The 57,671-nt window shown below is 74.5% G+C and carries 46 protein-coding genes and 1 pseudogene; 16 read left to right on the top strand and 31 right to left on the bottom strand.

Annotated features, from left to right (window positions below; genetic code table 11):
- Positions 1 to 191: 191 nt before the first annotated feature.
- The 13 genes from GA0070215_RS12160 to mraZ all read right to left on the bottom strand — a co-directional run bounded on the left by GA0070215_RS12160 (position 192) and on the right by mraZ (position 16,058).
- On the bottom strand, positions 192 to 938 hold the full coding sequence (locus GA0070215_RS12160) for a YggS family pyridoxal phosphate-dependent enzyme (protein ID WP_091045318.1): 747 nt from the start codon (positions 936 to 938) through the stop codon (positions 192 to 194).
- Positions 939 to 947: 9 nt separating this feature from the next.
- Positions 948 to 2,063: a cell division protein FtsZ gene (gene ftsZ / locus GA0070215_RS12155; RefSeq protein ID WP_018785256.1), complete on the bottom strand. Its 1,116-nt coding sequence runs from the start codon at positions 2,061 to 2,063 to the stop codon at positions 948 to 950.
- A gap of 228 nt (positions 2,064 to 2,291) precedes the next feature.
- Positions 2,292 to 3,110: a cell division protein FtsQ/DivIB gene (locus GA0070215_RS12150; RefSeq protein ID WP_091045313.1), complete on the bottom strand. Its 819-nt coding sequence runs from the start codon at positions 3,108 to 3,110 to the stop codon at positions 2,292 to 2,294.
- Entirely contained in the window at positions 3,107 to 4,588 is a 1,482-nt protein-coding gene (gene murC, locus GA0070215_RS12145) for a UDP-N-acetylmuramate--L-alanine ligase (RefSeq protein ID WP_091045310.1), read from the bottom strand. Before murC ends, GA0070215_RS12150 begins: the two co-directional genes overlap by 4 nt.
- Positions 4,589 to 4,619: 31 nt before the next feature.
- Positions 4,620 to 5,726, bottom strand: a complete 1,107-nt coding sequence (gene murG, locus GA0070215_RS12140) for an undecaprenyldiphospho-muramoylpentapeptide beta-N-acetylglucosaminyltransferase (RefSeq protein WP_018785259.1) — start codon at positions 5,724 to 5,726, stop codon at positions 4,620 to 4,622.
- Complete coding sequence (locus tag GA0070215_RS12135; RefSeq protein ID WP_026267844.1) at positions 5,726 to 7,141, bottom strand: FtsW/RodA/SpoVE family cell cycle protein; 1,416 nt, start codon at positions 7,139 to 7,141, stop codon at positions 5,726 to 5,728. Before GA0070215_RS12135 ends, murG begins: the two co-directional genes overlap by 1 nt.
- Positions 7,142 to 7,372: 231 nt before the next feature.
- Entirely contained in the window at positions 7,373 to 8,500 is a 1,128-nt protein-coding gene (gene mraY, locus GA0070215_RS12130) for a phospho-N-acetylmuramoyl-pentapeptide-transferase (RefSeq protein WP_018785261.1), read from the bottom strand.
- A complete protein-coding gene (locus tag GA0070215_RS12125; protein WP_091045300.1) occupies positions 8,497 to 9,906 on the bottom strand; it encodes a UDP-N-acetylmuramoyl-tripeptide--D-alanyl-D-alanine ligase in 1,410 nt (469 codons plus the stop codon). Before GA0070215_RS12125 ends, mraY begins: the two co-directional genes overlap by 4 nt.
- Positions 9,903 to 11,465 (bottom strand): UDP-N-acetylmuramoyl-L-alanyl-D-glutamate--2,6-diaminopimelate ligase, encoded by a 1,563-nt coding sequence (locus GA0070215_RS12120; protein WP_208600333.1) that lies wholly within the window; start codon positions 11,463 to 11,465, stop codon positions 9,903 to 9,905. The genes GA0070215_RS12125 and GA0070215_RS12120 overlap by 4 nt, the downstream gene beginning before the upstream one ends.
- A gap of 52 nt (positions 11,466 to 11,517) precedes the next feature.
- Entirely contained in the window at positions 11,518 to 13,731 is a 2,214-nt protein-coding gene (locus tag GA0070215_RS12115) for a peptidoglycan D,D-transpeptidase FtsI family protein (RefSeq protein WP_091045296.1), read from the bottom strand.
- Between the two features lie 3 nt (positions 13,732 to 13,734).
- Positions 13,735 to 14,316, bottom strand: coding sequence for a cell division protein FtsL (gene ftsL, locus GA0070215_RS12110; protein ID WP_018785265.1), 582 nt, complete (start codon positions 14,314 to 14,316; stop codon positions 13,735 to 13,737).
- Positions 14,313 to 15,422, bottom strand: a complete 1,110-nt coding sequence (gene rsmH / locus GA0070215_RS12105) for a 16S rRNA (cytosine(1402)-N(4))-methyltransferase RsmH (protein ID WP_091045547.1) — start codon at positions 15,420 to 15,422, stop codon at positions 14,313 to 14,315. The genes ftsL and rsmH overlap by 4 nt, the downstream gene beginning before the upstream one ends.
- Positions 15,423 to 15,626: 204 nt before the next feature.
- Positions 15,627 to 16,058: a division/cell wall cluster transcriptional repressor MraZ gene (gene mraZ, locus GA0070215_RS12100; RefSeq protein ID WP_026267847.1), complete on the bottom strand. Its 432-nt coding sequence runs from the start codon at positions 16,056 to 16,058 to the stop codon at positions 15,627 to 15,629.
- 355 nt (positions 16,059 to 16,413) lie between these two features.
- On the opposite strand from mraZ, the gene GA0070215_RS12095 reads away from it, so the two are divergent.
- Genes GA0070215_RS12095 through GA0070215_RS12085 form a run of 3 tightly spaced genes read left to right on the top strand, consistent with a single transcriptional unit; the run spans position 16,414 to position 19,080 of the window.
- Positions 16,414 to 17,661 (top strand): MurT ligase domain-containing protein, encoded by a 1,248-nt coding sequence (locus GA0070215_RS12095; protein WP_026267848.1) that lies wholly within the window; start codon positions 16,414 to 16,416, stop codon positions 17,659 to 17,661.
- A complete protein-coding gene (locus tag GA0070215_RS12090) occupies positions 17,651 to 18,373 on the top strand; it encodes a type 1 glutamine amidotransferase (protein ID WP_018785269.1) in 723 nt (240 codons plus the stop codon). The genes GA0070215_RS12095 and GA0070215_RS12090 overlap by 11 nt, the downstream gene beginning before the upstream one ends.
- 29 nt (positions 18,374 to 18,402) lie before the next feature.
- Positions 18,403 to 19,080 carry a TVP38/TMEM64 family protein gene (locus tag GA0070215_RS12085; protein WP_377468960.1) on the top strand — a complete coding sequence of 226 codons (678 nt, stop codon included), beginning with the start codon at positions 18,403 to 18,405 and terminating at the stop codon, positions 19,078 to 19,080.
- 47 nt (positions 19,081 to 19,127) lie between these two features.
- On the opposite strand, the gene leuS is transcribed toward GA0070215_RS12085, so the two are convergent.
- Positions 19,128 to 21,968, bottom strand: coding sequence for a leucine--tRNA ligase (leuS, locus tag GA0070215_RS12080; protein WP_091045294.1), 2,841 nt, complete (start codon positions 21,966 to 21,968; stop codon positions 19,128 to 19,130).
- Between the two features lie 397 nt (positions 21,969 to 22,365).
- Between leuS and GA0070215_RS12075 the strand changes: the two genes are divergently transcribed.
- The 3 genes from GA0070215_RS12075 to GA0070215_RS12065 are packed head-to-tail and all read left to right on the top strand — an operon-like array spanning position 22,366 to position 27,191.
- Positions 22,366 to 23,421 (top strand): AAA family ATPase, encoded by a 1,056-nt coding sequence (locus GA0070215_RS12075; RefSeq protein ID WP_013287615.1) that lies wholly within the window; start codon positions 22,366 to 22,368, stop codon positions 23,419 to 23,421.
- Position 23,422: 1 nt separating this feature from the next.
- Entirely contained in the window at positions 23,423 to 24,721 is a 1,299-nt protein-coding gene (locus tag GA0070215_RS12070; RefSeq protein ID WP_091045290.1) for a DUF58 domain-containing protein, read from the top strand.
- Positions 24,722 to 24,737: 16 nt separating this feature from the next.
- On the top strand, positions 24,738 to 27,191 hold the full coding sequence (locus tag GA0070215_RS12065; protein WP_091045287.1) for a transglutaminase TgpA family protein: 2,454 nt from the start codon (positions 24,738 to 24,740) through the stop codon (positions 27,189 to 27,191).
- 507 nt (positions 27,192 to 27,698) lie between these two features.
- On the opposite strand, the gene GA0070215_RS12060 is transcribed toward GA0070215_RS12065, so the two are convergent.
- The 9 genes from GA0070215_RS12060 to GA0070215_RS12020 form a co-directional block, all read right to left on the bottom strand.
- Positions 27,699 to 28,100, bottom strand: coding sequence for a DUF3040 domain-containing protein (locus GA0070215_RS12060; RefSeq protein ID WP_018785274.1), 402 nt, complete (start codon positions 28,098 to 28,100; stop codon positions 27,699 to 27,701).
- A gap of 115 nt (positions 28,101 to 28,215) precedes the next feature.
- On the bottom strand, positions 28,216 to 29,475 hold the full coding sequence (locus GA0070215_RS12055) for a DNA polymerase IV (RefSeq protein WP_091045284.1): 1,260 nt from the start codon (positions 29,473 to 29,475) through the stop codon (positions 28,216 to 28,218).
- Positions 29,476 to 29,585: 110 nt separating this feature from the next.
- Positions 29,586 to 30,773: an alkaline phosphatase family protein gene (locus GA0070215_RS12050; protein ID WP_091045281.1), complete on the bottom strand. Its 1,188-nt coding sequence runs from the start codon at positions 30,771 to 30,773 to the stop codon at positions 29,586 to 29,588.
- Positions 30,770 to 31,501: a methyltransferase gene (locus GA0070215_RS12045; RefSeq protein ID WP_018785277.1), complete on the bottom strand. Its 732-nt coding sequence runs from the start codon at positions 31,499 to 31,501 to the stop codon at positions 30,770 to 30,772. Before GA0070215_RS12045 ends, GA0070215_RS12050 begins: the two co-directional genes overlap by 4 nt.
- Positions 31,502 to 31,532: 31 nt before the next feature.
- On the bottom strand, positions 31,533 to 31,718 hold the full coding sequence (locus GA0070215_RS12040) for a hypothetical protein (protein ID WP_018785278.1): 186 nt from the start codon (positions 31,716 to 31,718) through the stop codon (positions 31,533 to 31,535).
- Between the two features lie 95 nt (positions 31,719 to 31,813).
- The gene (locus GA0070215_RS12035; RefSeq protein WP_091045278.1) at positions 31,814 to 35,185 is read right to left on the bottom strand and encodes an error-prone DNA polymerase; all 3,372 of its coding nucleotides are present in this window, start codon (positions 35,183 to 35,185) and stop codon (positions 31,814 to 31,816) included.
- Positions 35,186 to 35,203: 18 nt separating this feature from the next.
- A complete protein-coding gene (locus GA0070215_RS12030) occupies positions 35,204 to 36,877 on the bottom strand; it encodes a DNA polymerase Y family protein (RefSeq protein ID WP_091045274.1) in 1,674 nt (557 codons plus the stop codon).
- Entirely contained in the window at positions 36,874 to 37,635 is a 762-nt protein-coding gene (locus GA0070215_RS12025; protein ID WP_091045271.1) for a hypothetical protein, read from the bottom strand. The genes GA0070215_RS12030 and GA0070215_RS12025 overlap by 4 nt, the downstream gene beginning before the upstream one ends.
- A 142-nt stretch (positions 37,636 to 37,777) precedes the next feature.
- Positions 37,778 to 38,281 carry an SAV_6107 family HEPN domain-containing protein gene (locus GA0070215_RS12020; protein ID WP_018785282.1) on the bottom strand — a complete coding sequence of 168 codons (504 nt, stop codon included), beginning with the start codon at positions 38,279 to 38,281 and terminating at the stop codon, positions 37,778 to 37,780.
- A gap of 507 nt (positions 38,282 to 38,788) precedes the next feature.
- On the opposite strand from GA0070215_RS12020, the gene GA0070215_RS12015 reads away from it, so the two are divergent.
- The 6 genes from GA0070215_RS12015 to GA0070215_RS11990 are packed head-to-tail and all read left to right on the top strand — an operon-like array spanning position 38,789 to position 44,040.
- Positions 38,789 to 39,277, top strand: a complete 489-nt coding sequence (locus tag GA0070215_RS12015) for a YbaK/EbsC family protein (protein WP_026267849.1) — start codon at positions 38,789 to 38,791, stop codon at positions 39,275 to 39,277.
- Entirely contained in the window at positions 39,274 to 40,002 is a 729-nt protein-coding gene (locus tag GA0070215_RS12010) for a monooxygenase (protein WP_018785284.1), read from the top strand. The genes GA0070215_RS12015 and GA0070215_RS12010 overlap by 4 nt, the downstream gene beginning before the upstream one ends.
- Complete coding sequence (locus GA0070215_RS12005; RefSeq protein ID WP_091045269.1) at positions 39,999 to 40,556, top strand: GNAT family N-acetyltransferase; 558 nt, start codon at positions 39,999 to 40,001, stop codon at positions 40,554 to 40,556. The genes GA0070215_RS12010 and GA0070215_RS12005 overlap by 4 nt, the downstream gene beginning before the upstream one ends.
- A 56-nt stretch (positions 40,557 to 40,612) precedes the next feature.
- On the top strand, positions 40,613 to 41,416 hold the full coding sequence (locus tag GA0070215_RS12000; RefSeq protein ID WP_018785286.1) for a carotenoid biosynthesis protein: 804 nt from the start codon (positions 40,613 to 40,615) through the stop codon (positions 41,414 to 41,416).
- Positions 41,413 to 42,540 (top strand): glycosyltransferase family 2 protein, encoded by a 1,128-nt coding sequence (locus GA0070215_RS11995; protein ID WP_091045544.1) that lies wholly within the window; start codon positions 41,413 to 41,415, stop codon positions 42,538 to 42,540. The genes GA0070215_RS12000 and GA0070215_RS11995 overlap by 4 nt, the downstream gene beginning before the upstream one ends.
- Positions 42,541 to 42,552: 12 nt before the next feature.
- The gene (locus GA0070215_RS11990; protein ID WP_091045266.1) at positions 42,553 to 44,040 is read left to right on the top strand and encodes a phytoene desaturase family protein; all 1,488 of its coding nucleotides are present in this window, start codon (positions 42,553 to 42,555) and stop codon (positions 44,038 to 44,040) included.
- 111 nt (positions 44,041 to 44,151) lie between these two features.
- Here GA0070215_RS11990 and GA0070215_RS11985 read toward each other — a convergent pair whose 3' ends face one another.
- A complete protein-coding gene (locus GA0070215_RS11985) occupies positions 44,152 to 44,841 on the bottom strand; it encodes a CDP-alcohol phosphatidyltransferase family protein (RefSeq protein WP_018785289.1) in 690 nt (229 codons plus the stop codon).
- 44 nt (positions 44,842 to 44,885) lie between these two features.
- The gene (gene metF, locus GA0070215_RS11980) at positions 44,886 to 45,803 is read right to left on the bottom strand and encodes a methylenetetrahydrofolate reductase [NAD(P)H] (RefSeq protein ID WP_018785290.1); all 918 of its coding nucleotides are present in this window, start codon (positions 45,801 to 45,803) and stop codon (positions 44,886 to 44,888) included.
- A gap of 227 nt (positions 45,804 to 46,030) precedes the next feature.
- On the opposite strand from metF, the gene GA0070215_RS11975 reads away from it, so the two are divergent.
- Together GA0070215_RS11975 and GA0070215_RS11970 are read left to right on the top strand one after the other, a co-directional pair.
- Positions 46,031 to 47,491: a helix-turn-helix domain-containing protein gene (locus GA0070215_RS11975; protein WP_231394740.1), complete on the top strand. Its 1,461-nt coding sequence runs from the start codon at positions 46,031 to 46,033 to the stop codon at positions 47,489 to 47,491.
- A gap of 17 nt (positions 47,492 to 47,508) precedes the next feature.
- Positions 47,509 to 48,591 carry a polyprenyl synthetase family protein gene (locus tag GA0070215_RS11970; RefSeq protein WP_091045263.1) on the top strand — a complete coding sequence of 361 codons (1,083 nt, stop codon included), beginning with the start codon at positions 47,509 to 47,511 and terminating at the stop codon, positions 48,589 to 48,591.
- A gap of 97 nt (positions 48,592 to 48,688) precedes the next feature.
- Here GA0070215_RS11970 and GA0070215_RS11965 read toward each other — a convergent pair whose 3' ends face one another.
- Positions 48,689 to 49,069 carry an Rv2175c family DNA-binding protein gene (locus GA0070215_RS11965; protein ID WP_018785292.1) on the bottom strand — a complete coding sequence of 127 codons (381 nt, stop codon included), beginning with the start codon at positions 49,067 to 49,069 and terminating at the stop codon, positions 48,689 to 48,691.
- Positions 49,070 to 49,200: 131 nt separating this feature from the next.
- On the opposite strand from GA0070215_RS11965, the gene pknB reads away from it, so the two are divergent.
- Both pknB and GA0070215_RS11955 read left to right on the top strand, forming a co-directional pair.
- Entirely contained in the window at positions 49,201 to 51,186 is a 1,986-nt protein-coding gene (gene pknB / locus GA0070215_RS11960) for a Stk1 family PASTA domain-containing Ser/Thr kinase (RefSeq protein WP_091045260.1), read from the top strand.
- The gene (locus GA0070215_RS11955; protein WP_091045257.1) at positions 51,177 to 52,052 is read left to right on the top strand and encodes a deoxyribonuclease IV; all 876 of its coding nucleotides are present in this window, start codon (positions 51,177 to 51,179) and stop codon (positions 52,050 to 52,052) included. Before pknB ends, GA0070215_RS11955 begins: the two co-directional genes overlap by 10 nt.
- 103 nt (positions 52,053 to 52,155) lie before the next feature.
- On the opposite strand, the gene GA0070215_RS11950 is transcribed toward GA0070215_RS11955, so the two are convergent.
- From GA0070215_RS11950 to GA0070215_RS11930, 5 genes and pseudogenes are all read right to left on the bottom strand, one after another.
- Positions 52,156 to 53,184 carry a threonine aldolase family protein gene (locus GA0070215_RS11950; RefSeq protein ID WP_018785295.1) on the bottom strand — a complete coding sequence of 343 codons (1,029 nt, stop codon included), beginning with the start codon at positions 53,182 to 53,184 and terminating at the stop codon, positions 52,156 to 52,158.
- Complete coding sequence (locus tag GA0070215_RS11945; protein ID WP_018785296.1) at positions 53,177 to 54,583, bottom strand: class II 3-deoxy-7-phosphoheptulonate synthase; 1,407 nt, start codon at positions 54,581 to 54,583, stop codon at positions 53,177 to 53,179. The genes GA0070215_RS11950 and GA0070215_RS11945 overlap by 8 nt, the downstream gene beginning before the upstream one ends.
- Positions 54,584 to 54,640: 57 nt before the next feature.
- Positions 54,641 to 55,165 (bottom strand): hypothetical protein, encoded by a 525-nt coding sequence (locus GA0070215_RS11940; RefSeq protein WP_091045253.1) that lies wholly within the window; start codon positions 55,163 to 55,165, stop codon positions 54,641 to 54,643.
- 173 nt (positions 55,166 to 55,338) lie between these two features.
- Complete coding sequence (locus tag GA0070215_RS11935) at positions 55,339 to 56,973, bottom strand: glycosyl hydrolase family 18 protein (RefSeq protein WP_018785298.1); 1,635 nt, start codon at positions 56,971 to 56,973, stop codon at positions 55,339 to 55,341.
- Positions 56,974 to 57,435: 462 nt separating this feature from the next.
- Positions 57,436 to 57,671, bottom strand: a pseudogene (locus GA0070215_RS11930) (IS1634 family transposase); the annotation flags it as partial.

The raw sequence follows: 57,671 nt of genomic DNA, 5'->3' as shown, positions 1-57,671 counted from the left end.
CCGCGCCCTTCCGTCCGCCGTGCGGCACGCGCCCCCGTGCCGTGTCGCTTGATCACGAGTGGACGATCATGCCCACCGGACCGGATCGGCAATCCCCTGACGCGCGGTTCGCGGTCCGCCCGTCACGGCCCCCGGCTACGAGGACACCGTCCTGAACAACACTGATGTCATTTGCTTCCGTCGTGGTGAGGCTACCGCAGCGCAGGACGCATTCCGAGCAACGCGCTGCCGACACGGACATGTGTCGCGCCGTGACCGACCGCGCTCTCCAGGTCTCCGCTCATGCCCGCCGACAGCACCGTCGCGCCCGGATGGTCGGCCCGCAGTGCCGCCGCCACCTCGGCCAGCCGGGCGAACGCCCGGTCCGCCTCCCAGCCCAGCGGCGCCACCGCCATCAGGCCCGCCAGCCGCAGCCCGTCGGCGCCGGCCACCGCCGCGGCCACCGGGCCGAGCCCCCGCTGCGGATCGGCAGCGCCGGGCAGCGCCCCGCCCCGCGCCGGGTCGCCGTCGATGCTCACCTGCACGAGTACGTCCAGCGGACGGTCCCGGACCGCGCCGGCGGCGGCGTCCAGCGCGGCGGCGAGCCGGACGCTGTCCACCGACTGGACCACGTCGGCGTACCGGACCACCGAGCGGGCCTTGTTGCGCTGCAACTGGCCGATGAAGTGCCAGCGCGGCGCGGCGCCGGCGTCTGCCACCGCCTCCGCCTTCGGCGCCGCCTCCTGGTCACGGTTCTCCCCGACGTCGGTCACGCCGAGCCCGGCCAGCGCGACCACGTCCGCCGCCGGGTACGTCTTGGTCACCGCGACCAGGGTGACCTCGTCGCGCGGCCGCCCGGCGGCCGCGCAGGCGTCGGCGATGCGGGCCCGCACCCGGGCCAGCCCGGCCGCGAGTTCGGCACGCCGCTCGGGCCCCACCGCCGTCTCTGACTCCGTCATCGGCGCCGCTCAGGACCCGTTCTTGAGGAAGTCGGGCACGTCGACGTCGTCGAAGAGCACCCGGCGCGACGGCTGCTGCGGCGCCGGCATGGTGGCCGGCGGGTTCGCCGGCGCGTTCGGCTGCGCCGGCGGGTTCTGGTTGCTCTTGCGCGGCGGCTCGACCGCCTTGTACGCCGGCGCACCCCCGTCGAAGCCCGCCGCGATCACGGTGACCCGCACCTCGTCGCCGAGCGCGTCGTCGATGACCGCGCCGAAGATGATGTTCGCGTCCGGGTGGGCCGCGTCGGTGACCAGCTGCGCCGCGTCGTTGATCTCGAACAGGCCGAGGTCCGACCCGCCCGCGATGGACAGCAGCACGCCACGCGCGCCGTCCATGCTCTGCTCCAGCAGCGGGCTGGAGATGGCCGCCTCGGCCGCCTCGACGGCGCGGTTCTCGCCCCGGGCGCTGCCGATGCCCATGAGCGCGCTTCCGGCGCCGCTCATCACGCTCTTCACGTCGGCGAAGTCCAGGTTGATCAGACCTGGCGTGGTGATCAGGTCGGTGATGCCCTGGACACCGGAGAGGAGGACCTGGTCCGCGGTGCGGAACGCGTCCATCATGGAGATGTTGCGGTCGCCGAGCGCGAGCAGCCGGTCGTTCGGGATCACGATGAGCGTGTCGCACTGGTTGCGCAGCTCCTCGATGCCCGCCTCGGCCTGGACCTGCCGGCGCTTGCCCTCGAACGAGAACGGCCGGGTGACCACACCGATGGTGAGCGCACCGAGCTTACGGGCGATGTTCGCCACCACCGGCGCGCCGCCGGTGCCGGTGCCACCGCCCTCGCCGCAGGTCACGAACACCATGTCGGCGCCCTTGAGGACCTCCTCGATCTCGTCGCGGTGGTCCTCGGCGGCGTTCTTGCCGACGTCCGGGTTGGCGCCCGCGCCCAGTCCCCGGGTCAGCTCCCGGCCCACGTCGAGCTTGACGTCGGCGTCGCTCATCAGCAACGCCTGCGCGTCGGTGTTGATCGCGATGAACTCGACGCCCTTGAGCCCAACCTCGATCATCCGGTTGACGGCGTTGACGCCGCCGCCCCCGATGCCGACGACCTTGATGACCGCCAGGTAGTTGTGCGGAGGTGTCATCTCCGGTCCTTTCCCTTCGAGATTGGCATGGGCCGACCCCACACGGCTTGGCCGGATCAGCGGCCTCCGACGGGTGAACCCTCACCCTCTACTAGAGGCTTAGAGTTATGTCAACCACTGATCTCTTCGGGGCAACGTATGCGCCGCCGCGCCAGGAGCCAAGGACCTGTTCCGGCGTGTCGCCGACGGAGCGACGGGGGACACAGCACGGGCTCGCTGAGCCGCGGGTCACTCGAACGTGACCACGTCCGGCGCGCTGACGTCGATCCGGTCCGCCTCGCGGCTCAGCAGCGCGGTGGCCACCGTCGACTTGTCGGTGCCGCGGGAGGCGTCGCCCCAGAAGACCTGACGCTCGCCGCGCAGCAGCAGCGTGATCCGGGCCAGGCCGGCCACGTCCACCGCGACCAGCTCCGCGCGCAGCTTCTCCCCCAGCGCGGCGAGCACCGCCAGCCCGGCCCGCGTACCCGGGTCGTCGGGGCCGGGCCGGGCGACCCGGACCTGCGGCAACCCGTCCGGCGCCCGGTCCAGGCGCTGGAAGACGACGCCCGAGCCGTCGACGACCACGAAGCCCACACCCTGCGGCACCGCCGCCACCGGCGTGCGTTCCCGCACCCGGATCACCAGCGTGCCCGGCCACTCCCGCTCCACCGTGGCGTTCGCCACCGGCGGCAGCGCCCCGACCCGGCGCGCGGTCGCCTCCAGGTCGACCCGGGCCAGCGGCGCGTTGTCCGGCACCGCCGCCGCGTCACGGATCTGCACCGGCGTGACCAGCCGCGCGCCGACCACCCGTACCTCGCGGACACCGAACAGGCCGGTGCCCAGCACCGTCCACGCCACCAGGCCCGCGACGGCGAGCACCGCGGCGGTGACCGCCCAGGGCAACGCGGCGCGCATCCGCCGCTGCCGGGCCCGGGCCATGAACCGGCGGGTCGACGGCGGTACGGCGTCCGCGTTCGCCCGCACGAGCTGCCAGCGCCGGGCCGGGCTGCGCCGCCCGGCGCCGCCGTCCGGTCGGGGGGTACGGCCGCGGGCCGGACCGGGACTCATCCGGCCGGGGTCGCCGCGCCGTCCGGGTCGACGCCGGCGCCCAGCCCCGTGCCCCCGGCGGAGCGGGCGAGCAGGGCGTCGAGCAGCTGGTCACCCATCAGCGAGATCGGCGGCGCGCCCATTGTCACCACCACGTCGCCGGTCCGCGCCCGCCGGGCCACCTCACCCGGCACGTCGTCCCACGCCTCGACGAACACCTTCCGCTCCGCCGGCAGCGGCACCTCCCGGATCAGCGCGGCCGAGCCCTCGCCGGGGCGCCGCGTCTCACCGGGGCCGAAGACCTCCAGCAACACCACCTCGTCCGCGATACCGAGCGCGGCGGCGATCTCCGCCTGGTTGTCCCGGGTGCGGTAGAGCCGGTACGGCTGGAACACCACGATCAGCCGGCCGTCGCCGGCCACCTCGCGCAGCGTCTGCAACGCCAGCGTCATCGAGGTCGGGTGGTAGGCGTACTCGTCGTAGACCAGCACGCCGTCCGCCACGCCCTTGCGCTCGAAGCGGCGCCGCACGCCCGGGAACGCGCCGAGCGCGGCCTCCGCCGCGGCCACCGGCAGTTCCAGCAGGTACGCGGCGAGCACCGCGGCGGCGCTGTTGAGCGCCATGTGCCGGCCCGGTACGGGCAGCCGGATCTCGCCCAGCGGCCGGCCCTCGACCTCGGCCTGGAAGCGCACCCCGTGCGCGGACGACACGACCTCGCTCATCCGCAGATCCGCGTCGGCGGACTCGCCGTACGTCCAGACCCGGCGGCCCTCGGCACGCAGCGACTCGGCCAGCCGGCGCCCGCCCGCGTCGTCGGCGCAGGTGATCACGAAACCGGCCGGATCGGTGAGCCGGGCGAACTCGGCGAACGCCGCCTCCAGGGTGGCCAGGTCGCCGTAGGTGTTCAGGTGGTCCGCCTCGATGTTCGTGACGATCGACACGAACGGGCGGTAGATGAGGAAGGAGCGGTCGCTCTCGTCCGCCTCGACCACGAAGTGCTCCCCGGTGCCGTGGTGCGCGCCGGAACCCACCTCGGAGATCTCGCCGCCGATCACGAACGACGGGTCGGTGCCGGCCTGCTGGAGCACCATGGTCACCATCGAGGTGGTCGAGGTCTTGCCGTGGGTGCCGGCGACCGCCACCGTCCGGCGGCCGGTCATCGCGGCGGCGAGCGCCTCGGAGCGGTGCAGCACCCGCAGGCCCCGGCGGCGCGCCTCGACCATCTCCAGGTGGTCCTGCGGGATGGCGGAGGAATAGACCACCGTGTCCACCCCGTCGAGGTTGGACACCTCGTGGCTGGAATGGATGGTGCCGCCGAGTGCCCGCAGGCCGGCCAGCGACGGCCACTCCCGCAGCTCGCTGCCGGAGACCGGCAGACCCCGGGTGAGGAACAGCCGGGCCAGCCCGGCCATCCCGACCCCGCCCACCCCGATCAGGTGGATCCGGCCCAGGTCCTCCGCCGTCATGGTGCCGGCGGGCGTGAACTGCGCGGTGTTCATGAGACGTACCTTCCCGTCGCGGTGTCCCTCATCAGCGGGAGACCGCCTCGTAGACGAAGTTCAGCAACGCCACGTCGCCGTCCCGGCGGCCGTACCCGGCAGCGGCGTGGCTCATCGCGTACAGCCGCTGCGGGTCCCGGATCAGCGGAATCACCGTCCGCTCCACCCAGGCCGGGGTCACCTCGGCGTCGTCGACCAGCAGACCGCCGCCCGCCTCCACCACCGGCAACGCGTTGCGCTTCTGCTCCTGGTTGCTGTGCGGGTACGGCACGTAGACGGTCGGCAGGCCGATCGCGGCCACCTCGGCGCAGGTCATCGCGCCGCCCCGGGCCAGCATCAGGTCGGCCGCGGCGTAACCCAGCTCCATCTCGGACAGGTACGGCAGCGTGATGTACGGCACCGGCAGGTCGGTGGGCACGGAGACCGGCTCGTTTCGGGCCCCGATGACGTGCAGCACCTGCACACCGTTGCGGGCCAGCTCCTTCGCGGCGCCGGAGACGGCCAGGTTGATCGAGCGGGCGCCCTGCGAGCCACCGGCGACGAACAGCACCGGCAGGTCGGGACGGAGTCCGAAGTGGGCGCGGGCGGCGTCGCGCAGCGCGGCCCGGTCCAGCCCGGCGATGCCCCGGCGCAGCGGCACACCGACCACGCGGGCGTCGCGCAGCGCCTCGGCCTGGGCCGGCTGGTGCGGGAAGCCCACCGCGACGTTCTTGGTGAACTTCATCCCGAGCCGGTTCGCCACGCCCGGCGGCACGTTCACCTCGTGGATGACGATGGGCAGCTCCCGCCGCCACGCGGCCAGGTAACCGGGCACCGAGACGTACCCGCCGAAGCCGACCACGGCGTCGGCCTGGACCTCGTCGATCACCTTGCCCGCGGCGCGGGCCGCCTTCCACATCCGGTCCGGGGTACGCACCAGGCTCATGTTCACCGACCGGGGAAGCTGGTACGCCGGGATCTGCCGCAGGTCGTAGCCGGCCGGCGGGATCAGCTCGTTCTCCAGCCCCTTGGGTGTGCCCAGACAGGTGATCCGGACGCTCGGGTCGTGTCGGCGCAGGCAGTCGGCGAAGGCGAGCAGCGGGTAGATGTGCCCGCCCGTACCCCCTCCGCAGAGCACCACCGAACGCAGCGGACCCATCAGCGTCTCCTCTCGCTCGCCGCGCCGGCGCGCGCCCGGTCGGGCCGGGCGCCGCGGGGCGCGGCCTGGTCGTCCTGCCGCCGCTGCCGGGACCGGGGCACGGACCCTCGGTCGGCCGCCGGCGGCGTCGCACTGCGGCGCCGGCCGGGAAGCGGCGGCAACGGGGCCCACACTAGTCGGACCCATCGGGCGGGCGGACGGGCATGCAGCGCTCGCGCCGCGTCCGGCTCGGCGCGGGCGAACGAGGCGAGCATGCCGATCGCGGCGAGCGTCACCACCAGGGCGCTGCCGCCGTCGGAGATGAACGGCAGCGGTACGCCGGTCAGCGGCAGCAGCCCGGTCACGCCACCGATGTTGATGACGGCCTGGCCGACCAGCCAGGCGGTCACACCGGCGGCGGCGAGCCGGCGGAACGGGTCCTCGACCCGGCGGGCGATCCGCATCCCGGTGTACGCGAGCACGGCGAACAGCACCAGGATCACTGTGCAGCCGACCACGCCCAGTTCCTCGGCGAGGATGGCGAAGATGAAGTCGTTGTGCGCCTCGGGCAGATAGTTCCACTTCAGCGAGCTCTGGCCCAGGCCGACGCCGAACCAGCCGCCGTTGCCGATCGCGTAGCGGGCCTGCACGAGCTGGTAGCAGTAGTCCAGTTGCTGCTCGAAGCAGGTCTTCGGGTCCGGCGGGTCGAGCCACATGGTGAGGCGGCCGAGCCGGTAGTTGTCGGCGCCCCGGGAGCCGGAGCCGGCGCCGAGCGAGGCCGCCGCCACCAGCAGGCCGACGCCGGCCAGGCCGATGGCGGTGAGCGCGGCGAAGACCCGGCCCCGCACGCCGGCCGCCCAGAGCAGCCCGACCACGAGCGCCAGCAGGCAGAGCATGCTGCCCAGGTCGTTGAAGCCGACCAACACGAACAGCAGGCCCACCACCGGGAACAGCGGGGTGGCGAGTTCCTTCCACCAGCCCAGCGCGGCGCCCTTGCGGGCCAGCACGTGCGCGCCCCACAGCACCAGCGCGAACTTCGCCACCTCGACCGGTTGCAGCGAGATCGGGCCGAGGGACAGCGAGAGGAGTTCGGCCCGCAGCGGCCCGATCGACGTCACCCCGAACAGCGAGTTCAGCGCGACGAACAGGTTGAGCGTGAGCAGCAGCGCCACCGCCACGCCGAGCGCGGGGCGGCTCATCGCCCGGAACGTGCGCGCGGGCAGCCGCTGGCAGGCCCAGAACGCGCCGATGCCGATCACCGCGAACACGCCCTGCTTGGTGAGCGACGCGGAAGCGTCACCGCCCTCGGCGAAGTCCTTCACGCTCGTCGCGGAGAAGACCATGGTGAGGCCGATCAGCAGCAGCAGGCCGACGCTGGACAGCAGCAGGTAGTAGGAGGCCAGCGGCCGGGCCAGCAGGCCGCGCAGCGCGGCCAGGCCGCCGGCCGGATCCCAGCGCGCGGCCGGCGGGTCGCCCGGAGGCGTGGCCGCCGGGGCACGGCGGGCCGGCGGATCGCTGGTCACCTGGATGTCTCGTCCCTCCCCCACAGGCCCATCATGGCCGCTCGACCCGCCCGCCCGTGGCGCAACCGCCCGGTCGGCGTGTCGGATCTGAAGGAAGGGCCCCTTATTAACAGACGTCTGTTAATAAGGGGCCCTTCCTTGCACCTAGCTCACCGCGGCGAGGAACTCGCTGTAGAACAGGCCCAGCGCGATGGCCACGCCGATACCGGCGATGATCCAGAACCGGACCACGATGTTGACCTCGCTCCAGCCGGCCAGCTCGAAGTGGTGCTGCAACGGCGACATCCGGAACACGCGCTTGCCGGTGGTGCGGAACGAGATGATCTGGATGACCACGGACATCGTGATGATCACGAACAGGCCACCCAGGATCGGCAGCAGCAGGATGGTCCGGGTGGACATCGCCATGCCGGCAATCAGGCCGCCCAGCCCGAGCGCACCGGTGTCACCCATGAAGATCCGCGCCGGGGACGTGTTCCACCACAGGAAGCCCACGCAGGCACCGGCCGCCGCGCCCGCGATCAGCGCGATCTCCAGCGGGTCGCGCACGGTGTAGCAGTACGACTCGGTGTAGTTCGGGTCGGCGCACCAGTGGCGGTACTGCCAGAACGCGATCAGCGCGTACGCCGCCAGCACCATCACCGAGGCGCCGGTGGCCAGGCCGTCCAGGCCGTCGGTGAGGTTGACGCCGTTTGTGGCCGCCATGACCACCATGATGATGACGATCACCGCGCCGATCTTGCCGATCTCCAGCGCCGGGACGTCCCGGATGAAGCTCAGCGTGGTGCTGCCCACCGTCTCGGTGTTCGTCGCGTTGCCGCCGGCGTCGGTCATGCTCGACGGGAAGTAGACGGCCACCGCGCCGAACACGGCACCGACCAGGATCTGCCCGGCCAGCTTGCCCCGTTTGTTGAGGCCGCCGCTGTGCCGCTTGCGGACCTTGAGGAAGTCGTCGATGAAGCCGACCGCGCCGGAGAACACCATCAGCCCCAGCAGCACCAGCGCCGTGATCGTCGGCTCGACCTGGGCGATCTGCGCGTCCGGCAGCGTGGTCAGGGCCAGGTGCCCGGCGACGTACGCGATGACCGTGGCCAGGATGAAGACCACACCGCCCATCGTCGGCGTGCCCTTCTTGCCCTCGTTGCTGGCGAGCCCGAGGTTCGATCGGATCGGCTGGCCGGCCTTCAGCCGGGCGAACACCTTGATCGCGATCGGGGTGCAGAACAGTGAGATCAGGAACGCGACCCCGATGGCGACGATGACCGCCCTCATGCGGCACCGCCCTCCGTCGCACCCTCCCGGGCGTCCGCGCGCAGCGCGTCGGCCACGTCCCAGGTCCGGTACCGGGAGCCCTTCACCAGCACCACGTCTCCCGGACGCAGCTCGCTCCGCAGCACCTCGACGGCCGCCGCCTGATCGGTGAGCAGCACCGACTCTCCTCCCCAGTTACCTACCGCTGTCGCGCCCTCGTGGATCGGCGCCGCCGGCTCGCCCACCACGAGCAGCCGGTCCACTCCCAGTTCGGCCGCGAGCCGGCCGACCTGCTGATGCCCCTCCCGCTCGAAGTCACCCAGCTCGGCCATGTAGCCGAGCACCGCGACGGTACGCCCGTCGCCGCGCATGCTGGCCAACGCCCGCAGCGCCACGCCGGTGGAGGCCGGGTTGGCGTTGTACGAGTCGTCGATCACGGTCACCCCGTCGGGACGCTCGAAGACGTCCATCCGCCGGGTCGAGACCAGGCCCAGCTCGTTCAGCGCCGCCGCCAGGCCCGGCAGCGGCAGGCCCAGTTCCCGGCCGACCGCCGCGGCGGCGAGCGAGTTGGAGACCTGGTGCCGGCCGGTCAGCCCGAGCCGTACCGGCGCGCTGCCCTCCGGGGTGACCAGGGTGTACGAGGGCCTTCCCCGGCCGTCGACAGTCACGTCCACGGCGCGCACGTCGGCACGCTCCGACTCGCCGTACCGCACCACCCGGGCCCGGGTACGCGACGCCATCGCGTCCACCCGCGGGTCGTCGGCGTTGAGCACCGCCAGCCCGTCTTCGGGCAGCGCCTCGACCAGCTCACCCTTGGCGAGCGCGATGGCCTCCACCGAGCCGAACTCGCCCAGGTGCGCCACGCCGACGTTGAGCACCACCGAGATCCGCGGCGGCACCACGTCGCACAGGTAGCGGACGTGCCCGACCCCGCGGGCGCCCTTCTCCATCACCAGGTAGCGGGTCTCCGGCGTCGACTGCAACGCGGTGTACGGGTGTCCCAGCTCGTTGTTGAACGAGCCGGGCGGCGCCACCGTCGGGCCGAGCCGGACCGCGAGCTGGGCGATCAGGTCCTTCGTGGTGGTCTTGCCGGACGAGCCGGTCAGACCGATCACGGTCAGCCCGGGCAGCCGGTCCACCACCGTGCGGGCCAGCCGGCCCAGCGCGTCGAGCGCGTCGCCGACGAGCACCATCGGCACGCCCGGCACCTCCCGGGTGCCGAGCACCGCCACCGCACCGGCCGAGACCGCGCCGGCCGCGTAGTCGTGGCCGTCGACCCGCTCGCCGGGGAAGGCCACGAACAGCCCGCCGGCGCTCACCTTGCGGGAGTCGAACTCCACCGTGCCGGTGATCCGGGCGTCCGGGTCGGCGCCGGTCAGCCGGCCGTCGACGGCGGCGGCCACCTCGGCCAGCGTCAGCGGGATCACCGCTGACCCGCCAGGTCACCGAAGCGGGCGCGCAGCGCCGCCGCCAGCTCCACCCGGTCGTCGAACGGCAGCACCTCGCCGCCGATCTCCTGTCCGCGTTCCTGGCCCTTGCCCAGCACCGCCACCACGTCACCCGGTTCGGCCACCCGGACCGCCTCCTCGATCGCCGCCCGCCGTCCGGGCACCTCGATGACGCGGGCCGGGGTCGCGGCGGCGTACGCGCCGGCGAGCACCTCGGCCCGGATCGCGGCCGGGTCCTCGGTCCGCGGGTTGTCGTCGGTCACCAGCACCACGTCGGCGCCGCGCGCGGCCACGCCGCCCATCACCGGCCGCTTGCCCCGGTCCCGGTCGCCACCGGCGCCCAGCACGCAGATCAGCCGGCCCCCGGTCAGGCCGCGCAGCGCGGTGAGCACCGCCTCGATCGCGTTGGCCTTGTGCGCGTAGTCGACGACGCCGCGTACCGGGGCGTCGCCGCTGACCAGTTCCAGCCGGCCGGGCACACCCCCGCAGGCGGCCACGCCGCGCGCCGCGGTCCGCGTGTCCACCCCGGCGGCGACCAGCAGGGCGACCGCCAGCAACGCGTTCGCCACGTTGTGCCGGCCGGGCAGCGCCACACCGGTGGGCAGCGCCGGGGAGTCCGGGCCGTGCAGCGTGAACCGCTGCGCGTAGCCCTCGCCGTCGATGCCGTCGGCCCACCAGGTCGCGTCCGGGTCACCGGCCGCCGAGTAGGTGACGGTGCCCGGCTTGTACAGCGGGCGCAGCGCCGGGTCGTCGTGGTTGAGCACCTCGACCCGGCAGCGGCCGTCGAACAGCGCGGCCTTGGCCGCGAAGTAGTCCGCCTCGTCGGCGTGGAAGTCCAGGTGGTCAGAGCCGAAGTTGGTGTAGCCGCCGACGTCGAACCGGACGCCGCCGACCCGGCCCATGGCGAGGGCGTGGCTGGACACCTCCATGACCACCGTGTCCACCCCGTGCTCGCGGGCCACCGCGAGCATGGCGTGCAGGTCGGTGGCCTCCGGGGTGGTCCGGACGCTGTCGATCACCAGGTCGCCGAGGCGGGTCTCCACGGTGCCGATCAGCCCGGTGACGTGGCCGGCGGCCCGCAGCCCCGACTCGACCAGGTAGCTGGTGGAGGTCTTGCCGGCGGTGCCGGTCACCCCGATCACGGTCAGGCCGGCGGTCGGGTCGCCGTAGACGGTCGCGGCCACCTCGCCGAGCGCGTCGCGCGGGTCGTCGACGACGAGCACGGGCAGGCCGGTCCCGGCGGCCAGCGCCGCGCCGGCCGGGTCGGTCAGCAGGGCCACCGCGCCCGCTTCCGCCGCCGCGGCGGCGAACTCGGCGCCGTGGCGCCGCGCGCCGGGCAGGGCGGCGTACAGGTCGCCGGGGCGTACCTCCTGGGAGGCGTGGGTCACGCCGGTGACGGCCAGTTCGGCGGCCTCCTCCGGCGGGGTCGCCGCCACGCGGGCGGCGAGGTCGCCGAGCCGTACGGGACGCACGGTTGTGGGACGTGGATTGCCGGGCACGGCGTCAGACCCTACCCGGTCGTCCGGTTCCGACCGCACAGCCGCCCCGGTGGTTCGTCGCCACTCACCGATGATGTCCCGCCGTCCCCGCTCAGCGCGGAAAGACCTCGAACTTCGGGGACTTGTTGGTGAGCGACGGCGGCACCCGGTAGTGGCGGAGAGTGAAGCCCATCATCTCCCGGAACGCCGGCGCGGCGACCGCACCGCCCCCGCCGTCAGGGCTCCACACGAACACCGCGACGACGTACCGGGGGTTCTCCGCCGGTGCCATGCCGATGAACGAGCCGACCTCGCCGGGCTGCTGCTTGCCGCCGTCGTAGCGCAGACCGGTGCCGGTCTTGCCGGCCACCCGGTAGCCGGGCACGGCCGCAGCCAGCCCGGTCGCCTGACCGTCCGGGCCGTCGACGGTGGTGACCGCCTCCATCATCCGGCGCAGCGCCGCCGCGTTGTCGGGGCTGAGCACCGAACGGGTGGCAGGCGCCGCGGCGGGGCTGCGCTCGCCGTCCGCGCCGATGGTCTCCTTGACCAGGTGCGGCTGCACGTACGTGCCGTTGTTGGCGATGGCGGCGTACGCGGCGGCCATCTGCAGCGGCGTGGCGTCCACGCTGTGCCCGATCGGCACCGACCCGTACGCCGAGCCGCTCCACTGGTCCGGCGGCAGCAGCCGGCCCGCCGCCTCGCCGGGCATGCCCTCGCCGGTGACCTGGCCCAGCCCGAACCGCTTCTGGTAGTCGAACAGCCGGTCCTTGCCCAGCTTCTCGGCGACCTCGATGGTGCCGACGTTCGACGAGAAGGCGAGCATGCCGGGGATGCTCATGGTGCGGCCGTCGACCGGGTGGGTGTCGCGGAACGTGACGCCGCCGCGGACGGCGGTGTTGGCGACCGGGAACGCGGTGTCCGGCGTGATCACGCCCTCCTGGAGCGCCGCGCCGAAGGTGATGGCCTTGTGGATCGAGCCGGGGTCGACCACGAACGTGGTGGCCGCGTCGTCCCGGTCCGACGGTGAGCCCACCTTGGTGGGGTTGGCGGCGTCGTACGTCGGCTGGCTGGCCTGCGCCAGCACCTCGCCGCTCGGCACCTCGATGATCACGGCGGCGCCGATGCTGCCCTTCACCTTCGCCGTCTGCTTGGCCAGGATCCGCTGGGTCATGAACTGGAGGTCACGGTCGACGGTGAGCTTCAGCGAACTGCCCGGCTGCGGCTGGGTGGTGCGGCTGTAGCCGCCCGGGATGGGCGCGGCCAGGTCGCCGAGGCCCACCTCGTAGGTCCGCTTGCCGGCCTGTCCGCGTAGCACGTCGTCGTACTTGGCCTCCAGCCCTTCCAGGCCGTTCATGTCCTGGCTGACGAAGCCGATCAGGTTCGCCGCCAGGTCGCCGCCGGGCACCTCGCGCCGCTCGTCGCGGTGCACGTTGATGCCGGCCAGGTCGAGCGCCATGATCTTCTTGGCGGTGCCGATCTCCACGCCGCGGGCCAGGTAGACGAACTGCAACGGGGTGTCGGTGCCGGGCAGGTTGCGCTTGCGCATCTTCTCGGCCAGGTCGGAGGCGGGCACACCGAGCAGCGGCGACAGCGCCCTCGCGGTGGCGGCGCGATCGGTGACCCGGGTCGGGTCGGCGAACACGTACCGGGCCTCGACGCTGTGCGCCAACGGCTCGCCGTCGCGGTCGAGGATCGCCCCGCGCGGGGCCGGCAGCTCGACCACGGCGAGCCGGTCGGGCAGGCCGCGGTCGGCGTACGCCGGGGTGTCCGCGGTCTGGAGATAGACGAGCCGGACGCCGATGCTGGCGAACAGCGCCAGCGCCAGCACGGTGCCGAGCCGCAGCCGCCGGCGCGGGTCGCCGAGTCGCGGCGGCCGGCGCGGCTTGCGTACCGGCCGGCGGGGCGGCGCGGCCGGGCGGCGCGGCTGGGACCGGCGGCGCGGCGGCGGCGCGTCCTCGTCGTCGTCGAACGGTTCGTGCACGGGCCGGGACGAGACGGTCCGGACCACGGCGGCCCGGCCGCCCGCGGCGGTGGACCGGCGGCCGGACCGGGCGCCGTCGGTCGCGGGCTCGCGCGTGCCGGCGCGGCCGGCCCGGCCGCCGTCGAGCACCTGCAACGCGGGCCGGAACGGATCGCCGGACCTGTTGCTGCGGGGGGTACGCCGTTGCTCGGCGCCGCCGCCCTCGCGCACGGTCCGCCCGCGCGGGGTGTACGCGCGGGCGTCGGAGATCCCGCCGAGGCCCGGCTCGCGCGGCTCCGACCCCCGCGACGAGCCGCGCCGGGAGCCCGTGGCGTCCCGGCGCGGATCCTCCGATCTCGGCGGCATCGCTCAGCCTCCGTCGCCCTGCCGGCTGGTGACCGGCGGGGCGCCCTGCGCGGGGTGCGGCACCCCGATGGTCTGCCCGTCCGGCAGCCGGATGTAGGCCGGGTCCTCGGACTCGACCAGGCCGAGCCGCTTGGCGTTGGCGGTCAGGTTGCCGGGCGCCTTCTGGTTGGCGATCTCCTTGCGCAGTTCCTGCTCGTCCACGTCCAGCTTGGCCTGCTGCTGCTGGAGCCTCTCCAGCCTGAACGCGTTCTCGTTGATCTTGGTGTTGACCGCCAGGATGCCCAGCACCCCACCGACCACCAGCACCAGGATCAGCGCGACGAACGGAGCACGGGGCACCCGGATCGGCGCCGGCGGGGCGACCCGAAGGCGCGGCGCGGGCGCATCGGTCACCCGGGTACGCTCGGCCGGCCGCAGAGCGGCGCTGCCCTGCGTCGGGAACTCGCGCGCCCCCCGGGCGCGAGTCGCCTCCCGGCGGTCGGTCGCGGTCGTGTCCCGCGTGGTGCGCCGCGCCGCGGTCCGGCCCCCCGACCGCGGTGCGCGCTGCCCGACGGCTCCCCGGCCGTCGCGCTTCTCGACGTTCATGTCCCCTCCCCCTCCTCGTCCGTCCCGTTCGCGTCCCCCGGGGCCGACCGCGGGTCCTTGCCGGACCCCGGTGACCCCGCCCCCGGTTGGTGCATCGCCCTCACCCGGCGGCGGTACCGTTCGCGGTCGGTACGCCCCTGCCGGGCCGCCTCCGGGTCGAGCCGTTCCGCTGCCCGCAGCCGCACCGAGGCGGCACGCGGGTTCGCGGCCACCTCGGCCTCCCCGGGCAGCTCGGCGCCCCGGCTCAACAGCCGGAACGTCGGGCCCGACCCGGGCAGCTCGACCGGGAGGTCGACCGGGCCCTTACTGCGGACCCGGTCGGCGAGCGCCTGCTTGGTGAGCCGGTCCTCCAGCGAGTGGTAGGACAGGACCACCATGCGGCCGCCCACTGTGAGCTTGTCCAGAGCAGCCGGCAACGCCGTCTCCAGCGCTGCCAGTTCTCTGTTTACCTCGATCCGTAAAGCCTGAAACGTTCTCTTTGCCGGGTGTCCGCCGGTTCGTCGGGCCGGTGCCGGAATGGCGTCCCGGACCAGCTCGGCCAGCCGGGCCGAGGACGTGATCCGGACGCGCTCCCGTTCGCGGATGATCGCCGAGGCGATCTTCCCGGCGAACTTCTCCTCGCCGTACACCCGCAGCAGGCGGGCCAGGTCCGGATGGGAGTAGGTGTTGACGACCTCCTCGGCGGTCATCCCCCGGGTCTGGTCCATCCGCATGTCCAGGGGCGCGTCCTGCGCGTACGCGAACCCGCGGTCGGGCGCGTCCAGTTGCAGGGACGAGACGCCGAGGTCGAACAGCACCCCGTCGATCGCCGGGTGACCGAGCCGGTCCAGCACCTCGGGCAGCTCGTCGTAGACGGCGTGCTCCAGGTGGATCCGGTCGGCGAACCGGGCCAGGCGGACCCGTGCGTGGGCGAGCGCCTCGGTGTCCCGGTCCAGGCCGATCAGCACCGTGTCCGGATGCGCCGAGAGCACCGCCTCGGCGTGCCCGGCCAGGCCGAGTGTGGCGTCGACGTGCACGGTGCGACCGGGCCGGCCCAGTGCGGGGGCCAGCAGCTCGAGACACCGCTCGAGCAGCACCGGCACGTGCGTGCCGCGTAGCTCCCCCATCTCGACCCCCACCCCGTTCGCCAACCGTTCCGTCACGTGTCCGTCGTCGCCACGACGCCTCGCCATACCGCCAGATCCCCATCCGCTCCCGCCCGCCGGAGGCCGCGGCCCTCCGTGTCGGATCGTGCGCCTGGCACCGGGGAAGGGGTGCCAGGAACTCGAAAGCGGCTGGAGATCTCGCAGTACGTCGGGCGCCGTCACGCCCTACAGACCGCCGGGCAGCACCCCCTCCTCGATGTCGGCGAAGTCGTCTTCGCTCTCCGCGAGGTAGGCCTCCCAGGCCGCCTTGTCCCAGATCTCCACCCGGGTGCTCGCTCCGATCACGACCAGATCCCGGTCCAGTGCCGCGTACGACCGCAGGTGGCCGGGTATGGTGACCCGCCCCTGCCTGTCCGGCACCTCGTCGTGCGCGCTGGCGAAGAAGACCCGGCTGTAGGCCCGGGCCGCCTTGCTCGTCATCGGCTGCGCGCGCAACTGGTCGGCGATCCGCTGGAACTCGGGCATCGGGAAGACGTAGAGGCAGCGCTCCTGCCCTTTGGTGATCACGACACCCCCCGCCAGTTCGTCCCGGAACTTGGCCGGCAGGATCAACCGGCCTTTGTCGTCCAGGCGCGGAGTGTGGGTGCCGAGGAACATCGGCCCAACCCCCTCGCCCTGAGCGGCGTTCGCGGCGCCGCCGACCCCCCGGGCCGGTGTGGCCCTCCCGGCCTCACCATCGCGCCCCACTCTACTCCACTTCCCTCCACCTGCAACCAGAATCGCCCGCGTGGCGTGGCGTTTCCGCGCGCAAAACCGCACGTCAACGCGGGTGGGGCGGAGTGGAGGGGGTGGGGCGCCCCGCGCAGCGTCCGCTACCCGACATCGACCGCCGCCGTCCGGCCCCGCGCGCTCCGCCCGTCCGCCGGGTCGTCCCCGGCCGAACGGTTCGCCGTCGGCGGCGATCTGGCGGAGGCGGCGGTCCGGTAACCTCGCTCGGGTGACGGACGCGAAGATGCCCTTGCGGGCGAAGGTGGCCAGCTCCGTGTCGCGCACCGCCGCGGCGCTGTCGCGGGCCGCGGGCCGTGGCGACGGCTCGGTGATCGGCGGCTGGATCGGCCTCAAGATCGACCCGGACCTGCTCGCCCACCTCTCGGCCGGGCGCGCCATCGCCCTGGTGTCCGGCACCAACGGCAAGACCACCACCACCCGGCTCACCACCGCCGCGGTCGGCGTGCTGGGCCGGGTCGCCACCAACTCCTTCGGCGCGAACATGCCCACCGGCCACACCTCGGCACTGGCCAAGGCCGGCAGCACGCCGTACGCGGTGCTGGAGGTGGACGAGCACTACCTGGCCCAGGTGCTGGAGGCGACCGAGCCGCACGTGGTGGCGCTGCTCAACCTCTCCCGCGACCAGCTCGACCGCGCCAAGGAGGTCGCCATGATGGCGCAGCTCTGGCGCGCCGCCCTGGTCCGGCACCCGCGGATCCGGGTGGTCGCCAACGCCGACGACCCGATGGTGGTGTGGGCCGCCTGCCCGCCGGCCGACCCGGCCCAGGGCCACGTGCCGCCGCACGTCACCTGGTTCAGCGCCGGGCAGCGCTGGCACGACGACTCCTGGGTCTGCCCCGAGTGCGGATTCACCATCCAGCGCTCCGGCGAGCAGTGGTGGTGCACCGGCTGCCCGCTGCGCCGCCCCGAGCCGCACTGGACCGTCGAGGACGACGGTGTGCTCGACCCCACCGGCGCCTGGCACAAGATCCAGCTCCAGCTTCCCGGCAAGGTCAACCTCGGCAACGCGGCCACCGCGCTGGCCGTCGCCGCCGAGTTCGGCGTACGCCCGGTGGACGCGGTGTCCCGCCTCGGCACCGTCACCTCGGTCGCCGGCCGCTACGCCCAGGTGGACCGCGACGGGCGCAACATCCGGCTGCTGCTGGCGAAGAACCCGGCGAGCTGGCTGGAGGCGTTCGACATGGCCGACGTCGCGCCGACACTGCTGTCCATCAACGCCCGCGACCCCGACGGGCTGGACACCTCCTGGCTGTTCGACGTGGACTTCTCCCCGCTGGCCGGCCGGCAGGTGCTGATCACCGGCGACCGGGCGTACGACCTGGCGGTGCGCCTGGAGGTCAACGGGGTGCCGTTCCAGCACGTCCGCAGCTTCGACGAGGCCGTCCGCGCCGTGCCGCCGGGCCGGCTGGAGGTCATCGCCAACTACACCGCCTTCCAGGACATCCGAGCGGAGCTGGACCGTGTCAACTGAGAGCCTGCGCATCGTCTGGATCTATCCCGACCTGCTGTCCACCTACGGCGACCGGGGCAACGCGCTGATCCTGGCCCGCCGGGCCCAGCTGCGCGGAATGCCGGTCGAGGTGCTGGAGGTCCGTTCCGACCAGCGGCTGCCCGCCACCGCCGACATCTACCTGATCGGCGGCGGCGAGGACGGCCCGCAGGCGCTCGGCGCCCAGCGGCTGATCGCCGACGGCGGCCTGCACCGGGCGGTGGCCCAGGGCTCGGTGGTGTTCGGCGTCTGCGCCGGCTACCAACTGCTCGGCACCTCGTTCTTCGCCAAGGGCACCCGGTGTGCCGGCCTGGAGCTGCTCGACCTCTCCTCCGACCGCGGCCCCACCCGGGCCGTCGGCGAACTGGTCGGCGAGGTCGACCCGCGGCTGGGCATCCCGCACCTGTCCGGGTTCGAGAACCACGGCGGCCGCACCCACCTCGGCGCGGGCGTGTCCCCGCTGGCCCGGGTCACCACCGGGGTCGGCAACGACGGGGCCACCGAGGGCGCGTGGCGGGGCAAGCTGCTCGGCACCTACTCGCACGGCCCGGCGCTGGCCCGCAACCCCGACCTGGCCGACCTGCTGCTGCGCTGGGCCACCGGCATCCACCAGCTCCCGCCGCTCGACGACACCTGGGCCGACCGCCTCCGCTCCGAGCGCCGCACCGCGGTGGCCGCCGCCCAGAGGCCGTGACCGGCGCCGCCCGGCCGGGGCGGCGACCGGTGGCCCGCCGGCTCGCCGGGTTGCTGCGGCAGCCCTCGGCGCGCCGGTTCGGGCTGCTCCTGCTACTGCTCGCCGGGTTCGGCGTGACGCTGCTGCTGGTGCCCCGGCCGGACCCGGCCGACCTGCCCCGGCTCGCCGACTCGCTCGGCGGCTACGGCCCGCCCGTGGCGGTGGTCGGCGGCGCGCTGCTGCTGGTGGCGCTGGTGCCGCGGACGTTCGTCACGCTGGCCGCGGGCGCGCTCTTCGGTCCGGTGCAGGGCGCCGCGTACGCGCTCGGCGCGGCGCTGCTCGCGGCGGCCATCGGCTTCACCGTCGGCCGGATGCTCGGCCGCGACTTCGTCGCCGAGCGGGTACGCGGCCGGCTGGCCCGCCTCGACGGCTGGTTCGCCCGGCAGAGCGTCTTCGGCGTGATCACCGTACGGCTGCTGCCGATCGCCGGGTTCGGACTGGTCAGCTACGGCTACGGCACCACCGCCGCCCGGGTCGTGCCGTTCCTGGCCGGCAGCGTGATCGCCTCCGCCCCCACCGCCGTCGGCTACGCGGCGATCGGCGCGGCGGTGACCGCGCCCGGTTCGATCAACTGGTACGCGGCCGCGCCGGCCAGCCTCGGCCTGATCGCCAGCGCGCTGCTCATCCACCGCTGGTGGCGGGCCGAACGGCGACGTCGCGCGCCCTGACCGGCGGCGGGCGCGTCCCTCCATGTGGACGCGCCCACCGGCCGGTCTCAGGCGACGACCGAGACCATCCGGCCCTTCACCACGATCACCTTGCGCGGCTCCTTGCCGCCCAGCGCGCCGGCCACCGCCTCCAGCGCCGCCGTACGGACCACGTCCTCGGCGGCGTCGGCCGGCACCTCGACCCGGCCCCGGACCTTGCCGTTGACCTGCACCGGATAGGTCACCGACTCGGCCACCAGCAGGGCCTCGTCCGCGACCGGGAAGTCCGCGTACGCCAGCGAGGTCTGGTGGCCCAGCTTGCGCCACAGCTCCTCGGCCATGTGCGGGGCGAACGGGGCGACCATCAGCACCAGCGGCTCGGCCACCTCGCGCGGGGTACGCGTCAGCCGGGTCAGGCCGTTGGTCAGCTCGATCAGCTTGGCGATGGCGGTGTTGAACCGGATCCCGTCCATGTCGGAGCGGACCCCGTCGATCGTCTTGTGTAGCAGCCGCCGGGTCGCCTCGTCGGCCGGCTCGTCGGTGACCCGCAGGTCACCGGTCTGCTCGTCGACCACGGTGCGCCAGACCCGCTGCAGGAACCGGTACGCGCCGACCACCGCCCGGGTCTCCCACGGGCGGGACACCTCCAGCGGGCCCATCGACATCTCGTACACCCGGAACGTGTCCGCGCCGTACGCGGCGCACATGTCGTCCGGGGTGACGACGTTCTTCAGCGACTTGCCCATCTTGCCGTACTCGCGCCGGACCTCGGTCTCGCCGTGGAACCAGCGGCCGTCGACCTCGACGACCTCCTCGGCGGGCACGTAGGCGCCGCGCGGGTCGACGAACGCGTACGCCTGGATCATGCCCTGGTTGAACAGGCGGCGGAACGGCTCGAACGACGAGACGTGGCCCAGGTCGTACAGCACCTTGTGCCAGAAGCGCGCGTACAGCAGGTGCAGCACGGCGTGCTCGGCGCCGCCGACGTACAGGTCGGTTCCCCCGCAGTCGCCCGGACGCCGCGGTCCCATCCAGTACGCCTCGTTCGCCGGGTCGGCGAAACGCTGCGAGTCGGTCGGGTCCAGGTAGCGCAGCTCGTACCAGCAGGAGCCGGCCCACTGCGGCATCACGTTCGTCTCGCGGGTGTAGCGCTTGGGCCCGTCACCCAGGTCCAGCTCCACCTCCACCCAGTCGCGCCGCCGCGACAGCGGGGTCTCCGGGTTGCTGCCGGCGTCCTCCGGGTCGAACGTCTTCGGCGAGAAGTCCTCCACCTCGGGCAGCTCGACCGGCAGCATCGACTCGGGCAGCGCGATCGGCGCCCCGGTGGAGTCGTACACGATCGGGAACGGCTCGCCCCAGTAACGCTGCCGGGAGAACAGCCAGTCGCGCAGCCGCCAGGTGACCGCGCCCGCGCCGTGCCCGTTCGCCTCCAGCCACTCGATGATCCGGGCCTTGGCGTCGGCCACACCCAGGCCGTCCAGGTCGATGCCGCGCTCCGGCGCGGCGCTGTTGATCGCCGGGCCGTCACCGGTGTACGCCTTGCCGTCGAAGCCCTCCGGCGGCGCCACGGTCCGCACGATCGGCAGCTCGAAGACCTCGGCGAAGTCCCAGTCCCGCTCGTCCTGCGCGGGCACCGCCATGATCGCGCCGGTGCCGTAGCCGGCCAGCACGTAGTCGGCGATGAAGATCGGGATCTGCCCGCCGGTCGCCGGGTTGGTGGCGTAGGCGCCGACGAAGACGCCGGTCTTCTCCCTGCTGTCCGCCTGCCGCTCCGCGTCCGTCCTGGCCGCGGCGGCCTTCCGGTACGCCTCGACGGCCTCCCGCGGGCCGGCGTGCCCACCGGTCCACGCGTCCCGGGTGCCCTCCGGCCAGGCGGCCGGCGTCAGCACGTCGACCAGCTCGTGCTCGGGCGCCAGCACCATGTAGGTGGCGCCGAAGACGGTGTCCGGCCGGGTCGTGAACACCCGCACCGGGGTCGCGTCGGTCGGGAAGTCGATGTGCGCGCCGGTCGACCGGCCGATCCAGTTGCGCTGCTGCAGCTTGATCGGCTCCGGCCAGTCCAGTGTGTCCAGGTCCTCCAGCAGCCGGTCCCCGTACGCGGTGATCCGCATCATCCACTGCTTCAGGTTGCGCTTGAAGACCGGGAAGTTGCCGCGCTCGGACCGGCCGTCGGCGGTGACCTCCTCGTTGGCCAGCACGGTGCCCAGGCCCGGGCACCAGTTCACCGGCGCCTCGGAGACGTACGCCAGGCGGTGGTCGTCGACGATCGCCCGGCGCTCCCCCACGGACAGCTCGGCCCAACCACGCCCGTCCGGGGTGGCCCGGGTGCCGCCCTCGAACTCGCCGATCAGCTCGGCGATCGGCCGGGCCTTGCGCGCGTCCGCGTCGTACCACGAGTTGAATACCTGCAGGAAGATCCACTGGGTCCAGCGGTAGAAGTCGGTGTCGATGGTCGCCACCGACCGCCGCTCGTCGTGGCCCAGCCCCAACCGGCGCAGCTGCGCCCGGTACCGCTCGATGTTGGCCTCGGTGGTGGTCCGGGGGTGGGTGCCGGTCTGCACCGCGTACTGCTCGGCGGGCAGGCCGAACGCGTCGAAGCCCATCGCGTGCAGCACGTTGCGCCCGGCCATCCGCTGGTAGCGGGCGTAGCAGTCGGTGCCGATGTAGCCCAGCGGGTGGCCGACGTGCAGGCCGGCGCCGGACGGGTACGGGAACATGTCCAGCACGTACAGCTTCTCGGCACCGGCGCGGGGGTGGCCCGGGTCGGCCAGCGGCCCGGCCGGGTTCGGCGCGTGGAAGGTGCCCTCCCGCGCCCAGGTGTCCTGCCAGCGGTGCTCGATCTCGTCGGCCAGGGCGGCGGTGTACCGGAACGGGGGGATGTCGGTCGCCGGTGCGGCTGCCTCACTCATGGCGTCTCCTCGGCGCGGATCGATTCGAAAGAAATGTGGGCGGTCTGCCGCGGGCACAAAAAAACCCCCCGCGCAGGAGGGGCGGCCGTGCTGTCGCGCGTTCAGCGCATCAGCACGGCTCGGTAAGAAGCAGGAAGAACCCGGCCACGCAGGCAGTGTACCTCGCACCCCTCGGCGGGGGCGCGCCCGTTCCGCCCCCGGCGGCCGGTCCCCCGGTCCGGCGAATATTCCGGGCGTAACCGACCGACCACCTGCGGGAGTCGGCAGTAACGACAAACATGGTTAGCCTGAGAGGCCAGTGAGATTACTGCGGCAGACGAGGCTCGGCGTCGCGAACCCAACGGCGGGTCCAGGTGCTCTACGAAGAGCTGCCGTCCAGGCGACGAGGAGGAGGCCCGTGACACAACAGACCTGGGACGAGGTGGGCGGTCTGCTGCCGCACGACGAGTTCCGCGCCGCCAGCGAGGCCATCGTGGCCAACATCGAGCAGGTCATCGAGGGCAAGACCGCCACCGTCCGGCTCGCCCTGGCGGTGCTGCTGGCCGAGGGTCACCTGCTCATCGAGGACGTGCCCGGCGTCGGCAAGACCAAGCTCGCCAAGGCGATGGCCCGGTCCATCGACTGCTCGGTCCGGCGGATCCAGTTCACCCCCGACCTGCTTCCCAGCGACGTCACCGGCGTCAGCGTCTACAACCAGGAGACCCACGACTTCGAGTTCCGCCCCGGTGCGGTCTTCGCCAACCTGGTGGTCGGCGACGAGATCAACCGGGCCTCGCCGAAGACCCAGTCGGCGCTGCTGGAGTGCATGGAGGAGCGGCAGGTCACCGTCGACGGGGTCACCTACCAGTTGCAGACGCCGTTCATGGTGATCGCGACGCAGAACCCGATCGAGATGGAGGGCACCTACCCGCTGCCCGAGGCGCAGCGGGACCGGTTCACCGCCCGCATCGCCATGGGCTACCCCGACCCGCGCGCCGAGCTGGCCATGCTCGACGGGCACGGCGCCACCGACCCGCTGCCGGGGCTGCGGCCGGTCTCCGACGCGGCCACCGTCCGCCGGCTGATCGGTCACGTCCGGCAGGTGCACGTCGCCGACGCCGTCAAGCAGTACGCGATCGACCTGGTCACCGCCACCCGGGAGGCCCCCGACCTGCGGCTCGGCGCGTCCCCCCGGGCCACGCTCCAGCTGCTGCGCACCGCCCGCGCGGTGGCCGCCCTGGAGGGCCGCGACTACGTCCTGCCGGACGACCTCCAGGTGCTCGCGGTGCCGGTGCTGGCGCACCGGATCATCCCGACCGCCGACGCCCAGCTGGCCCGGCGCACCACCGACGCGATCGTCTCCGAGCTGGTGCACCGCCTGCCGCTGCCGCACGACCGGCAGCGGTCGCCGTACGACACCCGGCCCGGCGGCGGCAACAACGGCCGCGGGCCGTACGAGCCGCGGAGGCCGTGACGTGCGTGACGGCCTGCGTGGGCTGACCACCCGCGGCCGCTCCTTCCTGGCGGCCGCGGTGGCCGCGGCGATCTCCGCCGGCATCCTCGGCGAGAAGGACCTGCTCCGGGTGGCGGTCCTGCTCGCCGTGCTGCCGCTGCTGGCCGCCGCGCACGTCGGACGCAGCCGGTACAAGCTGGCCTGCAACCGGTCGCTGGAACCGCACCGGGTGCCGGTCGGCGCCAGCTCCCGGGTGGTGCTCCGGTTGCAGAACCTGTCCCGGCTGCCCACCGGCACGCTACTGCTGGAGGACCGCCTGCCGTACGCGCTGGGCAGCCGGCCCCGGGTGGTGCTGGAACGGCTCGGCGCGCACCAGGCCAGCTCGGTGGCGTACACGGTCCGGGCGGACGTGCGCGGCCGCTACGAGGTGGGGCCGCTGGTGATCCGGCTGACCGACCCGTTCGGCCTGTGCGAGCTGACCCGGTCGTTCCCCAGCACCGACCATCTCACCGTGATCCCGCAGGTCACCCCGCTGCCCTCGGTCCGGCTACCGGGCGAGTACGCCGGCAGCGGCGACAGCCGGGCCCGCTCGGTGGCGGTGCACGGCGAGGACGACGCCGCCACCCGCGAGTACCGGATGGGCGACGACCTGCGCCGGGTGCACTGGAAGTCCACCGCCCGCACCGGTGAGCTGATGGTGCGCCGCGAGGAGCAGCCGTGGGAGAGCCGGGCGACGGTGCTGCTCGACACCCGCGCCGCCGGGCACCGCGGCGAGGGCCCGGCGGCGAGCTTCGAGTGGGCGGTCTCGGCCGCCGCCAGCATCGCCGTGCACCTGCGCCAGGCCGGCTACAAGCTGCGTCTGGTCACCGGCAACGGCGCCGACGTCGGGGCCGCCGAGGCCGGCGGCGAGGGGCTGCTGCTCGACCACCTCGCCGACGTGCACCTCGACCGGCGCGGCGAGATCACCACGCTCGTGCAGCAGGTCCGGCAGCGGGCCGACGGTGGCCTGATCATCGCGCTGTTCGGCACGCTCGGCACCGCCGAGGCGGAGCTGCTGGCCGGTCTGCGCGGCAACGGCGCCACCTGCGTGGCGTTCCTGCTCGACAGCAACACCTGGCTCAACCTGCCGGCGAACGCCCGGACCGAGGCGGAGCGGGCACACGGCGCCGCCGCGCTCGCGCTGCTGCAGAGCGGCTGGCGGGTCATCGGGGTGGAGCACGGCACCAGCCTGCCGGTGCTGTGGCCGCAGGCCGGGCGGGGCTCGCAGGGCTTCGCGCTGCGCGCGGCCATGGCCGAGACGGTGGCCGGCGGACGACGATGACCGGAGGGATGGTCCTGTGACCCCGCACCGCAACATCGGATTCGTCGCCGCGGCGGCGACGCTGCTGGCGGCGGCACCGCTGTCGGCGATCTTCGAACGCTGGACCTGGCTGGTCCAGGCCGCCGTCGTGGTCGCCGTGGTGGCCGGTTCGGCCGCGTTGAGCCGGCTGGGCCGGCTGCCGTTGTGGGGGCAGGTGCTGGCCATGCTGGCCGGGCTGACCCTGGGCCTGACCTGGGTCTTCCCCGGCGGCACCGAACTGCTCGCGTTCGTGCCGACGCCGGCCACGTTCGGCCACTTCGGTGACCTGCTCCAGGCGTCGTTGCAGGACATGCGCTCGTACGGCGTGCAGGTGCCGGACGTCGACTCGCTGCTGTTCCTCGCGGTGCTCGGCATCGGCGCGGTCGCTGTGGTGGTGGACGTGCTCGCGGTCGGGCTGCGCCGGCCGGCGCTGGCCGGCCTTCCGATGCTCGCCATCTACTCGGTCCCGGTCGCGGTGTACGTGGACAGCGTCCCGGCCACCCCGTTCGTGGTGGGCGCCGCCGGTTACCTCTGGCTGCTGGTCACCGACAACGTCGACCGGGTACGCCGGTTCGGCCGCCGGTTCACCGGCGAGGGGCGCGACGTGGACGTCTGGGAGGCGTCCCCGCTGGCAGCGGCCGGACGGCGGCTCGCAGTGGTCGGCGTGATCGTGGCGGTGGCGCTGCCGCTCGCGGTGCCCGGGATGACCGGCGGGCTGCTGAACAACCTCGGTGCCGGGCCCGGCGACGGCAGCGGGCGGCCGGGCCAGGGCGGCAGCTCGGGCCGGGTGGACCTGTTCGCGGCGCTCAGCGGCCAGCTCAACCAGAGCGAGGAGATCGATCTGGTCAAGGTCAGCACCAACGAGACGGCCCCGTTCTACCTGCGCCTGGGCGTGGTCGACGACCTGCGACCCAGTGGCTTCCAGGCACGTGTGCCCACCGGGCGGCCGGTCACCCGCCCGCTGCCCGATCCCGGGGAACGCGCCCCGCGCGGCGTCGACCAGCGGCGCTACCGCGCCTCCGTCGAGGTGACGAAGAACCTGAACATGCCGTTGCTGCCGGTCTACGCCGAGCCGGTCAAGACCGACGACCTCAACGGCAACTGGCTGTACGACACGAACCAGCAGGTCGTTTTCTCCAATCGCGAGAACGCCCTCGGCAAGACCTACTCGTTCGACTACGTCCGGTCCACCTTCAGCCCGGCGGCGCTGCGCGCCGCCCCGTCGCTGCCCTCCGACAGCCTGGTGATGCGGCAGCAGACCGAGCGGCCGTCCGTCCCGGCCGTCGAGGAACTGGTCGCGCAGCTGGTCGAGGGCAAGTCGAACGACTACGACAAGGTCCGGGCCATCTACGACTACTTCTCCGTGGAGAACGGCTTCACCTACGCGCTGTCCACCCGCAACGGCAGCAGCGGGGAGGACATCACCGACTTCCTCGCCACCAAGGTCGGCTACTGCCAGCAGTACGCCGCGGCGATGGCCTGGCTGGTCCGGGCCGCCGGCATCCCGGCCCGGGTCGCAGTCGGGTTCACCAACGGCAGCAAGGCCGACGGCGGCACGTACGTGCTGACCAACCGCAACCTGCACGCCTGGACCGAGGTCAACTTCAGCGGGATCGGCTGGGTGCCGTTCGACGCCACCCCGGCGGCGGCCGTGACGGGGTCGGTCCGCTCGGCCTGGGCGCCGGACATCGACGCCCCAGAGGAGGTCACCCCCTCGGCCGGCAGCACCAGTGCTCCTGACGCGGCCGGCCCGTCGGCCGGGCCGAACGAGGCGGACCGGCTCGACAAGGACACCGACCAGGGCCTGACCCTGGACCAGGGCGGCCCCGCCGAAAGGAGCCCGGTCTGGCCGTGGTGGCTGGCCGGTGCGCTGGCGCTGCTGGCGCTGCTCGCCGTACCGGCCCTGCGCCGCTCCGCCATGCGCCGCCGCCGGCGCGTCCGGGCGGTCACGCCCGCGGCCACCGCACTGCCGGTGCCGAATCAGCGCGGCGAGGCACGGCAGGTGGTGGTCGGCGTGGACGCCGAGGCGGCCCGCGCCGACGCGCACGCCGCCTGGGACGAACTGCTCGACACTCTCGTCGACTTCCACGTCCGGGTGGACCGCACGGAGACCCCACGGGCCACCGCCGAGCGGCTGGCCCGGGAGGCGCTCGCCGAGCGGGGGGACGCCGCGACCGGGGTACGCCTGCTCGGCCGCGCCGAGGAACGAGCCCGCTACGCCCGTGACCCGCTGACCGACGCCGAGCTGCAGCCGGCGCTGCGCACGGTCCGGGGCGCGCTGGCGGCGGGCGCGGACCGCCGTACCCGGCTGGTGGCCGCGCTGCTGCCCCCGTCGGTGTTGCAGCGTTGGCGCACCGGCCTGGCCGAGCGGTCGGCAAGGGTGGTGACCACGACCGGCCAGGTCCGTCAGCGTCTGACCCGCTGGAGCCCTCGCCGCCTCCTGGCCCGCTGACCCCGCCCGCTGACCCCCGCCCGCCCCTCAGCGGTGATCAAGGAGTTTGTGTCCGTTTCCGGCCCCGCTGGAGACACAAACCCCTTGGTCACCGCTTCTGGTCCCGGTGTGCGCGAGATATTGGTGCGAAATGGCCCCCCAGAGGGCGTTTCCGTACCAAGACGGAGAGGGCTGGGCACACCCGTCCCGGCGATCTTGCAGTTCGTGCCCGGGCGAAAGCGACATCCGGGGCGCCACTCGGGCCGAAAGTGCAAGATCGCGCGTGAGGGTCGGGGCCGGTGAGCGATGAGGCGCTCGACCAGGCGGACCGGGGAGGACGCGTGGGGACGGGAGACGGACCGCGGCGGCGCGCCGAGCGGCGGGAAGGTGCGATCGATCGCGGGCACGACCGACCGCGCCCCCTCACCCGCGCTGCCACGACGAAAGGCGGCACGTCGCCCCGGCGGCGCTCACCGAGGTGCCACGGAGGCGCGCCGGTTTCCGCCCCGGGTCAGGGGCGGGACGCGGTCAGCGGTGACCCTCCGGGCGCTGCCGCCAGCGGTCCTCCATCCGGTCGAGGAAGGAGCCCCGGCGACCACCACCACTGCGGCCACGGGGACGACGCCGGCTCGTTGTGCCGCCGACCACGTGCAGGTCGGGCGACTGGGATCGGCGGTGCGACTGCACCGCGTAGCCCAACGAGGCCAGCATGACGACGAAACCCGCCACCGACAGCAGTGGAGTCGTAATCACCACGCCATAGACCAACAGGGCCAGACCAGCGACGACCACGCCGGCAGCGACGAGCACGCGACGCCGCGCGTGGAAACGCGGGTCGCTGGCGCGCACGGCCGAGGCGAACTTGGGGTCCTCGGCAAGCGACCGCTCGATCTGCTCGAACAGCCGCTGCTCGTGCTCCGAGAGCGGCACGGCACTCCTCCCCGGTCACGTTGGTCGGCCCGGGCGGGCCGACAGACCGTGGCAGCCAACCGGCTGCTTACCCGCAAGTCTACGAGGGCCCCCGCGCGTCGGAAAGCGGGACGACCTATGGCCGGGTCGGTTTTTCGACTTGTCGTGTATCACGACGGCCGAGAAGACTGGCCGGACCTATGACGGACCGCCCGAATCGGGCAGCCGCCGCGTCGGCCGCCGCCTCCGCCTCCCGCCAGCCTCGCTCGGGCGCGCCCAGGGTGAGCTGCTGCGGAGTCTCCCCCGCGGGAGCGAGACCTTCCATCCGGACACCGACCAGCCGAACCGGCTCGCCGGGGGCGAGCGCGCCCCACAGCGCCCAGGCCGTGCCGAACATCTCCCGGGCGGTGTCGGTGGGCACAGCGAGCGTGCGGGAGCGGCTGATCGTCCGGAAGTCGGCGAAGCGGACCTTGAGCGACACGGTACGGCCCATCTGTCCGGCCGCCCGCAGCCGAGCGCCGGCCTTGTCGGCGAGCGCGAGCAGGGACCGCCGGATCTCGTCCGGGTCGCTCACGTCGGTGTCGAACGTGACCTCCGCGCCGATCGACTTCTCCACCTGCTCGGGCGTGACCCCGCGCGGGTCACGCCCCCAGGCCAGCTCGTGCAGGTGGGCGGCCGACGCCTCACCCACCGCCCGGCGCAGCAGGCCGGTCGGCGCCTCGGCGAGGTCGCGCACGGTACGCAGGCCGAGGCGGCGCAGCGCGTCCGCGGAACGCTCCCCCACACCCCACAGGGCGGACACCGGCAGCGGGTGCAGGAAGTCGAGCACCCGGGCGGCCGGAACCACGAGCAGGCCGTCGGGTTTGGCCCGGGTGGAGCCGAGCTTGGCCACGAACTTGCTCGGCCCCACGCCCACGGAACAGGTCAGCTGCTGTTCCCCGGCGACCCGGCGGCGGATCAGCGCGGCGATGTCGGCGGGCCGGCCGAACAGCCGGCGGGCACCCGCCACGTCGAGGAACGCCTCGTCCAGGGAGAGCGGCTCGACCAGCGGGGTGACGTCCCGGAAGATCCGCATGACGGCCCGGGACGCCTCCGTGTAGGCGCTGAAGTCGGGCGGGAGGTAGACCGCGCCGGGGCACAGCGCGCGGGCGCGGGCGGTGGGCATCGCGCTGCGGACGCCGTACCGCCGGGCCTCGTAGCTGGCGGAGCTGACTACGCCGCGCGGGCCGACGCCGCCCACCACCACCGGCCGGCCGCGCAGCTCGGGACGGCGGCGCACCTCCACCGACGCGTAGAACGCGTCCATGTCGACGTGCAGGATGGTGCAGCCGGTGTCGTCGGCGTCCGGCCCGAAGCGCGGGTCACCGCCTCGGGGCAACGACTGGCTACGGCCCATGACAGCAGGCTAGCCCGCCGGTCCGACAACCCGGCCCGGCACCGCCATCATCGGCCCGGCACCGGACGAGGCCCGGAAACCGGCGGCGCAGAGGCACTGACGAACCGGGGTCAGCCGCGGACCACCAGCAGCGGGACTGCCATCTCGGCGGCGGTGTCCGCACCGTGGTACGCCACCAGCCGCGACGCCATCGGCGGCTCGGAACGGGTGGCGACCACCGCGTACGTGTCCCGGCAGACCACCACCACGTCACCGATCCGGGTCAGGTGCGCCTCGGGCACCGGCCCGAACCAGCCGGTCGCCACCGCCTCGGCCCGGGTCAGCACGTGCGCGGCCGGGCCCAGCACCTCGGTCCAGGCGGCCGTCACGTCGGCCTCGGCGCCCGGCTCGGCGTGCAGGTAGCGGACCCGGGGCTCGCCGGCGACCACCCGCACCCCGGCCCGCAGGCGGGGGTCGGCGTCCAGGTCGATCCGGTGTCCGGCGGGCACGTCGAGCTGGCCGTGGTCGGCGGTCACCAGCAGCGCGGCGTCCGGCGGCAGCCCGTCGACGAGCCGGGCCAGCAGCGCGTCCACATCGGCGGCGGCGGCCCGCCACGGCGCGGAGTCCACGCCGCTGAGATGCCCGTGCCGGTCCAGGTCGGGGTGGTAGCCGGAGACGAGTACGGGTCCGTCCCCGGCGGCGAGCGCCGCCAGCATCCGGGCGGCGAGCGCGTCGACGCCGGCCGCGCCCCGGTAGTCGCCGCCCCGGTTGGCGGCGAGCGTCAGGCCGCTGCCGGCGAACTCGGGGCGGCTGACCACCGTCACCGCGACCCCGGCGGCGCGCGCCCGCTGGTACCAGGTGGGCACCGGCTGCCAGCTCGCCGGGTCCGGGTCGCCGGCCCAGTCGACGTGGTTGAGCACCCGGTCGGTGCCGGGCACCCGGACGGTGAAGCCGAGCACGCCGTGCGCGCCGGGCGGGGTGCCGGTGCCGAGGCTGACCAGGCTGGTCGGGGTGGTGGACGGGAAGCCGGTGGTGAGCGACCGGCCGACGGTGGCGGCCAGGCCGGCGAGCGTCGGGGCGTACGGGGCGGCGGTGGGGATCTGGTACCAGCCGAGGCCGTCGACGAGCAGCACCGCGATCCGGCGTACCCCGGCCAGGCGCGGGGCCAGGCCGAGCCGGTCGGCCGCGCCCGGTACGCCGAGCAGCGCCAGCGCGCTCGGCAGCACGTCGGCCAGGCCACCGCCCTCGTAGCGGGGCGCCACCCGGTCCAGCGGACCGGGAGCCCGGCCGGGAATCGGATCGGGAGCCGGGCCGGTCATGCCGGACGGCGGGCGAACAGGTGCAGCTGGGCGGCGAGATCGCGGTACGGGGACCGGGCCGCGAGGGCGCGCTCCAGCTCCACCAGGGCGGCCTGCTGTCCGTCCGCCACCGCGGCCGGGAGCAGGTCGGCGAGCACCCGTACCCCGTGGGTCTCCTCCACGACGAGGCCGGCGGCGGCGAGCAGCGTGCTCGCGTCGGCGGCGTCGTAGCGGCGACGCAGCGTGTCCCGGCCGCCGGTGGTCCCGTGCGGGTCGGCGGCGAGCGCGGCGGCGGCGTCCAGTTGCCCGTTCATCGCCCGGCCGAACACGGCGGCGGCCCGGCCGGCGACCAGCACGCTCGCCGCGCCACCCGGGCACAACGCGGTGACCAGCGCGGACATCACCGGCTCCGGGTCGTCGACCACCTCGAGGACGGAGTGGCACAGCACCAGGTCCACGGTGGCCGGCTCGACCAGTCCGGTGAGCGCGTCGGCGTCGCCCTGCGCCGCGCGTACCCGATCGGCGACCCCGGCCTCGGCGGCCCGGCGGGTCAGCGCGGCGAGCGCGTCGGGGCTGGCGTCGACCACTGTGACCCGGTGACCGGCCTCGGCGAGCGGGACGGCGAAGCCGCCGGTCCCGCCGCCGACGTCGAGCACGGAGAGTCGTTCGCCGGCCCGCCGGTCCAGCTCGGCCCGGAGCACCGACCAGATGACGGCGGTGCGGGGGGTGAGGGTTCGGATCTGCTCCACGCGCCGAGCCTAGTCACCCCCCGGCCCGGGTTCAGGACTCGCCGCCGCCAGCGGGGTCGTCCTCGGCGCGGGAGCGCTGGTTGTTCGCCACCGGGCCGTCGGTCACCTGGTATTCCCGCAGCTCGGCCCCGTGGGTGGGAGCCCAGTCGGCACCGAGGCGGGTGCGGCGGACGTTTGCCACGCCGCCGCCGGCGGCGTACGTGCGGTGAAAGGTCATCGTTCATCCCCCATACCCCGGGTGGGCCACTCTGCCCACCCGCGTCGGGAGTCTCCCGCCTCCGGCCCGCGGAAACCGTAATGTGAATCACTCCATCAACGGAAATCCCTGGATGCCGGGGTGACGGGGGGCTCGATCGCGTCCAGCCGGTCCGCGGTGAGGTTCGTGACGCCCTCGTGCCGCTGCAGCCGGCCCCGCACCACGAGTGCTCCACTGGTGCGGGCGATCCGACGGTATCTCTGCCACAGCCCCGGGGAGCAGGTGACATTGAGCATCCCGGTCTCGTCCTCCAGGTTGAGGAACGTGACGCCGCCGGCGGTCGCCGGGCGCTGCCGGTGGGTGACGATCCCGCCGACCCGGATCCGCTGCCCGGGCGGCACCCGGCCGAGCCGGGCGATCGGCACCGCGCCCAGTTCGTCGAGCCGGTCCCGGATGAACCGGGCCGGGTGGCTCTCCGGGGACAGGCCGGTGGCCCAGACGTCGGCGACCAGGCGGTCCACCGCGGCCATGCCGGGCAGGGTGGGCGGGTCCGCGCCGGTCACCGTGCCCGGCAGCCGGCCCGGCCGGTCCTGGGCCGCCGCGCCGGCGGCCCAGAGGGCCTGCCGCCGGGTCAGCCCGAAACAGGCGAACGCGTCGGCGGTGGCCAGCGCCTCCAGCTGCGCGGCGGTGAGACCGACGCGGCGGGCCAGGTCCGGCATGTCCCGGTACGGCCCGTGCGCCGCGCGTTCCGCCTCGATCCGCTCGGCCACGTCGTCGCCGAGGGTACGGACGCTGCCCAGCCCGAGCCGTACCGCCGGGCCACCCAGCCCCCAGGCGTGCGGCGGCTCGCCCGGCACGCTGCCCCACCGGGTCTGCGGGGTCGACTCCAGCACCGCCCTGGCGCCGCTGGCGTTGATGTCCGGCCGGCGCACCTCGACGCCGTGCCGGCGGGCGTCGTCGGCGAGCGTCTGCGGCGAGTAGAAGCCCATCGGCTGGGCGTTGAGCAGCGCGGCCAGGAACGGGCCGGGGTGGTAGCGCTTGAGCCACGAGCTGGCGTACACCAGGTAGGCGAAGCTCATCGCGTGGCTCTCCGGGAAGCCGTAGCTGGCGAACGCGGTGAGTTTGCGGTAGACGTCGTCGGCCAGTTCGCCGCTGATGCCCCGCTCGGCCATCCCGGCGTAGAGCCGGTCGGCGATCTGCGCCATCCGCTCCACCGACCGCTTCGCCCCCATGGCCCGGCGCAGCTGGTCGGCGCCGGCCGCGTCGAACCCGGCCAGGTCGATGGCGAGCTGCATGAGCTGCTCCTGGAACAGCGGCACGCCGAGCGTCTTCTCCAGCGCGTTGCGCATCAGCGGGTGCGCGTACGTGACCGGCTCCTGGCCGTTCTTACGCCTGATGTACGGGTGCACCGAGCCGCCCTGGATCGGGCCGGGCCGGATCAGCGCCACCTCCACCACCAGGTCGTAGAACTCGCGCGGCTTGAGCCGGGGCAGCGTGGCCATCTGGGCGCGGCTCTCCACCTGGAACACGCCCACCGAGTCGGCCCGGCAGAGCATGTCGTAGACCTCGGGGTCGTCCAGGTCCATGTCGCCCAGGTCGAGGCTGGACCCGATCAGGTCGTAGCCGTAGTGCAGCGCCGACAGCATGCCGAGGCCGAGCAGGTCGAACTTGACCAGGCCGACGGCCGCGCAGTCGTCCTTGTCCCACTGGAGCACGCTGCGGCCGGGCATCCGGCCCCACTCCACCGGGCACACCTCGATCACCGGCCGGTCGCAGATCACCATCCCGCCGGAGTGGATGCCCAGGTGCCGGGGGAACCCCGCCCGCCTCCCCGAGCCGCCGGCCAGCTCGTTGGCGTACGCGACCACCTGCTCCGGGATGTCCGCCACGTCGACCGCGGCGACGGAGCCCCACCTGTCGATCTGCTTGCTCCAGGCGTCCTGCTGGCCGGGTGAGAAACCGAACGCCTTGGCCACGTCCCGCACCGCCGACCGGGGCCGGTACGAGATGACGTTGGCGACCTGGGCGGTGTGCTCCCGGCCGTAGCGTGCGTAGACGTGCTGGATCACCTCCTCCCGGCGGTCGGACTCGATGTCCACGTCGATGTCGGGTGGCCCGTCGCGCTCCGGGGCGAGGAACCGCTCGAACAGCAGCCGGTGCCGGACCGCGTCCACGTTGGTGATGCGCAGCGCGTAGCAGACCGCCGAGTTGGCCGCCGAGCCCCGGCCCTGGCAGTAGATGTCCTGCGCGCGGCAGAACGCGACGATGTCGTAGACCACCAGGAAGTAGCCGGGGAAACCGAGGTCTTCGATCATCCGCAGTTCGTGTTCCAGCTGCGCGTACGCCTCCGGGTGCGCCTCGGGCGGGCCGTAGCGCTCCCGGGCGCCGTCCATGGTCAGCCGGCGCAGCCAGCTCATCTCGGTGTGCCCGGGCGGCACCGGGTACGCCGGCAGCTTCGGCGCCACGAGCTGAAGGTCGAAGGCGAGTTCCGCGCCGTACTCGGCGGCCCGCGCCACCGCCCCCGGGTACGCGGCGAACCGCGCCGCCATCTCCGCGCCGCTGCGCAGGTGGGCGGTGGCCGCGGCGGGCAGCCAGCCGTCGATCTCGTCGAGGCTGCGCCGGGCCCGGACCGCGGCGACGGTGGTGGCCAGCCGCCGCCGCCCCGGGGTGGCGTAGTGCACGTTGTTCGTGGCCACCGTGGGCAGTCCGGCCGCGACGGCCAGCTCGGCGAGCGCGTCGTTGCGGTCGGCGTCGACCGGGTGGCCGTGGTCGGTCAGCTCCACCGCCACCGTCTCCGCGCCGAACAGCGCGGTGAGCCGGTCCAGTTCCCGGGCCGCCGCGTCGACGCCCTCGGTGAGCAGCGCCGCCGGCACGTGCCCCTTGCGGCAGCCGGTGAGCACCAGCACGTGGTCGCGCAGCTCCGCCGCGATCTCCTCCAGCTCGCCGTAGAGCGGGCGGCCCTTCTCCCCGCCGCGCAGCTGGGCGCGGGAGATGCTGGCGGCCAGGCGCGCGTACCCCTCGTGGCCGTGCGCGAGCACCAGCAGGTGCCGGCCGAGCGGGTCGGGTTCGCCGTTCTGCGGGCCGGGCAGCCCGAGGGACAGCTCCGCGCCGAAGATCGTCGGCAGCCGCAGCGCGCGGGCCGCCTCGGCGAAGCGCACCACGCCATAGAAGCCGTCGTGGTCGGTGACGGCGAGCGCGGTCAGCCCGAGCCGGGCCGCCTCCTCGGCCAGTTCCTCCGGGTGGCTGGCCCCGTCGAGGAAGCTGAAGTTGGAGTGCGCGTGCAACTCCGCGTACGGCACCACGCCGTCCGGGCGGGCCAGTTCCGGCGGCCGGTATTCCTGGCGTTTGCGGCTCCAGGCCGGTGAGTCGCCCCCGTCGGCGTCGACCGCGAGCGGGTCGACCACGTGCAGGTGCCGTTCGTCCTTGGCCCGCCCGGAGAGCACCTGCTCCAGCTTCGACCACGGCATCTTCGGGTTGTGGAAGCTCACCGGCGCCTCCCCCGGCGCTCAGTCATAGATCGCCTCCACCAGCCACTGCCCGCCCTCGACCGCGAGCAACAGGGCGGCGCCGTCGGCCAGGCTCACCTGGAACCGGGCCCTGCGGCGCGCCTCGGCCGGCGCCCACCAGCGCTCGTCCACCGGCCACGGGCCGGCCCAGCCGGTGATCTCGGCCGGGCGACCGTCGCCAACGGCGAGCCGGGCCGGTGCCGCGCTGACCGCCAGCCGGGCGCTCACCACGACCGGTTCCCCGGCCGCGTCGCGCACGTCGGCCGGCAGCGGGGCGGGCAGGACGACGGCCGGTGACGGTGGCGGGATCCGGCCCGGCCACGGCGGCTCGGCCACCGCCCGGCCCCGCCCGGCCCGCCGCCGCGCACCGCCCCCAGCGGGTACGACGACAGGGGCGGACGCGGCACCCGGAGCGGGAGCGGCGGGCGGCGGGGGTGGCGGGCCGGGACGCGCGGGCGCCCGCTCGTCACCCCACGGGACCAGGCGCACCTGGTCGGCCGGGGAACGCCCGCCCCCGAGCACGGCGGTGACCACCGCCTCGGGGCCGAGGATGCCCTGTACCCGGCTCAGCGCCCGGTGTGCCCGCTCCCGCTCCGCACCGGTCTCCCCCCACAGCCCGGGTTGCAGGCCCGCCTGGGCGAGCACCCCGTCGGGCACCAGTCGCAACCGGACGATCCCGGCGGTGGGCCGGGCCGGGCGCGTCCCGCCCCGGCCGTTGCTGCCGGAGAGCCAGCCGTCGAGCTGCCAGCGGACCCGGTCGGCGATGGCCGCGGCGGTGAGCAGGCCGTCGTGCCGCCAGACCCGGTGCAGCTCCTGGCCGTGTGCGGTGACCGCCTCGATGCCGAGGCGGGTGCAGGCCAGGCCGTAGCCGGCCAGCCGCTCGTGCAGCCGCTCGGCGAGCGTGCGGGCGGCGAACGCGGCGGCGTCGACCCGGTCGATCGGCTCGTCGTGGTCGGCGGTGACGGTGAGGTCGGCGGGCGGCTGCCGGACCGCCAGCGGGCGGTCGTCCCGGCCGCCGGCGAGCCGGTGCGCCAGCGCCCCGTCGAAGCCGAACCGGGCCAGCACGTCTCCGGCCGGCAGCGCCGCGAACTCGCCGAGGGTGCGGACGCCGAGCCGGCGCAGCAGGTCGGCCAGGGCGGGCCGGCCGAGCGCCTCGACCGGCCGGGCGGCCAGGAACTCGCGGGTGCCGCCGGGGTCGACGATCCGCCCCTCCCGGGCGGCCAGCCCGGCCGCGAACACCCCGTCGGCGATGCCGACCTGGCTCTCCACCGCGCAGGTCTGCGCGACGTGCTCCACGATCCGCTCGGCCGCCGCCTCCTCGCCGCCGAGGTAGCGGCTCGGCCCCCGGGCCGCCGTGGCGCAGGCGCCCGGCCGGATCACCTCGACGCCGGCCACCACCTCCTCCACGGCGGCCACCACCGGCTCGAACGCGCGTACGTCCCGGCCGGGGTCGTGGTCGACCACCGTGAGGTGCGGGCAGCGTCCCTGCGCCTCGCGGCGGCGCAACCCGCGCCGGATCCCCTCGGCGCGGGCCCGTTCGGAGCAGGCGATCACCCGGTTGGCGTGCAGCACCACGACCGGGTCGGTGGCGGGCACCCCGTCGACGATCTCGGCGGCGAGGACCGGCCAGTCCGGGCACCAGAGCAGCAGCGTCCGCTGCGGTGCGCCGCTCACGCCGGACCGGCTGCGGCGAGCGTACGGGCGGGTGGGGCGACCACGCGCAGCCGGCGCGACGGCGCGGCGGCCGGGGCGCCGAGCCCGGCCGAGCGGGGGATCACCCGGGTCAGCTCGTCGCCGGGCAGCCACACCTTGATCTCCTTCGGGCGGGCGGCGGCGCCCCGGCCCCGGGCCGATACGGTCACCTCGCGACGGCGCAGCCGGCCGCGACCGGGGCCGAGCCCCTGCCAGACGCCCCGGACCACCTGGAGTGTGACGTCCGCGCCGTCCCACCGCCCGTACGGGACGAGCACGCTTCCGCGCTGCCGGGCTCGGGCGGCCAGCCGGGTGGCGACCGAGGCGGAGACGGTGGCCGGCACGGCGGTGACCACCACGTCGACCCCGTCGATGAGCGCGGCGACCACAGTGGGCCACTCCGGCCCGGGGTCGGGCACCAGGGCCAGCCGGTCCAGGGCGATGCCCGCCTCGGCGGCCGCGCCCGCCCCGAAGGTGGGTACGCCCACCACGGCGCACCACGAGCCGGCCCGGGACGCCTCGGCGAGCAGCGCGAGGATCAGCGAGGTGGCGCCGCTGCGCCGGGGCTGGCCGGCGCCGACCGCGACGGTGCTGCCGCGTCGCAGCCCGCGGCTGGGCAGCAGCCCGGTCAGCTCGGCCCGGACGGGCAGCACCCGGTGGCCGCCGGCCGGGTCGGGCGCGCTCGCCGGTCGGACCAGATCGGCCAGGGCGGCGGAACCGACCACCATGCGGCCCGCCATCGGACCAACCCCCCGTCGTGTTTCGCCACGGGCCTCGCCCGTGGATGGTGCTGCGTGGATCGTGTCGTGCGCGGTACGCGTGTGCCGTGGGTGCGGCGCCCGGCCACCCGGGGTCCCGCCGGTGGTGGCCGGGCGCCACGAATCAGGCGGCGGCTGCCCCGGGGCCGGGCGGAGCGGCGGAGGCGCCGAGCCGCAGCGGGCGGGGCAGGCCGTCGAGCGCCGGCTGGTGCGCCAGGCCGAGTGCGGTCTCCACCACTGTCACGAACTCCTCGGCGGCACGCAGCAGGTCGTCGGCCTCCCGGGCGGTGACCACGCGGGGGATGCCGGCCTCGGCGGCGGCCCGCTTGCTCGCGCCGGCGGCGAAGTAGGCGGCCCACTCGTCCAGCTCGGGGGCGACGGTGGCGAGCAGCACCCAGACGCTGGTGATCCGGTGCCGGCGGGTGGGTGCGGGGCGGGCCCGGGCGGCGAGCACGGCGGCGGCGGCGCGCAGCGCCGCGAGGTGGGCGGCGGCGTACCGGAGGCCGTCGGGACGGGTGCGGGCGGCCTCGGCCAGCCCGTCGCGGGCCACCGCGAGCAACTGGGCGGGGGTGCGGTGCGGCAGCACGTGCGCGGGCACCGTGGGCGCCTGGGCCGGACTGGTCGGCATGGGTCTCTCCTCCGCGTGTGGCCGGGGCGGGCGGTCGCGCGACGGGGACGTCGCCCGGTCGCCCGGAGCGGTCGGTGCGGAGGAAGACGCACCTTGGTGGCGGCCGGCCGGATGTGGACGCTTCCCCACACCCACACCCGGCCGGCGTGCCGGCGGGTCCGTCGCCCGCCGCCCGGGGGTCGTGGGCGGCGGGCGACGACCTGCCTGACGGGCCCGGACTCGCGACTGTCCGAGACCCGGTGCGGCCCGCGGTGCCGCACCTCCCGGAAGCCGGTGCCGCGAAACACCGCTTCCGGAGCGTTCGACGGGTGCGCGACCGGCTCGGATCAGGCCGGGCCAGCCGGGGAGCTGAGCCACTTGCCGTGTGAGCCGAATCGAACACTCGTTCTAACTACCCTGACAGTACACCTCCCCACCGACGAAAACGCAACGTGTGACGCGCCGGGGACACACGGGAGGGCGACGGCCCCCGGCGGGGTCGTACCGGGGTGGGGGAAGAATGGGTGCATGCAGCCACACCCGAATGTGCAGGCGGTGCAGCGCGCGCTCGACGACGCGGGCGCGCGGAACGGATCGGGCGAGGCCAGCCTCGTCCGACTGCTGCCCGAGGCGGTGCACACCGCGGCCGCGGCGGCCGGGGCGCTCGGCGTCGCCGTCGGCGCCATCGCCAACTCGCTGGTCTTCGACGCGGACGACGCGCCGCTGCTGGTACTCACCTCCGGCGCGCACCGGGTGGACACCGTCGGGCTCGCCGCCACGCTGGGCGTGACCCACCTGCGCCGGGCCACCCCGGAGTTCGTCAAACGGCACACCGGGCAGGTGATCGGCGGCGTCGCCCCGGTCGGCCACCCCGCGCCGCTGCGGACCGTCGTCGACACCGCCCTGGCCGGGTACGACGAGGTGTGGGCGGCCGGTGGCGTGCCCCGGGCGGTGTTCCCCACCACGTACGCGGAACTGCTGCGGATCACCACCGGCGCCCCGGCCGAGGTGGCGTGAACCCCGGACTCGTCACGCTGCACGTGTGGCGTGTGCCCCGCCGGGCCGTACCCGGTGTGCTGACCCGGATGGCCACCCACCCGGCGCGGCTGCGCCGCCTGCCCGGCGTGCGCTTCGCCAAGCTGCTCGGCACCGGGACCGGCACCGGCTTCGGCCCCGGCGACGCCGACCTGACCCGGTGGGCCGCGCTCGTGGTCTGGGGCTCCCCCGCCGACGCGGCCGGCTTCGACACCTCCCCGGTCGCCCGCTCCTGGGCCCGGATCGCCCGCGCCGCGGTACGGGTGGACCTGCGTCCGCTGACCAGCCGCGGCCGGTGGTCCGGCCGGGAGCCGTTCGGCGCGCCGTCCGGCGGACGGGTCACCGGGCCGGTGCTGGCGCTGACCCGGGCCCGGCTGCGGGCCCGCCGCGCGGCCACGTTCTGGCGCGCGATCCCACCGGTCGCCGCCGAACTGCACGCCGCGCCCGGGCTGCTCGCCCGGTTCGGCGTCGGCGAGGCGCCGCTGGGCTGGCAGGGCACGGTGAGCGTGTGGCGCGACCCGGCGGACCTGGTCGCGTTCGCGTACCGTTCCCCGGAGCACCGCGCCGCGATCACCCGTACCCCCACCGAGGGCTGGTACGCGGAGGAACTGTTCGCGCGGTTCGCGGTGGGCGACGTGGTCGGCGACCGCACGGTGCTCGGCTGGGCCGCCGAGGGCGACCCGGAAACATCGAGAGGGTACGCATGAGGCTGGTGCGGTGGACACCGGACGACCTGGTCCGGCGGCTGGACGACGTGGTGGCCGTCTACGGCGAGGCGATGGGCTACCGGGCCGACCTGCTGGAGGCCCGTCGCGGCTACATCGCCACCCACGTCCGCCGGCCCGGCTTCCGCGCCGTCGCCAGCCTGACCCGCGAGGGACACCTGGCCGGTTTCGGGTACGGCTACCAGGGCGCCACCGGGCAGTGGTGGCACGACCAGGTGCACCGGGCGCTGAACGCGCCGGCCCGGCAGCGCTGGCTGACCCACCCGTTCGAGGTGGTCGAGCTGCACGTCCGCCCGCCCGCGCAGGGGCACGGCCTGGGCGCCCGCCAGTTACGCGCGCTGCTCGCCGTGGCCGAGGGTGACACCACGCTGCTGTCCACCCCGGAGGCCGACGAGGAGAAGTCCCGGGCCTGGCGGCTGTACCGCCGGTTCGGCTTCGTCGACGTCCTGCGCCACTTCCACTTCCCCGGCGACGAGCGGCCGTTCGGCGTGCTCGGCCGGGACCTGCCGCTCCCCCCGCCGGACGTCGCACAGTGAGCGCGAGGAGTGAGCCGGGTTTGCGAGCCCCGCAGTCGCGAACGAAAAGCGGCACAGTGAGCGGCCGGCTGCCCTGGGCGTTGCTGGCCGTGCTGGTGCTCGCCCAGATCTGCTACCCGCTCACCGGCGGCGCGACCCGGGCCGGGCTCACCGTGGCCACCGTGGTGCTCGGCTGGCTGCTCTCGGTCGGCCACGCGCTGCTCACCCGTGGCGTCCGTACCGCCGTCGCGCTGGTCGCGGTCGTCACCGGCGGCGGGTTCGCGGTGGAGGCGATCGGCGTGGCCACCGGGTTCCCGTTCGGCAGCTACGACTACTCCGGCGAGCTGGGCCCGAAGCTGGCCGGGGTGCCGCTGATCATCCCGCTCGCCTGGACCTGGATGGCCTGGCCGGCCTGGCTCACCGCGGTCCGGCTGGTCCGCTCCCGGGTCGCGCGGATCGCGCTCTCGGCGGTCGGGCTGGCCGCCTGGGACCTGTTCCTCGACCCGCAGATGGTGGCCGAGGGCTACTGGACCTGGCTCGACGCCACCCCGGCACTGCCCGGGCTGCCAGGCATCCCGGTCAGCAACTACCTCGGCTGGCTGGGCTTCGCGGTGCTGCTCGCCGTCGCGCTGCGCCCGCTCGCCGGGCCGTCGGTGGACCGGGTCGACGGCCGGGACGCCCCGATGTTCGCGCTCTACCTCTGGACGTACGCCTCCAGCGTGCTGGCGCACGCGGTGTTCCTGCGGCTGCCGGCGTCGGCGCTGTGGGGCGCGGCCGGGATGGCGGTGGCGGCGGTGCCGCTGGCGGTGACGCTGTGGCGGGCCCGTCAGGACCGGGCTGGTACGCCGGAGCCGGCGCCGCGCGTCGACGCCCCGGCATGATCGCCGCCCTCACGCTGGCGGTGGCGGTCGCCGCGCTCACCGGTCACACGTTGGTCAACGCGTACGCCTGGCTGCGCCGCCCCACTGCCGGCCCGGCCGAGGTGACCGAGCCGGTGGCGGTGCTGCTGCCGCTGCGCGACGAGGCCGAGCGGGTCACCCCGTGCCTGCGCGCGCTGCTGGCCCAGCGCGGCGTGCCGGACCTGCGGATCGTGGTGCTCGACGACGGCTCGACCGACGGCACCGCCGACGTGGTCCGCGCGGTGACCGGCGACGATCCCCGGGTCACGCTGCTCACCGGGGTCGCCCCGCCGCCCGGCTGGCTGGGCAAACCGCACGCCTGCTGGCAGCTCGCCACCCGGACCGGCCCGGAACCGGCGGTGCTGGCCTTCGTCGACGCCGACGTGGTGCTCACCCCGGACGCGGTCGCGGCGGCGGTGGCCGAGTTGCGCGCGGCCGACGCGGCGCTGCTGTCGCCGTACCCCCGGATCGTGGTGCGGACGGCGGCCGACCGGCTGGTGCAGCCGTTGTTGCAGTGGTTATGGCTGACGTTCCTGCCGCTGCGCGCGATGGAACGCTCGCGGCGGCCGTCGCTGGCCGCCGCGGGCGGGCAGTTCCTGGTCGTGGACCGGGCCGGCTACCTGCGGGCCGGCGGGCACGCGGCGGTGGCCGACAAGGTGCTGGAGGACATCGAGCTGGCCCGGGCGGTGAAGCGGGCCGGCGGGCGGATCGCGCTGGCCGACGGATCCCGGCTGGCGTCCTGCCGGATGTACGACACCTGGCCGCAGCTGCGCGACGGCTACACCAAGTCGCTGTGGGCGACGTTCGGGCATCCCACCGCCGCGGCCGCCGTGCTGGCGTTGCTGTTCGCGTTGTACGTCGCGCCGCCGCTGCTGGCTCTGGGGGCGCTGCTCGCGGGCACGCCGGCGGTGGCCGCTGTGGCGTTCCTGGCCTACCTGGCCGGCGTCGCCGGGCGGGTGGTGAGCGCCCGCGCCACCGGCGGACGGGCGTGGCCCGACGCGCTGGGCCACCCCGTGTCGGTCGTGGTCCTCGGTTGGCTGACCGTCCGGTCGTACCATCTGCGGAAGCGACACCGGCTCACCTGGCGGGGTCGCCCGGTCACCTAGGAGGGGCACGCCATGGCGCGCATCGTGGTCATCGGCGCCGGGGTGGGCGGGCTCGCCGCCGCCGCCCGGCTCGCGGTCACCGGGCACGAGGTCACCGTCCTCGAACGGGCCGGCACGGTCGGGGGCAAGCTCGGCCGGTACGCCCACCACACCCCGGAGGGGGTGTGGCACTTCGACACCGGACCGAGCCTGTTCACGCTGCCGCAGGTCTTCCACGACCTGTTCGAGGCGACCGGGGCGAAGCTCGACGAATACCTCGACCTGGTCCCGCTGGACCCGATCGTGCGGCACGTCTTCCCCGGCGGTGGCCCCACGCTCGACTCCTGCGCCGACCCGGACGAGTTCGCCGCCCGGATCGGCGCCGCGTTCGGCGACCGGTCCGCCGCCGACTGGCGGGGGTTGTGGCGGCGCGCCGGCCGGGTGTGGGCGGCCTCGCACCGGGACATCCTGCGCCGTACCGTCGACTCGCCCCGCGACCTGGCCGCGCTGGCCTGGCGGCTGGGTGACCTGGCCGCCATCGGTCCCGGCCGCAGTCTGCGCGGGCTGGGCCGCCGCCACCTGTCCGACCCGCGGCTGCGGATGCTGCTGGACCGGTACGCCACGTACACCGGCGCCGACCCGCGCCGCGCCCCGGCCGCGCTCGTCGCCGTCCCCTACGCCGAGCTGGCGTACGGCGGCTGGTACCTGCGCGGCGGGCTGGGCACGCTCGCCGACGCGCTGCTGTCGCGCTGCCTGGACCTGGGCGTGGTGGTGCGCACCGGCGCGACAGTCACCCGGATCGACGCCGCGGGCGGGCGGGTGCACGGGGTACGCGTGGCGGGGACGGCCGCGCCGGTGCCGGCCGACGTGGTGGTGGCGAACGTGGACGCGCTCACCGTCTACCGGGACCTGCTGCCCGACCCGCGCCGGCTGGCCGCGCTCACCGACCGCAGCCTGGCCGGGTTCGTGCTGCTGCTGGGCGTACGCGGCGACTCGGGGCTGGCCCACCACAACGTCTTCTTCCCCCGCGACTACGACGCCGAGTTCGACGCCGTGTTCGGTGCCCCGGGTCGCGGGGTGCGGGCCCGCCCGGCGCCCGACCCGACGGTGTTCGTCACCGCCGCCGACGACCCGGCGGTCCGCCCGGACGGCCACGAGGCGTGGTTCGTGCTCGTCAACGCGCCCCGGCACGGCACCGCCGCGAGCGCCGTGGACTGGCGGCGGCCCGGCCTGGCCGAGGCGTACGCGGACCGGATCCTCGACGTGCTGGCCGAGCGCGGGGCCGACGTGCGGGACCGGCTGGTGTTCCGGGAGATCCGCACCCCGGCCGACCTGGACGCGGCCACCGGCGCGCCGGGCGGGGCGATCTACGGCACCGCGGGCGGGCTGCTGCGCCCGGCCAACCGGGGGCCGGCGGCCGGGCTGTGGCTGGTCGGCGGCTCCAGCCATCCGGGCGGCGGCCTGCCCATGGTCACGCTGTCCGCGGAGATCGTCGCCGAGGCGGTCGGCCCGGCCTGGTGAGGTGTAAGGAGGGGCCCCCTGTTAACGCCTCCGGTAGAGGAAGGGCCCCTTCTTAACGCCACGCTGACCGCCGCGCGGCCGCCGCGCGGCCGCTGCCCGGGCGCGCGGCGGTCAGTCGGCGTCGACCAGCGCGCGGCGGACGGCGGAGAGCAACTGACCGAGGCCGAACCCGGCGAGCAGCACCCAGACCGTGGTGGCCATGGTGATCGTGCCGGCGGTCAGGTCGGCGTCGATCAGGCCGGTGAGCCCGGCGACCAGCAGCCCGACCAGCGCGACGCAGACCCGGGTGGGCCGCTCCCCCACGGTCACCGCGCCGATCTCGCGCATCCCGGCCGAGACCGCGCGCGCCCGCACGTACTCGTGCAGCCAGGACAGGCCGCCGGCCGCCGCGACCAGCGCGCCCGGCGCGCCGAGCAGCCAGAACGCGATCAGCCAGGCCACCTCGCCGAGCCGGTCGGCGACCGAGTCGTACACGTAGCCCAGCCGGGTGGTGCGGCCGGTCGCCACCGCCACCGCGCCGTCGACACTGTCGGCCACCGCCGCCAGCAGCACGAACAACGCGCCGAGGAACGGCCCGTCGCCGGGCCGCTCCACGAACAGGGGTACGCAGAAGCAGAGCAGCACCCCGAACACGGTCACCGGGGTCGGACCGACGCGCAGCCGGCCCAGCACATAGCCCACGTGGTACGCGAAGCGCAGCCAGGCACGCACCACCGGCGCGGCGGTACGCGGATCGAAGCCGCCGTGCAGCCGCGCCCACGCGGTCGCGTACTGGTCCCAGTTCAGCTGTGTGCCCACCACGGCTCAACCGTAGAAGCACGGCGCGGGTGTCGTGTGGCGGGTGGTCACACCCGGGCGGAGGCGCGCAGCCGCTGCCACACCTCCCGGGTCGCCGTGGACCGGTTGAGCGTGATGAAGTGGATTCCCGGCACGCCCTCGTCGAGCAGCTTCTCGCACATCTCGCTCGCCTGCTCCACGCCCAGGCGGCGGACCGCCTCCGGGTCGTCGGCCACCCGCTCGAACCGCTGCGCCAGCGCCGGCGGGAACGGCGCGCCGGACAGCTGCACCGAGCGTTCGATGGTGCCGATCTGGGTCACCGGCATCACCCCGGCCAGGATCGGCGTGTCGCAGCCGGCGGCGGCCACCCGGTCGCGTAGGCGCAGGTAGTCGTCGGCGTCGAAGAACATCTGGGTGATCGCGAACTCCGCGCCGGCCCGGCACTTGCGGACGAAGTACGCGGTGTCGCTGTCCACGTCCGGCGAGCGCGGGTGCTTGTACGGGAACGCGGCCACGCCGACTCTGAAGTCGCCGCTGTCGCGGACCAGCCGGACCAGGTCCTCGGCGTACCGGACGCCCTCGGGGTGGGCGATCCACTCGCCACCCGGATCGCCCGGCGGGTCACCCCGCACGGCCAGCACGTTGCGCACGCCGACCGAGGCCAGCCGGCCGATCACGTGCCGCAGCTCGGCCACCGAGTGGTTCACCGCGGTGAGGTGCGCCATCGGCAGCAGCGTCGTCTCGGTGGCGATCCGCTCGGTCACCGCGACTGTGGTGTCGCGGGTCGAGCCGCCCGCGCCGTAGGTGATCGACACGAACGACGGGCGCAGCGACTCCAGCTCGCGGATGGCCTGCCAGAGCAGCTTCTCCCCGGCCTGGGTCTTCGGCGGGAAGAACTCGAAGGAGAACGTGGGACGGCCGTCACGGATCAGCTCCCCGATGGCCGGCTGGGGATTGGGAAGGACCGAGGGAAGACCGAGCGCCACGGCCCGACTGTAACCGGGACGGCACGCCGCACCGGGAATCTTCCCAGCCCGCGAACACCTGCCCCGCCGCGACGTCGTACCCCGGGGGTAGAAAGACGGCAGCGCGGTGGGGCGGCCGACGGCCGTCCCGGGGGCCCGCGCGGGGGTCGCCACGACGGCGACGCGCCGGCGCCACCACCTGGCCGGGCGTCCGCGTCGCCATCCGCGCCGTCACCCCGGAGGTTCCGATGATCCCGTCCCCGCCACCGGGCCCGTGCCTGCTCGGGCCGCTGCTGGCGCAGTTGCGGGCCGCCCGTGGCTGGAGCCAGCAGCGGATGGCCGCCGAGCTGTGCGCCGCCTCCGGCGTGCCCACGCTGACGCGCAACGAGGTGTCCCGCTGGGAACGCCAGCTGCGGCTCCCCGGCGACTTCTGGTCCGCCTGGCTGGCGACGGTCCTGGGGGTGCCGGGCGAGTTGCTGGCCGGGGCCGCCGCCCGCAGTCGCCGGCTGGGCGTGGTGCCCGCGGCGGTCGGCCCGGCCGGCTCCCGGGCCCGGCTGGCGCTGCTCACGCTCGCGTACCGCTGGGTGGCCGACCCGGGCGGCCGCACGCCGGTCGGCCCGTTTCCCGCCGCACCGCCGCTGCCCGGCCCGCCGGGGCGGGACGCCGAGCGCTCGCCCGTCGCGGACGAGTCGCTGTGGCTCGACGTCCCGCGCGGCCCGGACGATCCCGCCGGTGCCGGTCGTGACCGCCCGGTGGACGGGGTGACGCTCGCCACGCTGCGGCGCTGGGACGACCTGCTCGGCGGTGGCGACCTCGCCGGGCACGGCGCCCGCGGGCTGCGGCGGGCGGTCCGCGGCTACCGGCGCGCCGGGCCCGCCGGCCGGCGCGCGATGCTGCCCGCGCTCGCCGAGTCGGCGCAGCTCGCCGGGTGGCTGGCCGCCGACACGGGCGACCTCGGCGGGAGCCTGGACGCGTACCGGCTGGCGCTGCGCGCGGCGGTGGCCGCCGGGCAGCCGCCGTTGGCCGGGTACGTGCTCGCGTCGGCCAGTCACCTGCTGGCCGGCGCCGGCGACCCGGCCGGCGCGCTGGTCCTGGCCCGGATCGGGTACGCGGGCGGCCGCGCCACCGCCTCGCCCGGTCTGCGCGCGCTGCTGCTGCACCGGGTGGCGCTCGCCGCCGCGCTCGCCGGGCGTCCCCGTGCCGCCGGGCAGGCGCTGGCCGGTGCCGATCGGGCCGGCACGCCGGAGCCCGGCCGGGAGCCGCCCTGGCTCTACTGGCTCGACACGGCCGAACTGGCGGCGATGACCGGGCGCACGCTCGTGGCGCTAGGCCGTCCGGCCGCCGCCGTGCCGCTGCTGACGCCGGTGGTGGGCGCGCGGGGCCGCCCGCGCCGGTCGGCCGTGTACGGCGGCTGGCTGGCCCGCGCCCACCTGGGCCTGGGCGCGGTGCCCGAGGCGTGCGCGGTGGCCGGGGAGGCGCTGCTCGACGCGGTCCGGTCCGGTTCCCCCCGGGCCGTCGGCCAGCTCACCGCGTTCCGCCGCGGCCTGGCGCACGCGCCGCCCGGTCCGGCGACCCAGGGGTACGCGCGAGCGCTCACCGCGGCCCGCCCGTACCTGCCGTCCGGCGCGCGCCCCGCCACCGGCGCGACCGTCCGCGCGGGTGAGCCACGAGGCACGCCGGGACGCCGGGCACGGCGGGAACGGGTGTGAACCGCTAGCGTCGTGGCGTGACCCACGCTGCTCCCGTATCCCCCGTCGACCGTGCCGGCCTGCGCCAGCGGATCGACAAGGCGCTCACCGAGTTCCTCGCCGGCCAGCGCGGCTGGCTGACCGCCGTCGACGACGGCCTGCTGCCCGTCGCGGAGGCGGTCGAGGCGTTCGTGCTGGGCGGCGGCAAGCGGCTACGCCCGGCGTTCGGCTACTGGGGTTACCGGGGCGCCGGCGGGATCGACTCCGACCAGGTCGTCGCCACCCTGGCCGCACTGGAGTTCGTGCAGGCCAGTGCGCTGATCCACGACGACCTGATGGACCGGTCGGACACCCGGCGCGGCGAGCCGGCGATGCACAGGCGGTTCGCCGCCCGGCACCGTACGGCCGGCTGGGGCGGCGACGCGGACGCCTTCGGCGACGCGGCGGCGATCTTGCTGGGCGACCTGTGCCTGGTCTGGTCCGACGAGCTGCTGCACTCCTCCGGCCTGCCGCCGGCCACGGTGGCCCGGGCCCGGCCGGTCTTCGACGAGATGCGCACCGAGGTGACCGTCGGGCAGTACCTGGACGTGCTGACCCAGGCCACCGGGGACACCTCGCTGGACCGGGCCGCGAAGGTGGCCCGGTACAAGTCGGCGAAGTACACGGTCGAGCGCCCGCTGCTGCTGGGCGCCGCGCTGGCCGGCGCGCCGCCCGAGGTGCATGCCGCGTACTCGGCGTACGGGCTGCCGCTGGGTGAGGCGTTCCAGCTCCGCGACGACGTGCTGGGGGTGTTCGGCGACCCGGAGCGCACCGGCAAACCGGCCGGCGACGACCTGCGCGAGGGCAAGCGTACATACCTCGTGGCGGCCGCTCTGGAGACGCTCGACCCGGCCGGCCGGGAGGCGCTGCTGGCCGGGCTCGGCGTACCGGACCTGGACGCGGCCGGGGTGGATCGGCTGCGTGAGCTGATCAGCACGAGCGGCGCGCTGGAGCGGGCCGAGCGGCACATCACCGCGCTCACCGAGAGCGCTCTGGCCGCGCTCACCGCTGTCGACCTGGACACCGAGGCCCGCCAGGCCCTGGTCGACCTGGCCATCGCCGCCACCCGCCGTCCCGCCTGACCCTTGCCACAGGGGAGTCGATCATGAGGTTGGCGGCACTTTCGGAGATCGACTTCGCCGCCAACTTCATGATCGACGAGAACGGGGGCAGAAAGGGCTAGAAGGCCACGGCCTGGGCTCGGCGTTTGACCTCTCGGGCCAGGTCGCCGCCGAGGGCTACGGCGGGGGTGCCGGGAAGAGATGGGTCCTCCCGGTAGAGCCAGCGCAGCGCCTCCTCGTCGTCGTACCCGGCGTCGGCGAGCAGGTTGAGCACGCCGGGCAGGTGCTTGAGCACGGTGCGGTTGGCCACCAGGTCGGCCGGGATCCGGCGGACACCGTCGCGGCGCACCGCGAGCAGCTCACGGTCGCGGATCATCTGGTGCACCTTGCTGATCGACAGGTCCAGGCGCTCGGCCACGTCGGGCAGCGTCAGCCAGCCGGCCGGGTCGGCCGGTCCGGCCAGGTCGGGGCCGGTCTCGGCGGGTACGGAATCGGTCACCCGACCACCCTGCCACGTGCCCGCCGGGACCGGTGCACGGCACCCCCGCAGCGCGCCGGTCCGCCCGTGTCCGAACCCGGCGGTAGCATCCTGTTCTACGTTCACCCTTCCGACACATAGACTGCCTGCCGATGGACACACAGGTCGCCGACACGTTGCTGGGCTCGCTGATCGAGGGGCGCTACCGCATTCGCGGGCGCGTCGCCCGGGGCGGCATGGCGACCGTGTACACCGCCACCGACGAGCGCCTGGAGCGCACCGTGGCGGTCAAGATCATTCACCCGACCCAGGCGCCGCAGGCCAGGGCCCGGATGGCCGGCTTCGTCGAGCGCTTCACCGACGAGGCGAAGACGATCGCCCGGCTCACCCACCCGAACGTGGTGGCGGTCTACGACCAGGGCATCCACACCGGCCTGCCGTACCTGGTGATGGAGTACGTCCGCGGTCGCACGCTGCGCGACGTGCTCGCCGAGCGCCGCCGGCTGAACCCGGACGAGGCACTCGCGATCACCGAGCAGATGCTCGCCGCGCTCGCCGCCGCGCACCGGGCGGGCCTGGTGCACCGCGACGTCAAGCCGGAGAACGTGCTCGTCGCCGAGGTGCCCACCGGCGGCAGCCGCAACCTGGTCGACAGCGTGGTCAAGGTGGCCGACTTCGGGCTGGCCCGGGCCGTCGAGGCCAGCGCCGAGGACGAGAACGGCAACCAGCTCATGGCGACCGTGGCGTACGTGGCGCCGGAACTGGTCACCCAGGGCCACGCGGACCCGCGCACCGACGTCTACTCGGCCGGCATCGTGCTGTTCGAGATGCTCACCGGCCGGGTGCCCTACGACGGCGACCGTCCGGTGGAGGTCGCATGGCAGCACGTCGACCGGGACGTACCGGCCCCGTCGACGCTGGTGCCGGCGCTGCCGCCGGCTCTCGACGCGCTCGTCGCCCGGGCCACCCGGCGCGATCCGGCCGGCCGCCCGGCCGACGCCGCGGCGCTGCTGAGCGAGGTGCAGGCCGCCCGCGAGCAGCTGGGCCACCCGCACGCGCACACCACCGTGCTGCCGCAGCTCAGCGACGACACGGCGATCCTGAGCCAGCCGACCCAGATGGTGGCCGCGCTCCAGCCGGTCGAGCGCCCCGCGTGGGCCCGGCTGCCCGACAGCGGCGCCGCGCAGCGCCCGCACCGGCGCCGCGCCGTGGAGGAGGACGATCCGGGCACCGGGTTCGCCGCCCTACGTACCCGGATCATGGGCTCGCCGCGCGGACGGCTGGCCGTCGCCGCGGCGGTCGTGGTGCTCGGCCTGGTCGCCGCGGTGGGTGGCTGGTGGTTCGGCGTGGGCCGCTACACGGTCGCGCCGCAGATGGTGAGCCTGACCAAGGCCGACGCGGAGGCGCAGGCGCAGCGCGGCGGCTTCACACTGAAGTACGCCACTGGGCGCCACGACGAGCAGGTCCCCAAGGACACCGTGCTCGGGCAGTCCCCGGGCTCGGCCGCGCGGATCGTCAAGGGCGGTACGATCACGCTGACCCTGTCGCTCGGTCCGGAGCGGCTTCCGGTGCCGGACGTGGTGGGCAAGGACTACGCGCTGGCCCAGGCCGAGCTGGAGGGCGTCAACCTGGTCGTGGCCAAGGGCTCCTCCCGGTACGACGACACGCTGCCCACGGGCGTGGTGCTGGCCACCGATCCGAAGGTGGGCACCGAGGTCAAGCCCGGGGCCAAGGTGACGGTGATCCTCAGCAAGGGTCGCGCGCCGGTGACGGTGCCCGACCTGGTCGGCAAGAGCCTCGCCGAGGCGCGGACCATCCTCGCGCAGCTCGGGCTGAAGCCGGTGGAGAACGTCAAGGACTCCGACAAGCCGAAGGACGAGATCCTCGGCCAGAGCCCGGCCGACGGCACCGGTGTGGAGAAGGGCGCCCAGGTCAAGCTGGAGATCAGCAAGGGCCCGCCGCAGGTGGCCGTCCCCCGGGTGATCGACATGCCCTGCCAGCAGGCCAAGCAGATGCTGGAGAGCCAGGGCTTCCCGGTCAACGTCCAGCTCAGGCCGAACGGCGTCGTCCGGCTGCAGAACCCGGCCGAGAACACGCCGGTGCCGCCGGGTACGACTGTCACTGTGACATGCCTGTGAGCGCAGGTGACGGACGCCGGCGGGTGGGGTCGCACACCCCCACCTCCGGTGGCCTGGGCCGGGCGGCCCTCCCGTACGCGGACGCGGCCGAGTCCGAGGTGGTGCAGGTCTACGTGTCGAACTCGCGCGGCTGGGCGCTGCCGGCCGGCGACCCGGCGCAGGACGCGTTGTTCCGCGACGGGTGCGGTGAGCGCGGACTGCCCGTGTTCATCCACGCGTCGCTGCTGGTCAACCTGGGCTCCCCCACCCCGGCGACGGTGACCCGGTCGGCGGAGACGCTGGCGCACGCGCTGCGACGGGGCCGGGCGATCGGCGCCGAGGGCGTGGTGTTCCACGCCGGCAGCGCGGTCGACGCCGGTCACGCCGAGGCGGCCCTGCGGCAGGTCCGCGAGGCGCTGCTCCCGCTGCTCGACGAGATCGCCGCCACCGGTGGGCCGATGCTGCTGGTCGAGCCGAGCGCCGGGGGCGGCCGGTCACTGGCGTCCCGGGTCGAGCACCTCGGTCCCTACCTGGACGCGGTCGACCGGCACCCGATGCTCGGGGTCTGCTTCGACACCTGTCACGCCTGGGCTGCCGGTCACGACCTGGCCGCCGAGGGCGGCATGACCGCCACGCTCGACACGCTCGTCGCCACGGTGGGCGCGGACCGGTTGCGGCTGGTGCACGCGAACGACTCGAAGGACCTGTGCGGCTCCACCCGGGACCGGCACGAGAACATCGGCAAGGGCACCATCGGCGAGCCGGCGTTCGCCGAGCTGATGCGCCACCCGGCGACCGCCGGGGTGCCAGTGCTGGTGGAGACCCCCACGGAGAAGCACATCGGCCACGCCGCCGACATCGCCACCCTGAAGCGCCTCCACCCCTGACGGGGTTCGCTCCCCTCCCCCCGCATGACTCCGGTGATCAAGGAGTTCGTGTCCCGCCACGGCGCGGATTCGGACACGAACTCCTTGATCACCGCCGACATGGTCAGGCGCGCAGGGCGGTGTCCAGGATGGTGGCGGCGCGGTCGATCTGCGCGTCGGTGACGTCCAGGTGGGTGACCAGCCGGGCGGTACGCGGGCCGAGCACCGAGATCAGCAGCCCTTCCGCCCGCGCCGCCGCCGCCAGCGCGTGCGCGTCCAGCGGGTGCTTGGTCAGGTCCAGCGGCACGATGTTGGTCCGCACCACCGACGCGAGCACCCCGTGCGGGGCGACCGCCTCGGCCAGCCGGGCCGCCTTCACGTGGTCGTCGGCGAGCCGCCCGACGTGGTGCGCCAGCGCGTACCGGCCCGCGGCGGCGAGGACGCCGACCTGCCGCATGCCGCCGCCCATCCGCTTGCGCAGGAACCGCGCCCGGGCGATCTTCTCCGCGCTGCCCACGATCAGCGAGCCGACCGGCGCGCCGAGACCCTTGGAGAGGCAGACCGACAGCGTGTCGAACAGCACGCCGTACCCGGCAAGCGGCACCCCGTCGGCGACGTGCGCGTGCCAGATCCGCGCGCCGTCGCAGTGCAGCGCCACCCCGTGCTCGTCGGCGACCTCGCGCATCCGGCGCAGCGTCGGCAGCGGGATCACCCCGCCGCCGCCCCGGTTGTGGGTCTGCTCCACCGCGATCGCCCGGGTGGGCACCGCGAAGTAGCCGTCCGGCCGGATCATCCCGGCGACCACGTCGGGGTCCAGATCCGCGCCCACCGCGGGCCACGTCCGCGAGGAGATCCCGCCGTACGCGGCGGCGGCACCGACCTCGTACGTGACCACGTGCGCGTCGGCGTCGCAGAGCAGCTCGTCCCCGGCCGGCACGTGCAACTGGAGCGCGATCTGGTTGGCCATCGAGCCGCTCGGGGCGAACAGTGCCGCCTCGTGACCGAACAGCGCGGCCACCTCGGCCTCCAGCGCGGTGACCGTCGGATCCTCGCCGTAGACGTCGTCGCCCACCTCGGCGACGGCCATCGCCTCCCGCATCCCCGGCGTCGGCCGGGTCACGGTGTCCGTCCGCAGATCGATGACCTCACCCACGGAGCATCTCCGCCACCAGGAACGCCAACTCCAGCGACTGCTGGGTGTTCAGCCGGGGGTCGCAGGCGGTCTCGTACCGGTCGGGCAGGTCGAGGTCCTCGATGCCCTGGGCGCCGCCGAGGCACTCGGTGACGTCCTCGCCGGTCAGCTCGACGTGCAGGCCACCCGGGTGGGTGTCCAGGCCGCGGTGCACCTCGAAGTAGCCGAGCACCTCGTCGACGATCCGGTCGAAGTGCCGGGTCTTGTAGCCGTTCGAGGACTCGTGCGTGTTGCCGTGCATCGGGTCGCACTGCCACACGACCTTCGCCCCGGCGGCGGTGACCTTGGCGACGATCGGCGGCAGCGCGTCGCGGACCCGGTGGTTGCCCATCCGGCTGATCAGCGTGAGCCGGCCCGGGATGTTGTCCGGGTTGAGCTTCTCGCAGAGTTCGATCGCCTCGTCCGGCGTGGTCGTCGGGCCGAGCTTGACGCCGATCGGGTTGGCGATGCGGGAGATGAAGTCGATGTGCGCGCCGTCGATCTGCCGGGTCCGCTCACCGATCCAGAGGAAGTGCCCGGACAGGCCGTACGCCTTGCCGTTGGAGATCCGGGTCAGCGCCCGGTCGTACTCCAGCGCGAGCGCCTCGTGCGAGCAGTGCAGCGTGACGGTGCGCAGCGCCTCGTCGTCGGTCATCCCGCAGGCCCGGATGAAGGCGAGCGCCCGGTCGATCTCGCGGGCGATCGCCTCGTAGCGCTCGCCGGCCGGGGACCGCCGGACGAAGTCCTTGTTCCAGTCGTGCACGGCGTGCAGGTCGGCCAGCCCGCCGGCCAGGTACGCCCGGAGCATGTTCATCGCGGCGGCCGAGTTGGCGTACGCCCGGATCATGCGCTGCGGGTCGGCGACCCGCGCCTCCGGCGTGGCCTCCAGGGAGTTGATCATGTCGCCGCGGTAGGCGGGCAGGCCCCGGGCGTCGGTCGGCAGGGACCGGGGCTTGGTGTACTGGCCGGCGACCCGGGCGACCTTGACCACCGGCAGCGACGCGCCGTAGGTGAGCACGATGGCCATCTGGAGCAGCGTGCGGGCGTTGGCGAGCAGGTGGCTCTCGGTGTTGTCGGCGAAGGTCTCCGCGCAGTCGCCGCCCTGGAGCAGGAACGCCTTGCCCTCGCAGACCAGCGCGAGCCGCTGCCGCAACTGGTCGACCTCGTAGGGCGCGACCACCGAGGGCACCGTGTCCAGCACCCGGCAGACCTCGGCCACCTGGGCCGGGTCGTCCCAGGGTGGGGTCTGCGCGCGCGGCAGCTCCCGCCAGCGGTCGAGACCGAGGGCAGCGTCCTCGGCGGAGTCGGCGGTCGGGCGGCTGGTCTGTAGACCAGGGCTGCCCACGGCGGGGTGACTCAGCTGATGCCACTCATGGCGCATGGAGGAAAGCGTACGGCGACCGTCGCGATCACTCGCGGCCGAGGGGGATGGTTCCGGTCACTGGGAGGGCACCGCCGAGGCTGTGGGCGGCGGCCCCGAAGGGCTGACGTCCGGATCGACCGACCCGTCGCCGGGCGCCTCGCCGGAGATGCACCAGTCCGCGCCGCTCCGGGTGACGGTGAACAGCAGCGGCCGGACGGCCTTGCGCGAGCCGGCGGCAACCGTGATCGAGGCGCTGACCTCCTGGCCGTTCGGGCCGGAGCGGACCTCGGTGATGGTCGCCTGAGGCACCGTGAAGTGGTCGGCGAAGTCGCCGTTCGGACCGGTGGCGGCGGAGTCGAAGGCGGCGTGCATGGGCGCGCAGAGCTGGCTGCGGCCGGCGGCGGCGTCGCGGGCGGTGAGCGCGTCCAGGTACGCCTGCACGCGTTCCCGGCTCTTGGCCGCCGCCTCCTCGGCCGGCGCTTTCCCGCTGGGCGGGGTGTCTCCGCCGTCCTGGCCGCCCGAGCCGCAGGCGGCCAGGGCCGCCGGTAGGAGCGCGAGGAGGGCGAGCCCGGCGAACCGGCCCCGGTGGCTGCGACCCATCTGTCCTCCCGTCGCGTGGACTCGTCGAGTGGCGAGTGTGCCACACCCGGCCCGAGCGGCCGGGTGACTCCCCATCCTGACCCGGATCGGCGCGCGCGGCCAGGACGGCACGCGGGCGGGGAGGGGCCGGTGCGGCCCCTCCCCGCCGGGTGGGTGGTGCGTCGGCCCTCGGCTCAGCCGAGACCGCCCTTGATGGCGCCGATCAGCTCACCGTTGCTGGTGTCACCGGAGAGCTCCCAGAAGAACGCGCCACCGAGGCCCTGGCTGTTGGCGTAGCTCATCTTCCCGCCGATGGTCGACGGGGTGTCGTAGCTCCACCAGTTGCTGCCGCACTTGGCGTACGCCGTGCCGCCGACGGTGCCGGTGGCCGGGCAGCTGTTCTTGAGCACCTTGTAGTCCTCGATGCCGGCCTCGTAGGTGCCCGGTGCCGCGCCAGTGGCGCTGCCGCCGGGTGCGGACTGGGTCACCCCGGTCCAGCCGCGTCCGTAGAACCCGACGCCGAGCAGCAGCTTGCTGGACGGCACGCCCTTGGACTTCAGCTTCTGGATCGCCGCGTCCGACCAGAAGCCCTGCTGCGGGATACCCGGGTACGAGTAGAGCGGCGAGTGCGGCGCGGTCGGTCCCTGGGCGTTGAAGGCGCCGAAGTAGTCGTACGTCATCGGCATCAGCCAGTTGAGGTTGTTCGCGGCGCCGGCGTAGTCAGTGGCGTCGATCTTGCCGCCGTTGCTGCCGTCGGCGGTGATCGCCGCGGTGACCAGGAAGCTTCCGCCGAACTTGCTCCGCAACGCCGAGATCACGTTCTTGAACGCGTTCGGGCCGCTGTTGTCGCACTGGAGACCGCAGGCGTTCGGGTACTCCCAGTCGATGTCGATGCCGTCGAAGACGTCCGCCCAGCGCGGGTCCTTGACCAGGGAGTAGCAGGAGTCGGCGAACGCGGCCGGGTTCTGCGCGGCCTGGGTGAAGCCGCCGGACCAGGTCCAGCCGCCGAAGGACCACAGCACCTTGAGGTTCGGGTACATCTTCTTCAGCTTGCGCAGCTGGTTGAAGCTGCCGCGCAGCGGCTGGTCCCAGGTGTCGGCGACGCCGTCGACGCTGTCCGCGGCGGTGTACGCCTTCTCGTAGTCGGCGTAGCTGTCCCCGATGCTGCACCGGCCGCCGGTGGTGTTGCCGAAGGCGTACAGGATGTGGGTCAGCTTCGCGGCCGAGCCGCTGGTGTGGATGTTCTTGACGTGGTAGTTGCGGCCGTAGACGCCCCACTCGGCGAAGTAGCCGACGATCTTCTTGCCGCCGGGCGGCGGCGTGGTGGGCGGCTGCGTGGTCGGCGGGGTGGTCGTCGGCGGCGTGGTGGTGGGCGGCGTGGTGGTCGGCGGGGTCGTGGTCGGCGCGGTGGTCGTCGGCGTGCCGCCGCCGGTGCAGGTGCCGCCGTTGATCGTGCAGCTCACCGGCGCCTTGTACGCGCCGGTGCCGTTGTAGCCCCAGCTGAAGCTGGCACCGGGGGCGAGCGTCGCGGCCCAGCTCTTGTTGACCGCCACGTAGCGGTCACCGCTGCGGGTGATGTCGGCGTCCCAGGAGCTGCTGATCGAGGTGCCGGAGGGCAGCGTGAACTCGATGCGCCAGCCGTTGACGGTGGAGCTGGTGCCGTTGGTGACGGTCACCCGCCCCTCGTGGCCGGTCCCCCAGTCCTGCACCTTGGCGAACGTGGCGGTGACGCTGCCGGCGGCCGACGCGGTGGTCACGGGCACCGCGGCGACCGCGAGCGCGACCACGGCGCCGGTGGCCCACAGGGCCCGGCGGAGCGATCTCTTCATACGGCGTCCCTCCAATAGTTAGGAAACTTTCCAAATTGATTGCTGAGACGCTACTCACGCCGTCACCACTTCGTCAAGATGCAAGTGCATCGATTTCCTGGATGGCGCGCGCGGGGAACGTACCGGCCATCGGGCGGTCCTCGGTTACTCAGGCGGCAGGTACGCCTGCAGCACCATGAGGCGACGGGCGGAAGGTCGCTGAGTCTCGGCGACCCCGAGCCAGGGTTGCGCTGCGCAGGGCTTGCAATCCTGCCCCCACCGCAACGACCGATGTGGATAGAGTCGGCGACCGTGACTGAAGCCACGCGGCAACTGGGACTGGGACATGGCAGCGCTTTCGGCGAGCGAGCCTGCGTTCCGCAGCTCGGCGTCGATATAGGCGGCGGATCTGGGCTGTGAGCTGGGCAGACAGGGGTAGGCCCGGTGACGGGGTGTGTCACTAGGCGGCTGTGTTGTTGCAGGTCAGGTGGTTGCGGGTGTGGCGTCGAAGATGCGGGGCGGTTCGGTGATCCGCAGTTTCGTGAGCAGGGCCTTCTGGGGTTGGGACAGCTCGGTGCGCTGGGTGAACGTGCCGGCGGGGCCGGTGAACACGCCGAGGTGCAGCCGGTCGATCTCGGTGCGGATCGCGGTCCAGGTGCGGCCGGTCTCGGTCTCGGCGACGCGGATGAGCAGCAGGGCCAGCCAGCAGAGCAGGATGT

It is taken from the genome of Micromonospora marina (assembly GCF_900091565.1).
GTDB lineage: Bacteria > Actinomycetota > Actinomycetes > Mycobacteriales > Micromonosporaceae > Micromonospora > Micromonospora marina.
The sequence above is the reverse complement of the archived record's forward strand: the minus strand, read 5'-3'. Positions and strand labels throughout refer to the sequence as shown.

What these genes read in the sequence shown, in the direction of transcription:
- mraZ (WP_026267847.1), bottom strand. Translation starts at nt 16,058, where the DNA reads ATGTTCCTCGGCACCCACACTCCGCGCCTGGACGACAAAGGCCGGTTG.
- GA0070215_RS12115 (WP_091045296.1), bottom strand. Translation starts at nt 13,731, where the DNA reads ATGCCGCCGAGATCGGAGGATCCGCGCCGGGACGCCACGGGCTCCCGG.
- GA0070215_RS12150 (WP_091045313.1), bottom strand. Translation starts at nt 3,110, where the DNA reads ATGAGTCCCGGTCCGGCCCGCGGCCGTACCCCCCGACCGGACGGCGGC.
- GA0070215_RS12095 (WP_026267848.1), top strand. Translation starts at nt 16,414, where the DNA reads ATGCCCTTGCGGGCGAAGGTGGCCAGCTCCGTGTCGCGCACCGCCGCG.
- leuS (WP_091045294.1), bottom strand. Translation starts at nt 21,968, where the DNA reads ATGAGTGAGGCAGCCGCACCGGCGACCGACATCCCCCCGTTCCGGTAC.
- murG (WP_018785259.1), bottom strand. Translation starts at nt 5,726, where the DNA reads ATGGGTCCGCTGCGTTCGGTGGTGCTCTGCGGAGGGGGTACGGGCGGG.
- GA0070215_RS11935 (WP_018785298.1), bottom strand. Translation starts at nt 56,973, where the DNA reads ATGAAGAGATCGCTCCGCCGGGCCCTGTGGGCCACCGGCGCCGTGGTC.
- GA0070215_RS12160 (WP_091045318.1), bottom strand. Translation starts at nt 938, where the DNA reads ATGACGGAGTCAGAGACGGCGGTGGGGCCCGAGCGGCGTGCCGAACTC.
- GA0070215_RS12055 (WP_091045284.1), bottom strand. Translation starts at nt 29,475, where the DNA reads ATGGGCCGTAGCCAGTCGTTGCCCCGAGGCGGTGACCCGCGCTTCGGG.
- GA0070215_RS11945 (WP_018785296.1), bottom strand. Translation starts at nt 54,583, where the DNA reads ATGCGCCATGAGTGGCATCAGCTGAGTCACCCCGCCGTGGGCAGCCCT.
- GA0070215_RS12005 (WP_091045269.1), top strand. Translation starts at nt 39,999, where the DNA reads ATGAGGCTGGTGCGGTGGACACCGGACGACCTGGTCCGGCGGCTGGAC.
- GA0070215_RS12040 (WP_018785278.1), bottom strand. Translation starts at nt 31,718, where the DNA reads ATGACCTTTCACCGCACGTACGCCGCCGGCGGCGGCGTGGCAAACGTC.
- GA0070215_RS11975 (WP_231394740.1), top strand. Translation starts at nt 46,031, where the DNA reads ATGATCCCGTCCCCGCCACCGGGCCCGTGCCTGCTCGGGCCGCTGCTG.
- GA0070215_RS11995 (WP_091045544.1), top strand. Translation starts at nt 41,413, where the DNA reads ATGATCGCCGCCCTCACGCTGGCGGTGGCGGTCGCCGCGCTCACCGGT.
- murC (WP_091045310.1), bottom strand. Translation starts at nt 4,588, where the DNA reads ATGAACACCGCGCAGTTCACGCCCGCCGGCACCATGACGGCGGAGGAC.
- GA0070215_RS11955 (WP_091045257.1), top strand. Translation starts at nt 51,177, where the DNA reads ATGCCTGTGAGCGCAGGTGACGGACGCCGGCGGGTGGGGTCGCACACC.
- mraY (WP_018785261.1), bottom strand. Translation starts at nt 8,500, where the DNA reads ATGAGGGCGGTCATCGTCGCCATCGGGGTCGCGTTCCTGATCTCACTG.
- ftsZ (WP_018785256.1), bottom strand. Translation starts at nt 2,063, where the DNA reads ATGACACCTCCGCACAACTACCTGGCGGTCATCAAGGTCGTCGGCATC.
- ftsL (WP_018785265.1), bottom strand. Translation starts at nt 14,316, where the DNA reads ATGAACGTCGAGAAGCGCGACGGCCGGGGAGCCGTCGGGCAGCGCGCA.
- GA0070215_RS12050 (WP_091045281.1), bottom strand. Translation starts at nt 30,773, where the DNA reads ATGACCGGCCCGGCTCCCGATCCGATTCCCGGCCGGGCTCCCGGTCCG.
- GA0070215_RS11940 (WP_091045253.1), bottom strand. Translation starts at nt 55,165, where the DNA reads ATGGGTCGCAGCCACCGGGGCCGGTTCGCCGGGCTCGCCCTCCTCGCG.
- GA0070215_RS11990 (WP_091045266.1), top strand. Translation starts at nt 42,553, where the DNA reads ATGGCGCGCATCGTGGTCATCGGCGCCGGGGTGGGCGGGCTCGCCGCC.
- rsmH (WP_091045547.1), bottom strand. Translation starts at nt 15,422, where the DNA reads ATGGGGGAGCTACGCGGCACGCACGTGCCGGTGCTGCTCGAGCGGTGT.
- GA0070215_RS12020 (WP_018785282.1), bottom strand. Translation starts at nt 38,281, where the DNA reads ATGCCGACCAGTCCGGCCCAGGCGCCCACGGTGCCCGCGCACGTGCTG.
- pknB (WP_091045260.1), top strand. Translation starts at nt 49,201, where the DNA reads ATGGACACACAGGTCGCCGACACGTTGCTGGGCTCGCTGATCGAGGGG.
- GA0070215_RS12015 (WP_026267849.1), top strand. Translation starts at nt 38,789, where the DNA reads ATGCAGCCACACCCGAATGTGCAGGCGGTGCAGCGCGCGCTCGACGAC.
- GA0070215_RS12025 (WP_091045271.1), bottom strand. Translation starts at nt 37,635, where the DNA reads ATGGCGGGCCGCATGGTGGTCGGTTCCGCCGCCCTGGCCGATCTGGTC.